The organism is Streptomyces sp. NPDC006487 (genome assembly GCF_042870555.1).
Taxonomy (GTDB): domain Bacteria; phylum Actinomycetota; class Actinomycetes; order Streptomycetales; family Streptomycetaceae; genus Streptomyces.
Genome location: NZ_JBIAHN010000017.1, coordinates 1 through 57139, shown reverse-complemented (window position 1 = coordinate 57139; position 57139 = coordinate 1). Strand labels below are relative to the sequence as shown.

The 57139-nt window shown below is 71.2% G+C and carries 52 protein-coding genes and 1 riboswitch (1 of these 53 cut by a window edge); of the genes, 36 read left to right on the top strand and 16 right to left on the bottom strand.

Annotated elements, in window-relative coordinates; all coding sequences use genetic code 11:
* Positions 1–82: the end of a response regulator gene (locus ACFYM0_RS28465; protein ID WP_388506286.1), read on the top strand. Its footprint begins 635 nt before the window's first position; the window shows 82 of its 717 coding nt (coding positions 636–717); its start codon lies beyond the left edge, outside the window; the stop codon is at positions 80–82.
* 197 nt (positions 83–279) lie between these two features.
* Positions 280–3411, top strand: a complete 3132-nt coding sequence (locus ACFYM0_RS28460; protein WP_388506285.1) for an efflux RND transporter permease subunit — start codon at positions 280–282, stop codon at positions 3409–3411.
* Positions 3412–3506: 95 nt separating this feature from the next.
* On the opposite strand, the gene nadA is transcribed toward ACFYM0_RS28460, so the two are convergent.
* Entirely contained in the window at positions 3507–4709 is a 1203-nt protein-coding gene (gene nadA / locus ACFYM0_RS28455) for a quinolinate synthase NadA (RefSeq protein ID WP_327252373.1), read from the bottom strand.
* Between the two features lie 318 nt (positions 4710–5027).
* On the opposite strand from nadA, the gene erpA reads away from it, so the two are divergent.
* Positions 5028–5384, top strand: a complete 357-nt coding sequence (gene erpA / locus ACFYM0_RS28450; protein WP_243330017.1) for an iron-sulfur cluster insertion protein ErpA — start codon at positions 5028–5030, stop codon at positions 5382–5384.
* Between the two features lie 107 nt (positions 5385–5491).
* Here the strand turns inward: erpA and ACFYM0_RS28445 are convergent, their stop codons facing one another.
* Positions 5492–6985: a hypothetical protein gene (locus tag ACFYM0_RS28445; protein WP_388506284.1), complete on the bottom strand. Its 1494-nt coding sequence runs from the start codon at positions 6983–6985 to the stop codon at positions 5492–5494.
* Positions 6986–7087: 102 nt separating this feature from the next.
* On the bottom strand, positions 7088–7306 hold the full coding sequence (locus tag ACFYM0_RS28440; protein ID WP_388506282.1) for a hypothetical protein: 219 nt from the start codon (positions 7304–7306) through the stop codon (positions 7088–7090).
* 131 nt (positions 7307–7437) lie between these two features.
* Here ACFYM0_RS28440 and ACFYM0_RS28435 point away from each other — a divergent pair, with 131 nt between their 5' ends.
* Positions 7438–8415, top strand: coding sequence for a carbohydrate kinase family protein (locus ACFYM0_RS28435; protein WP_388506280.1), 978 nt, complete (start codon positions 7438–7440; stop codon positions 8413–8415).
* A gap of 289 nt (positions 8416–8704) precedes the next feature.
* Here ACFYM0_RS28435 and ACFYM0_RS28430 read toward each other — a convergent pair whose 3' ends face one another.
* The gene (locus tag ACFYM0_RS28430) at positions 8705–10084 is read right to left on the bottom strand and encodes a cysteine desulfurase/sulfurtransferase TusA family protein (RefSeq protein WP_388506278.1); all 1380 of its coding nucleotides are present in this window, start codon (positions 10082–10084) and stop codon (positions 8705–8707) included.
* A 359-nt stretch (positions 10085–10443) separates the two neighbouring features.
* On the opposite strand from ACFYM0_RS28430, the gene coxB reads away from it, so the two are divergent.
* The 4 genes from coxB to ACFYM0_RS28410 all read left to right on the top strand — a co-directional run bounded on the left by coxB (position 10444) and on the right by ACFYM0_RS28410 (position 14939).
* On the top strand, positions 10444–11418 hold the full coding sequence (coxB, locus tag ACFYM0_RS28425) for a cytochrome c oxidase subunit II (RefSeq protein WP_388506277.1): 975 nt from the start codon (positions 10444–10446) through the stop codon (positions 11416–11418).
* Positions 11415–13145, top strand: a complete 1731-nt coding sequence (ctaD, locus tag ACFYM0_RS28420; RefSeq protein ID WP_388506275.1) for a cytochrome c oxidase subunit I — start codon at positions 11415–11417, stop codon at positions 13143–13145. The genes coxB and ctaD overlap by 4 nt, the downstream gene beginning before the upstream one ends.
* Positions 13142–13540, top strand: coding sequence for a cytochrome c oxidase subunit 4 (locus ACFYM0_RS28415; protein WP_274552284.1), 399 nt, complete (start codon positions 13142–13144; stop codon positions 13538–13540). The genes ctaD and ACFYM0_RS28415 overlap by 4 nt, the downstream gene beginning before the upstream one ends.
* A 151-nt stretch (positions 13541–13691) precedes the next feature.
* On the top strand, positions 13692–14939 hold the full coding sequence (locus ACFYM0_RS28410) for an Ig-like domain-containing protein (RefSeq protein ID WP_388506274.1): 1248 nt from the start codon (positions 13692–13694) through the stop codon (positions 14937–14939).
* Positions 14940–15059: 120 nt separating this feature from the next.
* On the opposite strand, the gene ACFYM0_RS28405 is transcribed toward ACFYM0_RS28410, so the two are convergent.
* Positions 15060–15461: a hypothetical protein gene (locus tag ACFYM0_RS28405; RefSeq protein WP_250742508.1), complete on the bottom strand. Its 402-nt coding sequence runs from the start codon at positions 15459–15461 to the stop codon at positions 15060–15062.
* A 212-nt stretch (positions 15462–15673) separates the two neighbouring features.
* On the opposite strand from ACFYM0_RS28405, the gene ACFYM0_RS28400 reads away from it, so the two are divergent.
* The 6 genes from ACFYM0_RS28400 (at position 15674) to ACFYM0_RS28375 (ending at position 23055) form a co-directional block, all read left to right on the top strand.
* Complete coding sequence (locus ACFYM0_RS28400) at positions 15674–16294, top strand: heme-copper oxidase subunit III (RefSeq protein WP_008738823.1); 621 nt, start codon at positions 15674–15676, stop codon at positions 16292–16294.
* Positions 16295–16370: 76 nt separating this feature from the next.
* Positions 16371–17180, top strand: coding sequence for a c-type cytochrome (locus ACFYM0_RS28395; protein WP_327252364.1), 810 nt, complete (start codon positions 16371–16373; stop codon positions 17178–17180).
* Positions 17177–18238, top strand: coding sequence for a Rieske 2Fe-2S domain-containing protein (locus tag ACFYM0_RS28390; RefSeq protein ID WP_388506272.1), 1062 nt, complete (start codon positions 17177–17179; stop codon positions 18236–18238). Before ACFYM0_RS28395 ends, ACFYM0_RS28390 begins: the two co-directional genes overlap by 4 nt.
* Positions 18235–19863, top strand: coding sequence for a cytochrome bc complex cytochrome b subunit (locus ACFYM0_RS28385; protein WP_388506270.1), 1629 nt, complete (start codon positions 18235–18237; stop codon positions 19861–19863). Before ACFYM0_RS28390 ends, ACFYM0_RS28385 begins: the two co-directional genes overlap by 4 nt.
* Positions 19864–20088: 225 nt before the next feature.
* A complete protein-coding gene (trpD, locus tag ACFYM0_RS28380; RefSeq protein ID WP_388506268.1) occupies positions 20089–21153 on the top strand; it encodes an anthranilate phosphoribosyltransferase in 1065 nt (354 codons plus the stop codon).
* 115 nt (positions 21154–21268) lie between these two features.
* A riboswitch (SAM riboswitch) is annotated at positions 21269–21385 on the top strand.
* Positions 21386–21642: 257 nt separating this feature from the next.
* Positions 21643–23055 carry an aminotransferase class V-fold PLP-dependent enzyme gene (locus ACFYM0_RS28375; RefSeq protein ID WP_388506266.1) on the top strand — a complete coding sequence of 471 codons (1413 nt, stop codon included), beginning with the start codon at positions 21643–21645 and terminating at the stop codon, positions 23053–23055.
* Between the two features lie 311 nt (positions 23056–23366).
* On the opposite strand, the gene ACFYM0_RS28370 is transcribed toward ACFYM0_RS28375, so the two are convergent.
* Together ACFYM0_RS28370 and ACFYM0_RS28365 are read right to left on the bottom strand one after the other, a co-directional pair.
* Positions 23367–23648, bottom strand: coding sequence for an Lrp/AsnC family transcriptional regulator (locus tag ACFYM0_RS28370; RefSeq protein ID WP_266877137.1), 282 nt, complete (start codon positions 23646–23648; stop codon positions 23367–23369).
* A complete protein-coding gene (locus ACFYM0_RS28365; protein ID WP_388506264.1) occupies positions 23645–24379 on the bottom strand; it encodes a rhomboid family intramembrane serine protease in 735 nt (244 codons plus the stop codon). Before ACFYM0_RS28365 ends, ACFYM0_RS28370 begins: the two co-directional genes overlap by 4 nt.
* A gap of 135 nt (positions 24380–24514) precedes the next feature.
* On the opposite strand from ACFYM0_RS28365, the gene ACFYM0_RS28360 reads away from it, so the two are divergent.
* From ACFYM0_RS28360 to ACFYM0_RS28330, 7 genes are all read left to right on the top strand, one after another.
* Positions 24515–24754, top strand: coding sequence for a hypothetical protein (locus tag ACFYM0_RS28360; protein ID WP_008738811.1), 240 nt, complete (start codon positions 24515–24517; stop codon positions 24752–24754).
* Positions 24755–24793: 39 nt separating this feature from the next.
* Positions 24794–26158, top strand: coding sequence for an NYN domain-containing protein (locus ACFYM0_RS28355; RefSeq protein WP_388506540.1), 1365 nt, complete (start codon positions 24794–24796; stop codon positions 26156–26158).
* Positions 26159–26422: 264 nt separating this feature from the next.
* A complete protein-coding gene (locus tag ACFYM0_RS28350; RefSeq protein WP_388506262.1) occupies positions 26423–27454 on the top strand; it encodes an NlpC/P60 family protein in 1032 nt (343 codons plus the stop codon).
* Between the two features lie 264 nt (positions 27455–27718).
* Positions 27719–28771 (top strand): NlpC/P60 family protein, encoded by a 1053-nt coding sequence (locus ACFYM0_RS28345; RefSeq protein WP_388506260.1) that lies wholly within the window; start codon positions 27719–27721, stop codon positions 28769–28771.
* 229 nt (positions 28772–29000) lie between these two features.
* Complete coding sequence (locus ACFYM0_RS28340) at positions 29001–30167, top strand: hypothetical protein (protein ID WP_388506259.1); 1167 nt, start codon at positions 29001–29003, stop codon at positions 30165–30167.
* 92 nt (positions 30168–30259) lie between these two features.
* Positions 30260–31402 carry a glycosyltransferase family 4 protein gene (locus ACFYM0_RS28335; protein ID WP_388506257.1) on the top strand — a complete coding sequence of 381 codons (1143 nt, stop codon included), beginning with the start codon at positions 30260–30262 and terminating at the stop codon, positions 31400–31402.
* A gap of 215 nt (positions 31403–31617) precedes the next feature.
* The gene (locus tag ACFYM0_RS28330; RefSeq protein WP_388506256.1) at positions 31618–33231 is read left to right on the top strand and encodes a GMC oxidoreductase; all 1614 of its coding nucleotides are present in this window, start codon (positions 31618–31620) and stop codon (positions 33229–33231) included.
* A gap of 34 nt (positions 33232–33265) precedes the next feature.
* Here the strand turns inward: ACFYM0_RS28330 and ACFYM0_RS28325 are convergent, their stop codons facing one another.
* A complete protein-coding gene (locus tag ACFYM0_RS28325) occupies positions 33266–35062 on the bottom strand; it encodes an AMP-dependent synthetase/ligase (RefSeq protein ID WP_388506254.1) in 1797 nt (598 codons plus the stop codon).
* Between the two features lie 228 nt (positions 35063–35290).
* On the opposite strand from ACFYM0_RS28325, the gene ACFYM0_RS28320 reads away from it, so the two are divergent.
* Positions 35291–36085: a metallophosphoesterase gene (locus tag ACFYM0_RS28320; RefSeq protein ID WP_388506252.1), complete on the top strand. Its 795-nt coding sequence runs from the start codon at positions 35291–35293 to the stop codon at positions 36083–36085.
* Positions 36086–36168: 83 nt separating this feature from the next.
* On the top strand, positions 36169–36615 hold the full coding sequence (locus tag ACFYM0_RS28315; protein WP_388506250.1) for an SRPBCC family protein: 447 nt from the start codon (positions 36169–36171) through the stop codon (positions 36613–36615).
* A gap of 474 nt (positions 36616–37089) precedes the next feature.
* Here ACFYM0_RS28315 and ACFYM0_RS28310 read toward each other — a convergent pair whose 3' ends face one another.
* Positions 37090–37215, bottom strand: coding sequence for a hypothetical protein (locus ACFYM0_RS28310; protein WP_388506248.1), 126 nt, complete (start codon positions 37213–37215; stop codon positions 37090–37092).
* A 185-nt stretch (positions 37216–37400) separates the two neighbouring features.
* On the opposite strand from ACFYM0_RS28310, the gene ACFYM0_RS28305 reads away from it, so the two are divergent.
* The 4 genes from ACFYM0_RS28305 (at position 37401) to ACFYM0_RS28290 (ending at position 41005) form a co-directional block, all read left to right on the top strand.
* A complete protein-coding gene (locus ACFYM0_RS28305; protein ID WP_388506247.1) occupies positions 37401–38549 on the top strand; it encodes an ArsA family ATPase in 1149 nt (382 codons plus the stop codon).
* 102 nt (positions 38550–38651) lie between these two features.
* Positions 38652–39170: a DUF5304 domain-containing protein gene (locus ACFYM0_RS28300; protein ID WP_388506245.1), complete on the top strand. Its 519-nt coding sequence runs from the start codon at positions 38652–38654 to the stop codon at positions 39168–39170.
* Positions 39171–39231: 61 nt separating this feature from the next.
* The gene (locus ACFYM0_RS28295; protein ID WP_250743712.1) at positions 39232–40173 is read left to right on the top strand and encodes an ROK family glucokinase; all 942 of its coding nucleotides are present in this window, start codon (positions 39232–39234) and stop codon (positions 40171–40173) included.
* 79 nt (positions 40174–40252) lie between these two features.
* Positions 40253–41005 carry an endonuclease/exonuclease/phosphatase family protein gene (locus ACFYM0_RS28290; protein ID WP_388506244.1) on the top strand — a complete coding sequence of 251 codons (753 nt, stop codon included), beginning with the start codon at positions 40253–40255 and terminating at the stop codon, positions 41003–41005.
* Between the two features lie 140 nt (positions 41006–41145).
* On the opposite strand, the gene ACFYM0_RS28285 is transcribed toward ACFYM0_RS28290, so the two are convergent.
* Positions 41146–41745: a hypothetical protein gene (locus ACFYM0_RS28285; protein WP_388506243.1), complete on the bottom strand. Its 600-nt coding sequence runs from the start codon at positions 41743–41745 to the stop codon at positions 41146–41148.
* Complete coding sequence (locus ACFYM0_RS28280) at positions 41738–42517, bottom strand: alpha/beta hydrolase (protein ID WP_388506241.1); 780 nt, start codon at positions 42515–42517, stop codon at positions 41738–41740. Before ACFYM0_RS28280 ends, ACFYM0_RS28285 begins: the two co-directional genes overlap by 8 nt.
* Positions 42518–42665: 148 nt before the next feature.
* Between ACFYM0_RS28280 and ACFYM0_RS28275 the strand changes: the two genes are divergently transcribed.
* The 6 genes from ACFYM0_RS28275 to ACFYM0_RS28250 all read left to right on the top strand — a co-directional run bounded on the left by ACFYM0_RS28275 (position 42666) and on the right by ACFYM0_RS28250 (position 48039).
* Positions 42666–43454: a lysophospholipid acyltransferase family protein gene (locus ACFYM0_RS28275; protein WP_388506240.1), complete on the top strand. Its 789-nt coding sequence runs from the start codon at positions 42666–42668 to the stop codon at positions 43452–43454.
* A 38-nt stretch (positions 43455–43492) separates the two neighbouring features.
* Complete coding sequence (gene macS, locus ACFYM0_RS28270) at positions 43493–44701, top strand: MacS family sensor histidine kinase (RefSeq protein ID WP_388506238.1); 1209 nt, start codon at positions 43493–43495, stop codon at positions 44699–44701.
* A gap of 86 nt (positions 44702–44787) precedes the next feature.
* A complete protein-coding gene (locus ACFYM0_RS28265; protein WP_266913160.1) occupies positions 44788–45432 on the top strand; it encodes a response regulator transcription factor in 645 nt (214 codons plus the stop codon).
* A 172-nt stretch (positions 45433–45604) separates the two neighbouring features.
* Entirely contained in the window at positions 45605–46633 is a 1029-nt protein-coding gene (locus ACFYM0_RS28260; RefSeq protein WP_388506236.1) for a 6-phosphofructokinase, read from the top strand.
* A gap of 92 nt (positions 46634–46725) precedes the next feature.
* Positions 46726–47718 carry a 2-hydroxyacid dehydrogenase gene (locus ACFYM0_RS28255; RefSeq protein WP_388506235.1) on the top strand — a complete coding sequence of 331 codons (993 nt, stop codon included), beginning with the start codon at positions 46726–46728 and terminating at the stop codon, positions 47716–47718.
* A gap of 30 nt (positions 47719–47748) precedes the next feature.
* On the top strand, positions 47749–48039 hold the full coding sequence (locus ACFYM0_RS28250) for a hypothetical protein (RefSeq protein ID WP_388506233.1): 291 nt from the start codon (positions 47749–47751) through the stop codon (positions 48037–48039).
* Here ACFYM0_RS28250 and ACFYM0_RS28245 read toward each other — a convergent pair.
* The gene (locus ACFYM0_RS28245) at positions 48036–49976 is read right to left on the bottom strand and encodes an anthranilate synthase family protein (RefSeq protein WP_388506232.1); all 1941 of its coding nucleotides are present in this window, start codon (positions 49974–49976) and stop codon (positions 48036–48038) included. The two genes, ACFYM0_RS28250 and ACFYM0_RS28245, sit on opposite strands and share 4 nt — an antisense overlap.
* A gap of 288 nt (positions 49977–50264) precedes the next feature.
* Here ACFYM0_RS28245 and ACFYM0_RS28240 point away from each other — a divergent pair, with 288 nt between their 5' ends.
* Positions 50265–51629, top strand: a complete 1365-nt coding sequence (locus tag ACFYM0_RS28240; RefSeq protein ID WP_388506230.1) for a class II 3-deoxy-7-phosphoheptulonate synthase — start codon at positions 50265–50267, stop codon at positions 51627–51629.
* Positions 51630–51792: 163 nt separating this feature from the next.
* Positions 51793–52059 (top strand): bacterioferritin-associated ferredoxin, encoded by a 267-nt coding sequence (locus ACFYM0_RS28235; protein WP_388506228.1) that lies wholly within the window; start codon positions 51793–51795, stop codon positions 52057–52059.
* A 50-nt stretch (positions 52060–52109) separates the two neighbouring features.
* Here ACFYM0_RS28235 and bfr read toward each other — a convergent pair whose 3' ends face one another.
* Positions 52110–52586, bottom strand: coding sequence for a bacterioferritin (gene bfr / locus ACFYM0_RS28230; protein WP_112446344.1), 477 nt, complete (start codon positions 52584–52586; stop codon positions 52110–52112).
* Positions 52587–52762: 176 nt separating this feature from the next.
* Here bfr and ACFYM0_RS28225 point away from each other — a divergent pair, with 176 nt between their 5' ends.
* Positions 52763–53395 (top strand): sulfite oxidase-like oxidoreductase, encoded by a 633-nt coding sequence (locus ACFYM0_RS28225; protein WP_388506226.1) that lies wholly within the window; start codon positions 52763–52765, stop codon positions 53393–53395.
* A gap of 17 nt (positions 53396–53412) precedes the next feature.
* Here the strand turns inward: ACFYM0_RS28225 and ACFYM0_RS28220 are convergent, their stop codons facing one another.
* From ACFYM0_RS28220 to pknB, 3 genes are all read right to left on the bottom strand, one after another.
* Complete coding sequence (locus ACFYM0_RS28220) at positions 53413–53955, bottom strand: DUF4396 domain-containing protein (protein ID WP_388506224.1); 543 nt, start codon at positions 53953–53955, stop codon at positions 53413–53415.
* A gap of 88 nt (positions 53956–54043) precedes the next feature.
* Positions 54044–54919: a deoxyribonuclease IV gene (locus tag ACFYM0_RS28215; RefSeq protein ID WP_388506222.1), complete on the bottom strand. Its 876-nt coding sequence runs from the start codon at positions 54917–54919 to the stop codon at positions 54044–54046.
* 9 nt (positions 54920–54928) lie between these two features.
* Entirely contained in the window at positions 54929–56860 is a 1932-nt protein-coding gene (gene pknB, locus ACFYM0_RS28210; RefSeq protein WP_388506221.1) for a Stk1 family PASTA domain-containing Ser/Thr kinase, read from the bottom strand.
* Between the last annotated feature and the right edge of the window lie 279 nt (positions 56861–57139).

Here is a 57139-nt window from a genome sequence, read left to right as displayed (position 1 = left end):
GTCCAAGCTCGGTGCCCGCGACAGGGCGCAATTGGTGGTCATCGCCTACGAATCGGGACTAGTCCGGCCCCGCACGGAGTAGCCCGGGGGAGTCCGGAGCACTTCGGAGTAGGCCCGCCTACTGCGGACGCGGTATGCCCCGGATAAGGACGGGACCTGGGGGCGACGTCGGCGCGCCCGTGCGCACGAGAGGCTGAGGGGCCCCGCGCGTGCCCGAAGGCACGGCCCCGTCATGCCTCGTAGACGTCACCGCGTCCCTGCAGAGAGATCCCCATAGCCATGTTCCGGCTGTCCCGCTTCAGCCTCGCCCAAAGGGCGCTGGTCGGCCTCGTGTCGCTCGTCGCGCTCCTCTTCGGCGCCATAGCCATCCCGCAGCTCAAGCAGCAGCTGCTGCCCTCCATCGACCTGCCGATGGTGTCCGTGCTCGCGCCGTACCAGGGCGCCTCGCCCGACGTGGTGGAGAAGCAGGTCGTCGAACCGATCGAAGCCATGCTCAAGGGCGTCGACGGCATCACCGGCATCACCTCCACCGCCAGCGAGGGCAACGCCCTCATCATGGCGACCTTCGACTACGGCGACGACGGCACCAAGCAGCTCGTCGCCGACGTCCAGCAGGCCGTCAACCGGGCCCGCGTACGGCTGCCCGCCGAGGTGGACCCGCAGGTGATCGCCGGTTCCACCGACGACATCCCGACCGTGGTCCTCGCCGTCACCTCCGACAAGGACCAGCAGGCGCTGGCCGACCAGCTGAACCAGTCCGTGGTCCCCGTACTGGAGGACATCGCGGGCGTCGGCCAGGTCACCGTCGACGGGGTCCGGGACCTCCAGGTCACCGTCACCCCCGACGACGCCAAGCTCGCCGCCGCCGGCCTCGACGGCGCCGCGCTGGCCCAGGGCCTCCAGGCGGGCGGCGCCACCGTCCCCGCCGGCTCCTTCGACGAGGCGGGCAAGAACCGCACCGTGCGCGTCGGTTCGGGCTTCACCTCGCTCGCCCAGCTGGAGGACCTGCGCCTCACCGCCGGACCGGGCAAGCCCGCCGTCCGCCTCGGTGACGTGGCGGGCGTGAAGCAGGAGCCCGCCAAGGCCGACTCCCTCACCCGCACCAACGGCAAGCCCAGCCTCGCCCTCATGCTGACCATGGACAAGGACGGCAGCGCCGTCGCCATCTCGGACGCGGTCAAGGACAAGCTGCCCGAGCTCCGCTCCACCCTCGGCTCCGGCGCGGACCTGACCGTGGTCAGCGACCAGGGCCCGGCCGTCGCCAAGTCCATCTCGGGCCTGACCACCGAGGGCCTGCTCGGCCTGGTCTTCGCGGTCGTCGTGATCCTGGTCTTCCTCGGCTCGCTGCGCTCGACGCTGGTCACCGCGGTCTCCATCCCGCTGTCCGTCGTCCTCGCGCTGATCGTGCTGTGGACCCGCGACCTGTCCCTCAACATGCTGACGCTGGGCGCGCTCACCATCGCCATCGGCCGGGTCGTCGACGACTCGATCGTGGTCCTGGAGAACATCAAGCGCCACCTCGGCTACGGCGAGGAGCGACGGCACGCGATCATCACCGCGGTCAAGGAGGTGGCCGGCGCGGTCACCTCCTCCACGCTCACCACCGTCGCGGTCTTCCTGCCGATCGCCTTCGTCGGCGGCATGGTCGGCCAGTTCTTCGGCCCGTTCTCCATCACCGTCACCGCGGCCCTGCTGGCCTCGCTGCTCGTCTCCCTGACGGTCGTGCCGGTGCTCTCGTACTGGTTCCTGCGCGCGCCGAAGGGCGTCAGCGAGGGGGACGCCGCGAGCATCGACAAGGCCCGCCGCGAGGCCGAGGAGAAGGAGTCCCGCAGCAAGCTCCAGCAGTTCTACGTACGGGCGCTGGGCCTGGTCACCCGCCGCCGGGCCGCCACCCTGATCGTCGCCGTCGTGGTGTTCGTCGCGACGCTGGGCATGACCCCGCTGCTCAAGACGAACTTCTTCGACCAGGGCGAGCAGGAAGTCCTGAGCATCAAGCAGCAGCTGCCGCCCGGCACCTCGCTCGCCGCCGCCGACGAGGCGAGCCGCAAGGTCGAGAAGGTCCTGGACGGGACCGACGGGGTCAAGGACTACCAGGTCACCGTCGGCTCCTCCGGCTTCATGGCCGCCTTCGGCGGCGGTACGGGCTCCAACCAGGCCTCGTACCAGGTCACGCTGGAGAACTCGGGCAAGACCGAGTCGGCCAAGAAGCACATCGAGACCGCCCTGAAGGGCCTCGAGGGCATAGGCGAGACCACCATCGCGGCCGGCGACGGCTTCGGCAGCCAGAACCTCAGCGTCGTCGTCAAGGCCGGCGACGGGGCCGTCCTCGCCCGGGCCGCCGAACAGGTCCGCGCCGAGGTGGCGAAGATCGAGGACGTCACCGACGTCCAGAGCGACCTGTCCCAGTCCGTGCCCCGGATCTCGGTCACCGCCACCCCCAAGGCCGCGGAGTTCGGCCTGAACCAGGCCGCGCTCGGCGCCATCGTCGGCCAGGCCGTACGCGGCAACCCGGCGGGCAAGGCCGTACTGGACGACACCGAGCGGGACATCGTCATCAAGTCCGCGCAGCCGGCCACCACCCTGGCCGAGCTGCGGGCGCTGCCCGTCGGCCCGGTGAAGCTCGGCGACATCGCCGAGGTCAAGGAGGTCCCCGGCCCGGTCGCGATGACCCGGATCGACGGCGCCCGCGCGGCGACCATCAGCGCGAAGCCGGTCGGCGACAACACCGGCGCCGTCAGCTCCACCCTGCAGGCGAAGATCAAGGCCCTGGACCTGCCCGCGGGCGCCACGGCCACCATCGGCGGCGTCGGACAGGACCAGAGCGAGGCCTTCGGCCAGCTGGGCCTGGCCATGCTCGCGGCCATCGCGATCGTGTTCATGCTGCTGGTCGCCACGTTCCGCTCGCTGGTCCAGCCGCTGATCCTGCTGGTGTCCATCCCCTTCGCGGCGACCGGCGCGCTCGGACTGCTCCTGGTCACCGGCACCCCGCTCGGCGTCCCGGCGCTGATCGGCATGCTGATGCTCATCGGCATCGTCGTGACCAACGCGATCGTCCTGATCGACCTCGTCAACCAGTACCGGTCCCAGGGCTACGGCGTGATCGAGGCGGTCGTCGAGGGCGGCCGCCACCGTCTGCGCCCGATCCTGATGACGGCGCTGGCGACGATCTTCGCGCTGCTCCCGATGGCGCTGGGCGTCACCGGCGAGGGCGGCTTCATCTCGCAGCCGCTCGCGGTGGTCGTCATCGGCGGCCTGATCAGCTCCACCCTGCTGACCCTGCTCCTGGTGCCGACCCTCTACACGATGCTGGAGCTCCGCAAGGAGCGCCGCAGCGCGAAGAAGAGGGCCCGCCTGACCGTGGTCCCGGCCCCGTCCGCCTCCGCGGAGGACGAGAGCCCGGTCAAGGTCTGAGGACCGGGGTCCGTACGCACACACGCCGAAGGGCCGCCCCTCACAGGAGGGGCGGCCCTTCGGTCGTTGCCGCCGGCCGTTGCCGCCGGGCCGGGCTACGGAAGCGCGAGCATCCGCTCCAGGGCGAGCTTGGCGAAGCTCTCGGTCTCCTTGTCGACCTGGATCTGGTTGACGAGGTTGCCCTCGGCCAGGGACTCCAGGGTCCACACCAGGTGGGGGAGGTCGATGCGGTTCATGGTCGAACAGAAGCAGACCGTCTTGTCGAGGAAGACGACCTGCTTGTCCTCGGCGGCGAACCGGTTCGCCAGACGCTGGACGAGGTTCAGCTCGGTGCCGATGGCCCACTTGGAGCCGGCCGGAGCCGCCTCCAGCGCCTTGATGATGTACTCGGTGGAGCCGACGTAGTCCGCGGCCGCCACGACCTCGTGCTTGCACTCCGGGTGGACCAGGACGTTCACGCCGGGGATGCGGGCGCGCACGTCGTTGACCGAGTCGACCGAGAACCGGCCGTGCACCGAGCAGTGACCGCGCCACAGGATCATCTTGGCGTTCCGCAGCTGCTCGACGGTCAGGCCGCCGTTCGGCTTGTGCGGGTTGTACAGCACGCAGTCGTCGAGGGTCATGCCCATGTCTCGGACCGCGGTGTTGCGGCCCAGGTGCTGGTCCGGGAGGAAGAGCACCTTCTCCCCCTGCTCGAACGCCCACTCCAGGGCCTTCTTCGCGTTGGACGAGGTGCAGATCGTGCCGCCGTGCTTGCCGGTGAAGGCCTTGATGTCGGCCGAGGAGTTCATGTACGAAACGGGGACGGTGGCTCCGGCGATGCCGGCCTCGGTCAGCACGTCCCAGCACTCCGCGACCTGCTCGGCGGTGGCCATGTCGGCCATCGAGCAGCCGGCGGCCAGGTCCGGCAGGACCACCTTCTGGGCGTCCGAGGTGAGGATGTCCGCGGACTCGGCCATGAAGTGGACGCCGCAGAAGACGATGTACTCGGCCTCCGGCCTGGCGGCCGCGTCCTTGGCGAGCTTGAAGGAGTCGCCGGTGACGTCGGCGAACTCGATGACCTCGTCACGCTGGTAGTGGTGGCCGAGGATGAAGACCTTGTCCCCGAGCTTCTCCTTGGCGGCACGGGCGCGCGCCACGAGGTCCGGGTCCGACGGCGAGGGCAGGTCGCCGGGGCATTCCACCCCGCGCTCGCTCTTAGGGTCGGCCTCACGGCCGAGCAGCAGCAAGGCAAGGGGCGTCGGCTGGACGTCCAAAGGCTGGTTGTCCAAAGGCTGGGCGGTGGTCACGACACGCACCCTTTCTGTTCTGCGACAAGGGACTTCTGAAGCCACTCTGAAGCCATCGCTTCGACTTCTCGTCTATTTGACGTTATCTATCATAACCGCTTCACGTCACTTTGACGATGCCGATAGTGTCGATGTGACGAATTCGCCCGCCCGGCACGGGGACCTCGTGGGGACCCACCACCACGCGGGGGTGTGCGAGCATGGAATTTCTGAAACACGCGTCGGGTCCCGGAATGAATCCGCGGTCCCGCTCGTTGCCACCGACGGCAAGAGTCCGACGTTTCCCCGCTCCCGGCGGGGAGCCGCCCACTTCGGGAGTGAATGCAGATGTCCGTACAGGACGAAAAGACCACCGTGAGCGACGGCATCCTCCTGTCCGACGCCGCCGCCGAAAAGGTCAGGACCCTGCTGGAGCAGGAAGGCCGCGATGACCTGGCGCTGCGCGTCGCCGTCCAGCCCGGTGGCTGCTCGGGCCTGCGCTACCAGCTCTTCTTCGACGAGCGTTCCCTCGACGGCGACGTCGTGAAGGACTTCGACGGTGTGAAGGTCGTCACCGACCGGATGAGCTCCCCGTACCTGCACGGCGCGTCCATCGACTTCGTCGACACCATCGAGAAGCAGGGCTTCACGATCGACAACCCGAACGCCACGGGCTCCTGCGCCTGCGGCGACTCGTTCAACTAAGCCCCGAAGGCCCGGCCGCCCCGTAGGGCGGGCCGGGCTCGCAGGGCCGACGAGAGGGGCCCGCCCGCGGACATCCGCGGGCGGGCCCCTCTCGTGCGTCCCGGTGCCTACTGGCGGGGGACCGCCTTGCCCGTGGTCGCGTCGACCACCTTGCGGTCGCCGAGCGGCTGCTGGAGCTTCCCCGTCACCGTCATCTCCTGCGCCAGCATGATGCAGGCCTGCCCCGGCTTGTTCGGGGTGTCCGTGATCTTCACCATGACCGTCCCCGGCTGCTCCCGGACCTCCAGGGCGTACGTGCTGCACACCCCGCCCCAGAAGTTCACGGTCAGCGTCCGGTCGTCCGAGGCGTACGAGAAACCGGGCACGCTCTGCCCCTTCGCGGGCGGGTCGACCGGGGTGGGCAGATCGATCGGGGGAGTCTCCCCGGTCGGGGCCGCCGGCTGGGCCACCGTGTGGCCGGGGCCGCCGCCCTTGCCCGCCACCTCGAACAGCCAGGCCGGCACCAGGCCGCGGGCCCCGTCGACCGTGCCCGGGACCAGCCCGAGCTCGGCGCCGCGGACCGACTCCGTCCGCGACGGCTTCATCGGCCGGGGCTCCGGGTTGCACGGCAGCGTGTCCGTGGCGCCGTCCGGGGTGTCCGGGGTCAGCGGGACGCTCGTGGCGCAGCCGCTCGGGCCCGGGTCCGTGGAGCCGGAGCCCCGGGACTTGTCGTTCAGCCGGGCCAGCGCGTCCACGGCGCCGATCACCGGCTGTTCGGCGGCCCGCACCGGAACCTTCAGCTCGCCGCTGCCCGACACCACCCGGGAATCCGTCCCGACGCCGATCCGGGTGGACCAGCCCTGCGTGGGCAGGCCGCCGATCACCGGGTCGGCCGTCACCAGGCGTACGGAGCCCTGAACGATCCGCGCGTCGAGCGCGGCCGCGCCCTGGCCCACGGCCGCCAGCACGGGCGCGGCGGCGGCCTTGGCGGCCTCCTCCGAGACGGGCGTGCCCGTGGTCCCGCCGTGCTCCCGGCCCAGGTCCTGGGGGAGGGTGGCCGGTCCGCAGGTGTCCTTGCCGCGCACGCAGTCGTCCCCGGTGCCGCCGACCTGGAAGCGGGAGAAGTTCCAGGTCCCGGGAGCCTTGAGGTTCACCGTCAGCCGGGGCCCGGAACCGTCCGCGGTCTCCCCGGCCTGCCAGGTCTCCCCGACGAGCCGGGGCGCGCCGGAGATCCCGAGGGCCGTCGCGAGCCGCGCCACCTCGGCGGAGGTCACCTCACCGCTCGCGCTGAAGGCCGGCGCCGTGGCCGGGCCGTCCGGGAGGGGGACGTCGGCCGTGTACGTGACCCCGCCGCCCGAGGGGTCGGGCTCGCCGGGGGCGATGCCGGGCCCGGGCGGAGTGGGCACCGCGCGGGGCGCGGAGGCCGCCCTGTCGCCCGTACGGCCCTCGCCGTGGGCGGTCGACGCCCAGATGGCGGTGCCGCCGCCGGTCAGCAGGACGGCGGCCGCGATCGACCCGATGGCCCAGACCTGCCGCCGTCGTGTGGCACGTGACGCACCGGGGGTGCCGGGCACCTCGGGTGTCTCGGATGCATGGGGTGCATCGGGTTGTTCGCTGGTCACCGCATCGCTCCTTTGCCCGTCCCGCAGGGGGTGATGCGGGTGTGACGGAACAGACGCGGATCCGGTTCCGCCGGGGCCGGGTGCGCTCTCGAAAGAGACGGACTAGTAGCCGTAGACCGCCGTGGAGGCGATGAGGCGAGCCGAGGCCGCCGGAACGCGGATCCCGCTGATCTGAGAGGGAGCCACCCGATCCGGCCGCGGATCCGCGGGAACCGGCCAGTGCGGGGCCATCCGGGCGCAGTCGCCCAGCAGCTGCTCGAACTCGGTGCCCGCCGTGATCTCGGAGGGCCGGGCGTGCCCGAAGCGATCGGTGTAGGTCATGGGGCACGGTAGGCACGTCACCGCGGGTGAAGAAAGAGCTACTACGGGGTAGTTTCGGCCGGTCGGCCACGGTCCCCGGACCGGGTAGTTTTGAATGTCCCCTTGCCTTCCCCCGCAGGAGCGTCCACGCCGTGCGTATCGCAGTCACCGGCTCCATCGCCACCGACCACCTCATGACCTTCCCCGGCCGCTTCGCCGACCAGTTGGTCGCGGACCAGCTGCACACGGTCTCCCTCTCCTTCCTCGTCGACAACCTCGACGTGCGGCGCGGCGGCGTCGGCCCGAACATCTGCTTCGGCATGGGGCAGCTCGGCGCCCGGCCGATCCTCGTCGGAGCGGCCGGTTCCGACTTCGACGAGTACCGCGCCTGGCTCGACCGGCACGGCGTCGACACCCAGTCCGTGCGGATCTCCGAGGTCCTGCACACCGCCCGCTTCGTCTGCACGACGGACGCCGACCACAACCAGATCGGCTCCTTCTACACGGGCGCGATGAGCGAGGCCCGCCTGATCGAGCTGAAGTCGGTCGCGGACCGGGTCGGCGGCCTGGACCTCGTCCTGATCGGCGCGGACGACCCCGAGGCGATGCTGCGCCACACGGAGGAGTGCCGCACGCGGGAGATCCCCTTCGCCGCCGACTTCTCGCAGCAGATCGCCCGGATGGACGGCGACAACATCCGCACCCTGATGGAGGGCGCGACGTACCTCTTCTCCAACGAGTACGAGAAGGGCCTCATCGAGGCGAAGTCCGGCTGGACCGACGCGGAGATCCTGGCGAAGGTCGGCACCCGAGTCACCACGCTCGGCTCGAACGGCGTCCGCATCGACCGGGTCGGCCACGACCCCATCGTGGTCGGCTGCCCCGAGGAGACCGCGAAGGTCGACCCGACCGGTGTCGGCGACGCGTTCCGCGCGGGCTTCCTCACGGGTCTGGGCTGGGGCGTCGGCCTGGAGCGGGCCGCGCAGGTCGGCTGCATGCTGGCCACTCTCGTCATCGAGACCCTCGGCACCCAGGAGTACGCCCTGGGCCGGGCCCACTTCATGGAGCGCTTCACGAAGGCCTACGGCGACGAGGCGGCGGCGGAAGTCCAGTCCCACCTCCCGGCGTAGCCCCTCACGGGGCCCGGTCCCGCTGCCGCCCGCGGCGGGCCCGGTGGACGGATGCGGGTGGCTCTGCCCTGCGGGGCGAAGTCCGCCACCCGCGCTTCCGCCGTTCCCCGGGGCTCCGCCCGGAACCGGCCCGCGGTGCGGCACATCCAGCCTCGCCGGCGTTTGAGGCGCGGGGTCCGGGGCGGAGCCCCGGGGAACGGGCGAAGGGCGGGTAGGGGACTCCGCCCCGCAGGGCCACCCCGCCCCCACCCCGCCCCCGGCCCGCAGGCCGGCCCGCGGCGCGGCCGGATCAGACCGCCCGGCGGACCGTGTACGCGGTACCGAGGGGACGCGGGGCTTCCCCCATGTACACCTGCCCCCGCATCGCGCACCACGCCGGAATGTCCAGCCGCGCGACCTCGTCGTCCGACAGGACCGTCACCGTGCCCCCCACCGGCACCCGTCCGATCGCCCGGGCCAGTTCGATCACCGGCTGCGGACACCGCAGGCCGAGGGTGTCCAGTTCCAGGGACTCCGCGTCGGGATCGGACAACACGGGCTCCGTGGCGCCGAGTTGCTCGCGCACCCCCGCCACCAGCCCCGGCAGGACCTCCAGGAAGCCGTTGACCTCCGCCGCCGTCGTCCCGGCCGGCAGGGACACCCGTACGTTCCCCTCCGACAGCACCCCCATCGCCCGCAGGACATGGGAGGGCGTCAGCGTCGAGCTGGTGCACGAGGAGCCGGAGGAGACGGAGTAGCCGGCCCGGTCCAGCCCGTGGAGCAGGGTCTCCCCGTCGACGTACAGGCAGGAGAAGGTGACCAGATGGGGGAGCCGGAGGTCGGGATGGCCGACCACCTCCACGTCCGGCACCAGGCGGGCGACCCGCCGCCGCAGCCGGTCCACCAGGATCCGCAGGCGGGCCGCCTCCGCGTCCGCCTCGGCGCGCACCGCCCGCAGGGAGGCCGCCGCGGCGACGGCCGCGGGGAGGTTGACGAAGCCGGGGGAGCGCCCCGACTCCCTTTCGTCGGCGGGGCCTTGGGGGGAGAAGCGCACCCCCTTGCGGACCGCCAGCAGGCCCACTCCGGCCGGACCGCCCCATTTGTGGGCGCTCGCGCACAGCACGGACCAGTTCCCGGGGACCGGCCCCCAGCCCAGCGACTGCGCGGCGTCCACCAACAGGGGAACCCCGGCGGCGGCGCACACCTCGGCGACCTCCGTCACGGGCTGGACGGTGCCGACCTCGTGGTTGGCCGACTGGAGGCAGGCCAGCGCGGTGGAGGGCCCCACGCGTTCGCCGTAGGAGGAGGCGGAGACCCGGCCGAAGCGGTCCACCGGGACCTCGTCGACCAGCCCGCCGCCCGCCGCGTGGAGCTCGGCCGCGTGCAGTACGGAACTGTGTTCCACCGCCGATACGACCAGATGCCCGCCGACACGCCGGCGCCCCGCCAGGACCCCGGCCATGCCCGAGTGAACCGCGTGCGTCCCCGAAGGAGTGAAGACGAGCTCGTCGGGACGGCAGCCCACCGCGTCCGCGGCCGCCTCCCGCGCCGCGTCCAGCAGCAGTCGGGCCCGGCGCCCTTCGCGGTACAGCCGGGCCGGATCGGCCCAGCCTTCGTCAAGGGAGGCCTGGAGCGCCTGCCGGGCCACGGGGTGCAGCGGGGCGGCGGACGCGGTGTCGAAGTACGGCATCCGGTCACGCTAACCGGCCGCCGCGCCGAGGCCGCGACCGGTGGGCCTGTCGCCGAAGTGCCGTCTGCCCCGCCCTTCGGGCGACGACGGCACTTTGACGGCAGGCCCGAGGTCAGGGCCCGTCAGATGCCGTCCGGACCCCGCCATTCGGGGTCCGTTGGGCCGTCCCCCGTACGGCGGATCCATCCCTTCGGGGTCAGTAACGGCGCGTTGGGCACCCTCCCCGCGCGACCCCAAATAGCGTCCAGTAGGGTTTGGTCCGCATAAACATCCAAACCCCTGCCTGCGTCAGGGCCGGCGACCGACCCGAATGCGGCCGCGGCCGGCCGCGCGGGCCGAGACTCTCGGGAAGGCGCTACGTGAGTCCCTACGGCTCCGACCGCTCGCCGCGGCGCCCGATGCGGCGGAAGCTGCTGCAGGCGCTGACTGCGGGCGTGGTCCTGGCGACCGCCACTGGTTGCTCGTATACATGGAAAGACTTCCCCCGCCTCGGATTGCCCACCCCGGTCACTGAAGAGGCGCCTCGCATCCTCTCCCTGTGGCAGGGGTCCTGGGCGGCCGCTCTGATCACCGGCATCCTCGTGTGGGGCCTGATCATGTGGAGCGTCATCTTCCACCGGCGCAGCCGGACCAAGGTCGAGGTTCCCCCGCAGACCCGGTACAACATGCCCATCGAGGCGCTGTACACCGTGGTCCCGCTCATCATCGTCTCGGTGCTCTTCTACTTCACCGCGCGTGACGAGTCGAAGCTGCTCTCCCTCTCCGCCAAGCCGGCGCACACGATCAACGTGATCGGCTTCCAGTGGAGCTGGGGCTTCAACTACGTCGAGGACGTCGACGGCGATGCGGCGACTCCGAAGGCGGGCGAGGTTCCCAAGGAACTCGCCGCCATCCCGGACCGCTACACCAAGGACTTCCCGGCGGGCGCCGAAGGCGTCTACACCAAGGGCGTCCCGAGCGACCGGAACGCGGAGACCGGCAACCCGGGCCCGACGCTCTGGCTGCCGAAGGGTGAGAAGGTCCGCTTCATCCTGTCGTCCAACGACGTCATCCACTCCTTCTGGGTGGTCCCCTTCCTGTTCAAGCAGGACGTCATTCCGGGCCACACCAACGTCTTCGAGGTCACCCCGACCGAAGAGGGCGTCTTCATGGGCAAGTGCGCCGAGCTCTGCGGTGTCGACCACTCCCGAATGCTCTTCAACGTCAAGGTCGTCTCCCCGGAGGCGTACAAGGCGCACCTGAAGGAGCTCGCGGAGAAGGGTCAGACCGGCTTCCTCCCGGCCGGCATCCAGCAGACCGACCCGGCCCGCAATGCTGAGGTGAACAAACTGTGAGCATCCTCAACCAGCCTCAGGGTGCCGAGGCCGACTCGTACGAGAACGAGTTGCCGGTACGGAGCAAGCAGCCGGGTAATGTCGTCGTGAAGTGGTTGACCACCACCGACCACAAGACCATCGGCACGATGTACCTGCTCACGTCGTTCGTGTTCTTCCTCATCGGCGGTCTGCTGGCGCTCTTCATGCGCGCCGAGCTGGCCCGTCCGGGTACGCAGATCATGTCGAACGAGCAGTTCAACCAGGCGTTCACCATGCATGGCACGATCATGCTGCTGATGTTCGCCACCCCGCTGTTCGCGGGCTTCGCGAACTGGATCATGCCGCTGCAGATCGGCGCGCCCGACGTGGCGTTCCCGCGGCTGAACATGTTCGCGTACTGGCTGTACCTCTTCGGTTCGACCATCGCGGTGGCCGGCTTCATCACCCCCTCGGGTGCCGCCGACTTCGGCTGGTTCGCCTACTCCCCGCTGTCGGACGCCGTCCGCTCGCCGGGCATCGGCGCCGACATGTGGATCATGGGTCTGGCCTTCTCCGGCTTCGGCACGATCCTCGGTTCGGTCAACTTCATCACCACGATCATCTGCATGCGCGCGCCCGGCATGACGATGTTCCGCATGCCGATCTTCACCTGGAACGTGCTGCTGACCGGTGTTCTGGTCCTGCTCGCCTTCCCGGTGCTGGCCGCCGCGCTGTTCGCGCTGGAGGCCGACCGGAAGTTCGGTTCACACGTCTTCGACGCGGCCAATGGCGGCGCGCTGCTATGGCAACACCTCTTCTGGTTCTTCGGACACCCAGAGGTGTACATCATCGCGCTGCCATTCTTCGGAATCGTTTCCGAAATCATTCCGGTCTTCTCGCGCAAGCCGATGTTCGGTTACATCGGTCTGATCGCCGCGACGATCTCGATCGCCGGCCTTTCGGTGACCGTGTGGGCCCACCACATGTACGTCACCGGCGGTGTACTGCTGCCGTTCTTCTCCTTCATGACGTTCCTCATCGCGGTTCCGACCGGTGTGAAGTTCTTCAACTGGATCGGCACCATGTGGAAGGGCTCACTGTCCTTCGAGACCCCGATGCTCTGGACGATCGGCTTCCTGGTCACCTTCACCTTCGGTGGTCTGACCGGCGTCATCCTGGCCTCGCCCCCGATGGACTTCCACGTCTCCGACTCGTACTTCGTCGTCGCGCACTTCCACTACGTCGTCTTCGGCACCGTGGTCTTCGCGATGTTCGCCGGCTTCCACTTCTGGTGGCCGAAGTTCACGGGCAAGATGCTGGACGAGCGCCTCGGCAAGATCACCTTCTGGACGCTGTTCATCGGCTTCCACGGCACCTTCCTGGTGCAGCACTGGCTGGGCGCCGAGGGCATGCCGCGTCGTTACGCGGACTACCTCGCGGCGGACGGCTTCACGCTGCTGAACACGATCTCGACGATCAGCTCGTTCCTGCTGGGCCTGTCGATGCTGCCGTTCATGTACAACGTCTGGAAGACGGCGAAGTACGGCAAGAAGGTCGAGGTCGACGACCCGTGGGGCTACGGCCGTTCGCTCGAATGGGCGACGTCTTGCCCGCCGCCGCGGCACAACTTCCTCACCCTGCCGAGGATCCGGTCCGAATCCCCGGCATTCGATCTGCACCACCCCGAGATCGCGGCCCTCGACCACCTTGAGGACCACTCCGTGGCCGCCAAGGCCGTCGCTGGTGGCAAGGAGGCCGGCAAGTGAAGATCCAGGGCAGGATGTTCCTGTGGCTCGCCGCCTTCATCCTGATCATGACCGTCGTGTACGGCGTGTGGTCGAAGGAGCCGGTCGGCACCACCGCGCTCGCTCTGGCCTTCGGCCTGAGCGCCATGATCGGCTACTACCTGGCCTTCACGGCCGCGCGCGTCGACCAGATGGCCCAGGACAATCTGGAGGCCGACGTCGCCGACGAGGCGGGCGAGCTGGGGTTCTTCTCCCCGCACAGCTGGCAGCCGCTCTCGCTGGCCATCGGTGGCGCCTTCGCCTTCATGGGCGTCATCTTCGGCTGGTGGCTGATGTACTTCTCGGCGCCGCTGATCCTGATCGGTCTGTGGGGCTGGGTGTACGAGTACTACCGCGGCGAGAACCAGAACCAGTAGCCGCAGCCGTGCCCACTGCCCGCCGCACCGGCGAGCGGTGAGGCCACAGCGTGAGACCAGGGGCCCGGACTCCTCCGATGGAGGAGTCCGGGCCCCTCGTTTGCAGTCACCCCGCGCGCCGTAATTGTCATATCTTCATAGCGTTGGCTTCATGAACCAGTCACCGCGTCTTTGGACGGTTATCGGCTGCTCCCTGCTGGTCGCGTCCCTCGGGGCCGGCGCCACCGCATGCGGGTCGGGCGACGACAACCCGCTGTCCGCCCGCCCCTACGACGCGGGCGATCAAGTCGCCCTCAACCAGTCCTCCGGCAGTCGCCCGGTCGACCCGGACCGGCCCCTGGAAGTCACCGCAAAGAGCGGCGAGGGCCGGATCACCGACGTCAGCGCCGTGGACACCCACGGACGCCGCCTGGCGGGCGAGTTGTCCGCCTCCGGCGACCGCTGGCACAGCACCGTCCCGATGGCCGCCGGCGTCCGCTACACCGTCCTCGTGAGCACCGAGGACGAACGGGGCGCCCCCGGGCAGCGCACGCTCACCTTCGACACCACCCCGGCCCAGAAGGTCCTCAAGGTCGAATTCGGCCCGGACGAGGGCAAGTACGGCGTCGGACAGCCCCTCACGGCCGAACTCAACGAACCCGTGAAGGACAAGGCCGCCCGCGCCGTCATCGAGCGCGGCCTGGTCGTCGACGCCCCGCCGGAGGCCGTGGGCGCCTGGCACTGGGTGGACGACAAGAAGCTCCACTACCGGCCCAAGGAGTACTGGCCCGCCAACACCACCGTGTCGGTCCGGAGCAACCTGGAGGGCATCAAGATCTCCGACGACCTGCACGGCGCCGCCTCCAAGCCCCTGAAGCTGGAGATCGGCGACCGCGTCGAGGTCACCACGGACGCCTCCTCGCACTGGCTCACCTTCAAGCGCAACGGGGAAGTGATCAATTCCATCCCGGTGACCACCGGAAAGCCGGGCTTCTCCACCCGAAACGGCGTCAAGGTGGTCCTCGGCAAGCAGTACTACGTCCAGATGCGCGGCGACACGGTCGGCATCGGCGGCAGCGAGTACTACAACCTGCCCGTCTACTACGCGACCCGTGTCACCTGGAGCGGTGAATACGTACACGCCGCGCCGTGGTCCGTCGGCTCCCAGGGCTACGAGAACGTCAGCCACGGCTGCACCGGCATGAGCACCGGCAACGCCGCCTGGTTCTACGAGAACATCAGCGAAGGCGACATCGTCCGCGTCATCAACAGCATCGGCGACGACATGGACACCTTCGGCAACGGCTACGGCGACTGGAACATGGACTGGAAGGACTGGCGCGAGGGCAGCGCCCTCCTCAAGGGCACCCAGGAGGGCCGCAGCCCGGTCGACCAGGCCCGCCTGCGCCCGCAGGTGTAACCACCGGGCCAGGAGCGCCGGGAGAGGCCACAGCCGGGGCACGGGTGCCCGTACGGTCCGTACGGGCACCCGTGCCCCGCTATGCGCCGGTAAGGGGCTGTGCGGGGCGCACAGCCCCCGTCACGCCGCCGGGGAGAGCCGCGCCCGCAGCAGACCCGCCAGGGCCTGCGCGAAGTCCACCGGATCAACCGGAAGGGTGACCGCGGCGTCCGCGCGGCTCCAGGTGGCCAGCCAGGCGTCCTGCGGACGGCCCATCAGGAGCAGTACGGGCGGGCACTGGAAGATCTCGTCCTTGATCTGCCGGCACACGCCCATGCCCCCGGCCGGAACCGCCTCGCCGTCCAGCACGCACACGTCGATGCCGCCCGCGTCCAGTTCCTTCAGGACGGCCGGCAGCGTGGCGCACTCCAGGAACTCCACCGGCGGCAGGTCGGCGGCCGGCCTGCGCCCGGCCGCAAGCCGCACCTGCTCCCGGGTGCCCGCGTCGTCGCTGTAGACCAGAACCCGCGCAGTCGCCCGCATTTCGTTCCTCCACGTGTCCCGTGAATCACGTTGATGTTGCGCGGGATGCTACTCCGTCCGACCCGGTGTCAACATCGGTTCGCACAGCCTCGCCCGAGGGACGGCCGGCGGGCGTCCGAAGGGCGATCTGATGGGCCGTTCGGGCCTTGCACACGCCCCTGACACTCCGAACGGCACCCCCCGGGGTGAGGGCGGGATAAGGGACCGACATAATGTCGGTCGTGGCGACAGCAACGACAGTAGATACCGGGCACGCGCACCCGACGGTCAACAGGCCGAACCTCGTCAGCGTGGGAACCATCATCTGGTTGAGTTCCGAGCTGATGTTCTTCGCGGCCCTCTTCGCGATGTACTTCACCCTGCGATCCGTGACAGGCGCCGAGTACTGGACAGAACAGGCTTCGGCCTTGAATCTGCCCTTCTCGGCGACGAACACGACGATCCTGGTGCTTTCCTCGCTCACCTGCCAGCTCGGCGTATTCGCAGCCGAGCGCGGTGACGTGAAGAAGCTCAGGACGTGGTTCATCATCACGTTCGTCATGGGTGCGATCTTCATTGGCGGCCAGGTGTTCGAGTACACCGAGCTGGTCAAGCACGAGGGCATGAGCCTCTCGTCCGGTCCGTACGGCTCGGTCTTCTACCTGACCACCGGCTTCCACGGTCTGCACGTGACGGGCGGTCTCATCGCCTTCCTGCTGGTCCTCGGCCGGACGTACGCGGCCAAGAGGTTCACCCACGAACAGGCCACGTCGGCCATCGTCGTGTCCTACTACTGGCACTTCGTCGATGTCGTCTGGATCGGCCTCTTCGCGACGATCTACCTGATCAAGTAGCGAACACGTCGCCGGGCGGGTCCCGGCACTCCATCCAGACACACCGACGCAGAAGATCCTGACACCGGGGTAATCCGTGAAAAAGCTCTCCGCACGACGACGCCATCCGCTGGCGGCGGTCGTCGTTCTACTCTTCGCGCTGGCGGTTACCGGGGGGCTGTACTCCGCCTTCGCGCCCGCGGGCAATGCGAAGGCCGACGAAACCGTCCAGTCCCTCGCCATCGAGGAGGGCCAGAAGCTCTACGCCGTCGGCTGCGCAAGCTGCCACGGAACCGGCGGTCAGGGTTCCTCTGACGGCCCCAGCCTGGTAGGCGTCGGCTCCGCTGCCGTCGACTTCCAGGTGATGACGGGCCGTATGCCCGCCCAGCAGCCCGGCGCCCAGGTGCCGAAGAAGCCCGTCATCTACACCCAGGCGCAGACAGACCAGCTCGCCGCGTACATCGCGTCCCTCGGAGCCGGCCCGATCGTGCCGTCCGAGAAGCAGTACGACCCGGCGGGCGCCGACATCGCGAAGGGTGGCGAACTGTTCCGCAACAACTGCGCGCAGTGCCACAACTTCACCGGCGAGGGCGGCGCACTGACGAACGGCAAGTACGCCCCCAACCTTGAGGGTGTCGAGCCGAAGCACGTCTACGAGGCCATGCTCACCGGCCCGCAGAACATGCCCTCCTTCCCCGACAGCACCATGCCGGAGAAGCAGAAGAAGGACATCATCGCGTACCTCCAGCACGTGAACGGCGAGAAGTCGACCAGCCCCGGTGGCCTCAAGCTCGGTGGCCTCGGCCCCGTCTCCGAGGGCCTCTTCGGCTGGATCTTCGGACTGGGTGCGCTGATCGCTGTCGCCGTCTGGGTCGCGGCCCACACCGCTAAGGCCAAGAAGTCATGAGTAGCCAAGACATTCCCGAAGAGAAGCACCTGCCGAGCGAGCAGGGCGACGCGCACCACGGTGCCGCGGCAGTGCCGGACAGCGACCCGTTCGCCGACCCCGGCCTGCCGGTCCACCGGCCGCGGATCCAGGACATCGACGAGCGGGCCGCGAAGCGCTCCGAGCGCACGGTGGCCTTCCTGTTCACCCTGTCGATGCTGGCCACGGTCGCCTTCATCGCCTCGTTCGTGATCCTGCCGGTCGACAAGATCGTCTACATCTTCCCCATCGGGAAGGTGAGCGCTCTCAACTTCGCCCTCGGCGTGAGCCTCGGCGCGGCCCTCTTCTGCATCGGCGCGGGCGCGGTCCACTGGGCCCGCACCCTGATGTCCGACGTGGAGGTCGCCGACGAGCGCCACGAGATCGCGGCTTCGCCCGAGCTCAAGGCGCAGGTCATGCAGGACTTCGCGGACGGCGCGCGCGAGTCGGCCATCGGCCGCCGCCCGCTCATCCGCAACACGATGTTCGGTGCGCTGGCCCTGCTGCCGCTCTCCGCCGTCGTGATCCTGCGCGACCTCGGCCCGCTGCCCGAGGACAAGCTGCGCAAGACCATCTGGGCGAAGGGCAAGATGCTCATCAACCAGAACACGATGGAGCCGCTCCGTCCCGAGGACATCGTCGTCGGGTCGCTGACCTTCGCCATGCCGGAAGGCCTGGAGGAGGACGCGCACGACTTCCAGACGCAGATCGCCAAGGCCGCCCTGATGATCGTCCGCATCCAGCCGGAGAACATCAAGGACAAGAAGGAACTGGAGTGGTCCCACGACGGGATCGTGGCCTACTCCAAGATCTGCACCCACGTCGGCTGCCCGATCAGCCTGTACGAGCAGCAGTCGCACCACGTGCTCTGCCCGTGCCACCAGTCCACCTTCGACCTCTCCGACGGCGCCCGAGTCATCTTCGGCCCGGCTGGTCACGCGCTCCCGCAGCTGCGGATCGGCGTCAATGACGAAGGTTTCCTCGAGGCGCTCGGCGACTTCGAAGAGCCCGTCGGTCCCTCTTTCTGGGAGCGCGGATGAGCACTGCCACTCAAACCAAAGAGCGCAAGGCTCCGGCCGGCGAGCGCGTAGCCGACTGGGCCGACGGCCGGCTGGGCATCTACAGCCTCGCCAAGTCCAACATGCGCAAGATCTTCCCGGACCACTGGTCCTTCATGCTGGGCGAGATCTGCCTCTACAGCTTCATCATCCTCATCCTCACGGGTGTGTACCTGACGCTGTTCTTCCACCCGAGCATGAACGAAGTGCACTACGACGGTTCGTACATCCCCATGCAGGGTGTCGCGATGTCGGAGGCCTTCCGCTCCACGCTCCACATCAGCTTCGACGTCCGCGGCGGCCTGCTCATCCGGCAGATCCACCACTGGTCGGCGCTGATCTTCATCGCGGCGATGCTCGTGCACATGATGCGCGTCTTCTTCACCGGCGCGTTCCGCAAGCCGCGCGAGGTGAACTGGGTCTTCGGCTTCCTGCTGCTGGTCCTCGGCATGTTCACCGGTTTCACCGGCTACTCCCTGCCGGACGACCTGCTCTCGGGCACCGGTGTCCGCTTCATGGAGGGCGCGGTCCTGGCCGTGCCGGTCGTCGGCACGTACCTGTCGTTCTTCCTGTTCGGCGGAGAGTTCCCCGGCGGCGACTTCGTGGCCCGGTTCTACTCGGTCCACATCCTGCTGCTGCCCGGCATCATGATGGGCCTGCTGGTGGCCCACCTGATCCTGGTGATCTACCACAAGCACACCCAGTACGCGGGCCCCGGCCGGACCGAGAAGAACGTCGTCGGCATGCCGCTGCTCCCGGTCTACATGGCCAAGGCCGGAGGCTTCTTCTTCCTGGTCTTCGGTGTCATCGCGGTCGTCTCGGCGATCGCCACGATCAACCCGATCTGGGCGCTCGGCCCGTACCGTCCGGACCACGTGTCCACGGGTGCGCAGCCGGACTGGTACATGGGCTTCTCCGAGGGTCTGATCCGTGCCATGCCGGGCTGGGAGATCAACCTGTGGGGCCACACCCTCGTCCTGGGTGTCTTCATCCCGCTGGTGATCTTCCCGCTGGTCCTGGCCGTGATCGCGGTCTACCCGTTCATCGAGTCCTGGGTCACCGGGGACAAGCGCGAGCACCACATCCTGGACCGCCCGCGCAACGCCCCGACGCGTACGGCCTTCGGTGTGGCATGGCTGACGTGGTACGTCATCCTGCTGATCGCCGGTGGAAACGACATGTTCGCGCAGTACTTCCACCTGTCGATCAACTCGATCACCTGGTTCGCCCGCATCGGGTTCTTCGTGGGTCCGGTCATCGCGTTCGTCATCACCAAGCGGATCTGCCTCGGCCTCCAGCGCCGGGACCACGACAAGGTGCTGCACGGTCGCGAGACCGGCGTCATCAAGCGCCTGCCGCACGGTGAGTTCGTCGAGGTCCACGAGCCGCTCTCGCAGGGCAAGCTGCACACGCTCACCTCGCACGAGCAGTACGCGCCCGCCGAAATCGGCCCCACGGTCGACGAGAACGGTGTCGAGCGCAAGGTGAAGCCGCTGGAGAAGCTCCGCGTCAAGCTCAGCAAGGGCTACTTCGGGGAGAACAACCAGATCCCGAAGCCCACGGTCGAGGAGTACAAGGAGATCCAGAGCGGCCACGGCCACCACTGATCTCCCGCATCACGGCTTCACACGCTTCACACGCTTCAAGATTCACGCAGGCGCAGTACGCACCACGCATGACTGCTTGAGGGACTGATTTCGGTCAGTCCTGGTGTCGCCACGGCGAGAGCCCCGTCCAGTGTCTGGACGGGGCTCTTTGCCGTCCCCGGGGCTGGATAGGCTGATCCCCTTCCCATCCGACGTGGAATCCTCGATGAGCAGCAGGAGCGGACCATGAACCTGGTGACCCCGGCAGGCGGCGACAGCGTGGCGGCCCGCGGCTGGCCGGGCCTTCTGGACGCCCTGCTGACCGGCCGTGACCTCGGCGCCGACGACACGGCCTGGGCCATGGACCGGATCATGCGCGGGGAGGCCACCGACGCCCAGATCGCCGGCTTCGCCGTCGCCCTGCGGGCCAAGGGGGAGACCGTGGCCGAGATCAACGGCCTGGTCCGCGCCATGTACGAACACGCCAACCTGATCGAGGTGCCGGGCCGGACGGTGGACATCGTCGGCACCGGCGGCGACGGGGCCAAGACGGTCAACATCTCCACGATGTCGGCCGTCGTGGTGGCCGGCACGGGCGCCAAGGTGGTCAAGCACGGCAACCGGGCCGCTTCCTCCGCGAGCGGCTCCTCGGACGTCCTGGAGAAGCTGGGCGTCAACCTCGACCTCACCCCCGCGCGGGTCGTGGAGGTGGCCGAGGAAGCCGGGATCACCTTCTGCTTCGCCGTCAAGTTCCACCCCGCGCTGCGGCACGTGGCGGCGGCCCGCCGGGAACTGGGCATCCGGACCACCTTCAACTTCCTCGGCCCGCTGACCAACCCGGCGCGGGTCCGGGCGCAGGCCACCGGTGTGGCCGACGCGCGGGTGGCCCCGATCGTCGCGGGCGTCCTGGCGGAGCGGGGCTCCTCGGCGCTGGTCTTCCGCGGTGACGACGGGCTCGACGAGCTCACCACCACGGCGACCTCCCGGGTCTGGTGGGTCCGTGACGGCGAGGTCAGGGAGCAGGGCTTCGACCCGCGCGACATCGGCATCCCGCTGGTCCCGGTCTCCGCCCTGGCCGGGGCGGACGCCTCGTTCAACGCCGACGTGGCCCGCCGCCTGCTGGCCGGCGAGACCGGCCCCGTGCGCGACGCTGTGCTGCTGAACTCGGCGGCGGCCCTGGTCGCCCTGGACCCGGGCACGGGCACGCTGGAGGAGCAGCTCGCCGCCGGTGTCGTACGGGCGGCGGAGTCGGTGGACTCGGGCGCGGCCCGGGAGGCGCTGGCCCGCTGGGTGGCGGCGAGCAACGCGTAGCCGCCGGGAAGATTGACCGTTCCGACGGGATCCGGCCAAGATCCGGCACTGACCCCGGTCCGCCATGTGGACCGGGGTCTTGCGTTCGGAAGATCATGTGGCAGGATGCTCCTCAGGTCACGAGTGACAGCGTTTAGGCCCCGGCTTGCTGTCCGGCAACCCTCCTTCCGTGGCGGGGTGCCCCGGGTGATGACCAGGTCGTAGGCAGTGAGGCCTACGGCAAGCGCGGATCCCTCGAACACCAGGGGTCCTGGTCTCTCGAGGAGCGTTTTCCGTGAGCAAGCGAATGCGATAGGGCGACTCCGCCCCTTCTTCACCCCTCGGAACAGGGTCACTTCCGCGTACCCGCAGCACACCTGCGGCAGCACATCCGTGTGCGGCGGCCGATCCGCGTTCCCGGGGCACTCCCGTACCCCGAACGGCCGCAGCGCCGTATCCGCGTACGGGCACACCGAAGCCATTCACACCTGCCTGCCGGGAGATACCGCCATGTCCGCAACCCTGTCCGCGTCCTTCGCCTCTGGCGCCACCACCACTGCCGCCGCCCTCACCTCCGCGGCCGAGGGCCCTGCCTGTGCCGAGCCGCTGGCGGTTCTCGGCCGCGAGGTCACCGTGCCGCTCGTCACCGGCGGCGAGGTCACCTACGCCGCCCTCGACTACGCGGCCAGCGCCCCCGCGCTCCAGCGGGTCTGGGACGACGTGGCCGCGTACGCCCCGTACTACGGCAGCGTCCACCGCGGCGCCGGGTACCTCTCGCAGCTCTCCACCGACCTGTTCGAGCAGAGCCGGGTCACGGTCGCCGAGTTCCTCGACTGCCGCCCCTGCGACCAGGTGGTCTTCACCCGGTCCACCACCGACTCGCTCAACCTGCTGGCCGCCGTGCTCCCCGCCGGCTGCCAGGTCTTCGTCTTCGAGACCGAGCACCACGCCTCGCTGCTCCCGTGGACGAACGCCCAGGTCACCTACCTCAACGCCCCCCGCACCCCGGACGAGGCCGTGGCCACCCTGGAGCGCGCCCTGGCCGACCGGGACCCCTACGGCCCCGCGCTGGTCTGCGTCACCGGAGCCTCCAACGTCACCGGCGAGCTGTGGCCCGTCAAGGAACTCGCCGCCGCCGCGCACGCCCACGGCGCCCGCATCGTCCTGGACGCCGCCCAGCTGGCCCCGCACCACCCCGTCTCGGTCCAGGACCTCGACGTGGACTGGGTCGCCTTCTCCGGACACAAGCTCTACGCCCCCTTCGGCTCGGGCGTGCTCGCCGGCCGCGCCGACTGGCTGCAGGAGGCCGAGCCGTACCTCGCGGGCGGCGGCGCCTCCCGCAAGGTGGCCCGCCGGGAGGACGGCGGCGTGGACGTCGAGTGGCACACCACCGCCGCCCGCCACGAGGCCGGCTCCCCGAACGTCATCGGTGTCTACTCCATCGCCTCCGCCTGCAAGGCGCTGAACGAGGCAGGCTTCGAGAACCTCGTCGCCCGCGAGCAGCACCTCATCGCCAAGGTCCGCGAAGGCCTCGCCGAGGTCCCGGCGGTCCGCGTCCTGTCCCTCTTCGGCGACGACGCCCCGCGCGTGGGCGTCATCTCCTTCGTCGTCGACGGCTGGAACAGCTCGCACTTCGCGGCCGCGCTCTCCGCCGAGTACGGCATCGGCGTCCGCGACGGCCTGTTCTGCGCCCACCCGCTGGTCCGCACGCTGCTCGGCAGCGAGCCGCAGGCCCAGGGCGAGTGCGGAGCCCCGGAGGCGGCCCCGGGGGAGCGGTCGCTGAACGCGATCCGCGTCAGCTTCGGCGCCGGCACCCCCGACGAGCACGTGGACCGCTTCGTCCGCGCGGTCAAGGAGCTCGTCGCGGACGGCGCCAAGTGGCAGTACCGCACCGAAGAGGGCCGCTGCGTCCCGGCCGTCTGAGAGAGCCTTCGGGGCATGACCCACCGGGATCCGATACCGGCCGCGGGCCCGGGACGGTGACGACCACCGGACCCCGGAGCTGATCCGCGGGTGGTGGCGCGACCGGGCCCGCGTGCGGGAGCGGGCCGTGGCGCTGGACCGGAAGTGGTCGGTGTCGCGCCGGGAGGACGAGCGGGAAGCGCCGGCGGGGCCCGCGCGTACGTCGCCCACATCGACGGGGACCTCGCCGGCCACCTGCGCGGCTGTCTCTTCCGGCAGGAAGAGGGCCGCCCCGCCCGCCCGGGCGAGGCGTTGCCCGTGCTCTGAAGCCGCTACGCGTCGAGGCCGATCGCGAAGGCCGCTTCCAGGTCGTGCTGGGAGTACGTGCGGAACGCCACGTGCGTGTCCGTCGCCTCCACGCCCGGGATCTTGCTGATGCTGCCGGGGATGATGTCGGCCAGGTCCTCGTGCCGGGACACCCGCACCATGGCGATGAGGTCGTACGTACCCGTGACCGAGTAGACCTCGCTGACGCTGTCCAGCGCGGCGATGGCCTCGGCGATCTCGGGGATCCGGTCCACGCTGGTCTTGATGAGCACGAGTGCGGTGATCACGGTTGGCTGTCTCCCTCGCCTACTGTCACTGGTCGACCCACTCTAGTCCCACCCCGGTAGCGGGCCCACGCGTAGAGGAAGCCCACCGAGAAGCCCACCACGTGGGCCAGATAGGCGACTCCGGGTCCGCTCGCCGCCCGGTGCGCCGCCAGCCACTGGAGCCCGAACCAGAACATCAGCACGATCCACGCGGGGAAGCGCAGCGGCAGGAAGAACAGGAACGGGAACAGGCTCGTCACCCGCGCCTTGGGGAAGAGGTACAGGAAGGCGCCCAGGACCGCGGAGATCGCCCCGGAGGCCCCGACCAGGGTCTGGTCGGAGGAGGCGTAGGCCGCCGCGTACGCCGCCAGGGCCAGGTAGCCCGTACAGACGTAGAAGCAGAGGAACCCGGCCCGGCCCATGCGCCGCTCCGTCATCGCCCCGAAGACGTGGAGGAAGAGCATGTTGCCCAGCAGGTGCAGCCAGCTCCCGTGCACGAACAGGGCCGTGAGGGGGGTGAGCGCCGCCCTGCCCGAGCCGGTGAACAGCTCGTCCGGGACCACGCCCCAGCGCCGGAAGTACGCCGTCCCGTTGGCGAGCAGCTGATCGCCCGTCCCGTAGACCGGGTTCAGCCCCGACGCCGGGCTCAGCACGAACACCACGCAGCAGCCGGCGATCAGCGCGTGGGTGACCACCGGGCCCCGGGCGGCCTCGCGTACGGCCTGCCACCTTACGATCATGCGACCGAGCATGACCCAGCCGGGCCCACCAGCGGGTGCGGCAGGCCGTAGGGTTACGAGCTACGCACGCACGCGCGCGCCACCCGTGACGACACGGGAGGGTGCCGTGCTTGCTCCATGTGAGCGATAGAAGGAGAGAGCGGCCTGATGACGGTTCCCCTGCCGACCGACACCACCCGGTGGCGCTGCACCCTGTGCGGCAACCTCACGCGCTTCGACGTCACCCGTTCGTCGAAGGTAGTGGAGTACGTCCACCTGGACCTCGCCGGGGAGCCCAAGGTCGAGGAGCGCGAGGTGGTCAATGAGACCATCGAGTCGGTCCGCTGTCGCTGGTGCAACGCGGTGGACCAGATCGAGCTCGTCGACAGGCCGGGCGCGGACTCCTGACGAGTCCCGCCCACAGGTGAATGACGGTAGGGGTGACGGATTGTGGAGCCAGCAAGCGGCGCTGAGCCGGCCGACGCGGCCGGCGACGCCGCGGAGGTGCTCGACCGCCCGCTGCCGGAAGGCGTGCGGCGCCGGGTCGTCGCACTCGTCTCCGACGCCTTCGGCGGGCTGACGGTCGCGGACCTCCCGGCGCAGTTGCGCCAGTACGCCCGTTTCACCCCGACCCGGCGCGCCAAGTTCGCGGGCAACGCCATGGCCACGGCCGTGGAGAGCGACCCCGTCTTCCGGGGCCGGGTCGCGGAGAAGCTCCGCGAGGCGCAGGCCGACCTGGCCTCCGCGCTGGAGTCGGGCGCGCCGCCCGCCGCCGCCGATCCGCTGGACGTCGCGGCCGCCGCGTACGTCCTGCGGCCGGCCGGCTGGGTCAAGCTGGTCGCCGCCGCGGGCGAGGAGGCGCAGCGCGCCGACGCCGAGCGGGTCGACGAGGAGGCCCGCCGCGAGATGGAGCGGCTCCGCGAGGAGCTGGCCCACGTACGGGAACTGCAGCGCACGGGTGTCGACCAGGTGCGGGCCGAGCTGGAAGCGGCGCGCAAGGAAGCGGAATCGCTTCAGCGCAAGCTGCGCAGCGCCCTCAGCGACGTCAAGCGGGGCGACGCCGCCCTGCGCAAGATCAACGCGGAGGTCGACGGCATCCGCGCCGAGGCGGCCGCCCGGGTGACCACCGCGGAGAGCGAGAGCCGGCGGCTCAAGTCCCGCCTCGCAGAGGTGGAATCGGCGCTGGAGACCTCGCGCCGGGCCACCCGCGAGGGGCGCAGCATCGAGGACATGCGGCTGCGGCTGCTCCTGGACACCGTGCTGGACGCGGCCGCGGGACTGCGCCGGGAGCTTGCGCTGCCGCCGGTCTCCACGCGGCCCGCCGACACGGTGGAGGCCGTGGAGCCGGGCCGGATGACCCCGAAGGACATCGCGGCGCGCGCCCTGTCGGAGACGGACCCGGCGCTGCTGGACCAGCTGCTGGCGCTGCCGCAGGCCCATCTGGTGGTCGACGGCTACAACGTCACCAAGACCGGCTACCCGACGATGCCGCTGGAGAAGCAGCGACTGCGGCTGCTGGGCGGGCTGTCGATGCTCGCCGCGCAGACGGGCGCCGAGATGACCTGTGTCTTCGACGGGGCGGAGCTGGCCGCCCCCGTGCTGCTCGCGCCGCCGCGCGGGGTGCGGGTGCTGTTCTCCAAGGCCGGGGTGACGGCGGACGAGCTGATCCGCCAGCTGGTGCGCGCCGAACCGGCGGGCCGTCCGGTGGTGGTGGTCTCCACCGACCGCGAGGTCGCCGACGGGGTGGCCAAGGCCGGAGCGCGGCCGGTGGCGTCCGCCTTGTTGCTGAAGCGGCTTTCGCGCGTTTCGTAACTGGTGGGCCCAATGCCGGAATTGGCAGGGCCTCACGGGAACGTACCGTCAAGTCATCGACACAGAGCGTGCGCTGTAGGTAAAGAACCTGGTCGCACGGCGAGTTTTTTGCCGACAGGATTTGAACTGATCACAGATGGGTCACTAGGGTCAGTCAAACCTTCGTGCGGTAGTTCACTCATTCGGGGTGGCAGCGAAGGTGTCGCTGAGTCTCTAGGACGGATTGCGTCCTTCGGCGGCTCTAGGAAGAAGGAGATCGCCTTCGTGGCGTCCCACCGTCGACCCAAGCAGCCGACCCGCATGCGCACGACCGTGCTCGGCGTCACCGCGGCAGCCGCCGTGGTCCTCTCGGGGCAGGCCGCTCACGCCGCCCCCGCCAAGCCGAACAAGGACGAGGTCAAGGCGAAGGTCGACGCCCTCTACGAAGAGGCGGAGCAGGCCACCGAGAAGTTCAACGGGGCCCAGGAGCGCCAGGACAAGCTCGAGACCGAGATCGGGCAGCTCCAGGACCAGGTCGCCCGCGGTCAGGCGGACCTCAACGCGCTGCGCGGCACGCTCGGTTCGATGGCCAGCGCCCAGTACCGCAGCGGCGGCATCGACCAGTCCCTCGCGCTCTTCCTCTCGGCCGACCCGGACAACTACCTCGACAAGGCCTCCACCCTGGAGCAGCTGAGCGGTCAGCAGGTCGAAGCGGTCCAGAAGATCCAGGCCAAGCAGCGCACCCTCGCGCAGCAGCGCCAGGAGGCCGCGGGCAAGCTCACCGACCTCGAGGCCACCCGCAAGGAGCTCGGTGAGAAGAAGAAGGCTTCCTCGGACAAGCTCGCCGAGGCCCAGGCCCTCCTCAACTCCCTGACCGCCCAGGAGCGGCAGCAGATCAAGGACGACGACTCCCGCGCCAGCCGCGGCGCCGAGGGACGCGCCCCCGATCTCGGCAACGTGAAGCCCTCCGGCCGTGCCGGCGCCGCCCTCGCGGCCGCCAAGACCAAGATCGGCAGCGCGTACATATCCGGGCACGAAGGGCCCAACTCGTTCGACTGCTCGGGCCTGACCCAGTGGGCGTACAAGCAGGCGAACGTGTCCATATCGCGCACCACGTTCACGCAGATCAACGACGGCACCCGGATCGGCAGGAGCCAGCTCCAGCCGGGCGACCTGGTGTTCTTCTACGGCGACCTGCACCACGTCGGCCTGTACGCGGGCGGCAACACGGTGCTCCACGCCTCGAACCCGCGCAGCGGCGTCAAGTACGAATCGATCGACAACATGCCGTTCCAGTTCGGCGTTCGCGTGGGCTGACGCCCCCGAGCCCCCGGTGCCTCCGCCCGGGGGCCGAGCGGACGCGCCGCACACCGCCCATCCGGGCGAATTCCGAGGCCCCGCTCCGACCACACGCCCCGCCGGTGACCTGCGTCTCCGACGGGGCGTCACTGTGCGTGCCCGCCGGAGGTCGTTGGCCGGTGCCCTCCCGCGCGGCTACTGTCTGCCAGCGCGGAACCCCGGCACACGGCCGTCCACGGAGGGCGGACCCGGGTCCCGCTCAGCAGGAGGGAGCGGTTTCACGTGGCGTCCCATCGCCGGTCCGGGCCCAGCGCCCTCGACCGGAACACCAAGGTCACCGTCCTCACCGCCGCGGCGGCGGGAGCGGCGGCTCTCATGTCGGGCACACCCGCCGGTGCGGCTCCCGGCCTCCCGCAGGAGCCCTCCGCGGGCACCCGCGCCCAGGTCGACCGGCTCTTCGAAGAGGCCGAACAGGCCACCGAGCGCTTCAACCAGGCGGGCGAGCGCGCCGGCCGGCTGCGCGCCGAAGTCGACCGGGTCCAGGACGCGGTGGCCCGCGGGCAGGACCGCATCAACACCATGCGCGGGGTGCTCGGTGCCTACGCCGGAGCCCAGTACCGGGCCGGCGGCATCGACCCCTCCGTCGAGCTGATGCTCTCCGACGACCCGGACGACTACCTCGACAAGGCCGCCGCCCTCGACCGGCTCTCCGGCCGCCAGGCCCGCCGGCTCGACGAACTGCGCGCCGAGCAGCGCCGGCTCGGCCAGGAACGCCAGGAGGCCTCCCGCAAGCTCTCCGAACTCGACGCCCTGCGCGCCGATGTGGCGAAGGAGAAGCGCGCCGTCACCGCCAAGCTCGCCGCGGCCCGCCGGCTGCTGAACGCGATGCCCACGCAGGAGCGCGCCGACTTCGACCGGGCCTCGCGCTCCGGTGGCCGCCCCGACGCCCTGCCCGAGCTCCCCGGCGCCGCGGCCTCCGGTCCCTCCTCCGGCCGCGCCGCGACCGCCGTGATGGCGGCCCGGTCCGCCGTCGGGCGGCCCTACGTATGGGGTTCCACCGGCCCCTCCGGCTTCGACTGCTCCGGCCTGATGGTGTGGTCGTACCGGCAGGCGGGCGTGGCCCTGCCCCGCACCTCGCAGGCGCAGCGGCACGCCGGACGGCGGGTGCCGCTGTCGGAGGCGCGCCCGGGGGACCTGGTGACGTACCGCTCGGACGCCAGCCACGTCGGCATGTACGTCGGCAACGGCCAGGTGGTGCACGCCCCGTACCCGGGGGCGCGCGTGCGGTACGACCCCGTCGGGATGATGCCGGTGTCCTCGGTGACCAGGCCCTAGGGTGTCTGGCCGGTCTGGCCGGTCTGGCCGGTCTGGCCGGTCTGGCCGGTCTGGCCGGTCAGGCCGGGCTCGCGGGGTCCGGTGCCGCGCCTCGCCGCGTTGTCGTCACTCGCCGACGCTCCGCGTCGACTCCCCCTCCGCCTTGCGATGCAGGGCACCGGACCCCGCTCCCTGATCCGCCCCGATCGGCGAGACGCCCCCCTGCCCCTGCGCTGCGTACGATCGGGTGATGCTCCCGGTCCTGGGCCCGACCCCTCGCCCGCTGTCGCTGGTGCTGCTCTGCCTGCTGGTGCTGTGCGTGCCGCTCGCCGGATGCGGGTCCGGGCTCGGCGGGTCCGGTACAGGCTCCGGGGTACCGTCGGCGGACTCCGTCGAACGGGACGTCCGGCGGGCCGTGGCCGACTGGTCGGCGGCCCCGCCCGCGGCCCTCGCGGCGATCCCGCTGGAGGGCTGGGCGTACGAGGTCTCCGCGGTCCGGGTGGAAGGTGTGCGGGCCTTCGCGCGCGCCGAGCTGCGCTACCGGCTCACCGGCTACGACACCGCGCCGGCAGGCTCCGCCCGCGAGGTGGAGCTCACCCGGGGCGGCGGCTCCTGGGCGGTGACCGCCGACCGGCCCGCCCCGGGAGCCCTGCCGCAGCTGTGGGACCAGGGCCCGGTGTCCGTGGAGCGCGGGGCGCACGCCCTGGTGCTCGGCGGCTCCGGCCAGAGCTCCGGGTCCCTCTCCGAGATCGCCGCCGAGGCCGACAAGGCGGTGCCCGCGGCGAGCGCGGCCTGGCCGCGGCCGTGGGCGGGCCGGGTGGTGGTGCTGGTGCCCGGCTCGCTGGACGCGATGGCGGCGCTGCTGGGGCGGCCCGCGGACGAGTACCGGGGCCTGGGCGCGGTCACCACCGGGCGGACCGGCGCGGGCCCCGCCCCCGCCGACCGGGTCGTGGTGAACCCGGAGGGGTACGGGCAGCTCACGGCGGAGGGCCGCCAGGTGATCCTGACCCACGAGACCACCCACGTGGCCACCCGGGCGGCGACCACCGCCCGGACCCCGCTCTGGCTCTCCGAGGGGTTCGCGGACTGGGCCGCCTACCGCGACAGCGGCCGCACCCCGGCCGAAGCCGCGCCCTCCCTCGCCCGCGCGGTGCGGCGGGGCGACCTGCCGGGGGAGCTTCCCGCGGCCGGGGCCTTCGCCTTCGGCGGGGACGCGGACGCGCTGGCGCGGGCCTACGAGGGCTCCTGGCTGGCCTGCCGGCTCGTCGCCCGCCGGTGGGGGGACGCGGCGCTGGTCTCCCTCTACGAGAAGTCCGGCCGGGAGTCCCTCCCGACGGCGCTGGCGGACACCCTGGGGACGGATCCCGCGGGGCTGACGTCCGCCTGGCAGCAGGAACTGCGCAGGGAGTTCCGCTAGGCCGTCTCTTTCGGATCTTGCCTGGCCCGCGCACGCAGCCCCGTACGCCGGTCGGAGCCCCGCAGGCGCCGCTCCGGTAGGGTCGGCAGGCGATGGACAAGACGCTGATCGTGACCAACGACTTCCCGCCGCGGCCGGGGGGCATCCAGGCCTTCCTGCACAACATGGCGCTGCGCCTGGACCCCGACCGGGTCGTGGTCTACGCCTCCACCTGGAAGCACTCCGCCGAGGCCCGCGCCGCCACCGCCGCCTTCGACGCGGAGCAGCCCTTCCAGGTGGTCCGCGACCGCACGACGATGCTGCTGCCTACCCCCCGGGTCACCCGCCGGGCCGTGGGCCTGCTGCGCGAACACGGCTGCTCGTCGGTGTGGTTCGGCGCGGCGGCCCCGCTGGGCCTGATGGGCCCCGCGCTGCGCCGGGCCGGAGCGCGCCGGATCGTGGCGACCACGCACGGGCACGAGGCGGGCTGGGCGCAGCTCCCGGTGGCGCGCCAACTGCTGCGGCGCATCGGCGAGGGCACGGACACCCTGACCTACCTGGGGGAGTACACCCGTTCGCGGATCGCCCCGGCGCTGACGGACCGGGCGGCGGCGCGGATGACGCAGCTCCCGCCGGGGGTGGACGAGAAGACCTTCCACCCGGGTTCGGGCGGCGCCGAGGTCCGGGCGAGGCTGGGCCTGACGGACCGGCCCGTGGTCGTCTGCGTCTCGCGGCTCGTCCCCCGCAAGGGCCAGGACACGCTGATCGAGGCGATGCCGCGGATCCTGGCGGCGCTGCCGGACGCCGTCCTGCTGATCGTGGGCGGCGGCCCCTACGAGGCCGACCTGCGGGCACTGGCCGCCTCGACCGGGGTGGCGGAGTCCGTCGTCTTCACGGGCGCCGTCCCGTGGTCCGAACTGCCCGCCCACTACGGGGCCGGTGACGTCTTCGCGATGCCCTGCCGGACCAGGCGCGGCGGGCTCGACGTGGAGGGCCTCGGGATCGTCTACCTGGAGGCCTCCGCCACCGGCCTGCCGGTGATCGCGGGCGACTCCGGCGGCGCCCCGGACGCCGTGCTGGACGGGGAGACGGGCTGGGTGGTCCGCGGCGGGGCCCCGGCCGAGACCGCCGAGCGCGTCGTCGCCCTGCTCCGGGATCCGGCCCTGCGCGCGCGCATGGGCGAGCGCGGCCGTGCCTGGGTCGAGGAGAAGTGGCGCTGGGACCTGCTGGCGGAGCGGCTGCGCGAGCTGCTGTAGTCCTGCGCGCCGGGCGCGAGGCCGATCCCGGCGCCGGGGGCCCTTTCCGCACGGAGGGGGATTATCGCCCCCGAGGGCCCGATCGCGGGCAGAGTCGATCAAACCGTACGGGCCGGGGTGGGGCCCGCCTACGGTCGAGCCATGTCCGACTGTTACTCAGAAGCGTGTCAGTGCGGGTTATGGCCGGTTGAGCGGAATCCGCTCATGATGCGGCCATGACACCAAACCTGACGCGTCGTCATGTTCTCGGTCTCGGCGCCCTGCAGACCGCGGCGGCCCTCGGCTTCACCCGGATCGGGCTCCAGTCCGCGGCCGCCGCCGAGCCCGCGGCCGCCACGTACGCACCGGCCATCGTCGTCGGCTCCGGCTACGGATCCGCCGTCGCCGCGCTCCGGCTCGGGCAGGCGGGCGTGCGGACCGTCGTCCTGGAGATGGGCCGGCTCTGGGACACCCCGGGCGCCGACGGGAAGGTCTTCCCCGCCACCTCGGCCCCCGACCAGCGCTCGATGTGGTTCCGCAACCGCACCGAGGCCCCGCTCGCCCAGTTCCTCTGGCTGGACGTGGTCAACCGCAACATCAGCCCGTACCCCGGCGTCCTGGACCGGGTGAACTACGGGGACATGTCGGTGTACGTGGGCCGCGGCGTCGGCGGCGGGTCCCTCGTCAACGGCGGCATGGCGCCCACGCCGAAGCGCTCGTACTTCACCGAGATCCTGCCCCGGGTCGACGCCGACGAGATGTACGGCACCTACTACCCCCGGGCCCGCGCCATGCTCGGGGTCAACGACATGGACCCGGCCTGGTTCGAGTCCACCGAGTGGTACCGGTTCGCCCGGATCTCCCGCAAGCACGCCCAGAAGACCGGCCTGAAGACCACCTTCGTCCCCAACGTCTACGACTTCGAGTACATGAAGCGCGAGGCCGCCGGGACCGCCACCAGATCCGCACTCGCGGGCGAGGTCATCTACGGCAACAACCACGGCAAGAAGAGCGTGGACAAGACCTACCTCGCCGCCGCCCTGGGCACGGGGAACGTCACCATCGAGACCATGCAGCGCGTGGTCGGCGTACGGCAGGACCCGGCCGGCGGCTACGTCCTGACCGTGCGGACCAGCGACCTCACCGGCCGCGTCACCCAGGTCCGCGAACTGGGCTGCAAACAGCTCTTCCTCGGCGCCGGCAGCCTCGGCACCACCGAGATCCTGCTGCGCGCCCGCGAGACCGGCACCCTGCCCGCCCTGAACGACAAGGTGGGCCTCGGCTGGGGCCACAACGGCAACGTCATGACCGCCCGCGCCAACCACCTGTGGGACACCGTCGGCGCCAACCAGGCCACCATGCCCGCCCTCGGCATCGACGACTGGGACAACGCCTCGAACCCGGTCTTCGCCGAGATCGCCCCGCTCCCCATGGGGTTCGAGCACTGGATCTCGATGTACCTGGCCATCACCAAGAACCCGGAGCGCGGGCACTTCACCTACGACGCGGCCAGCGACTCGGCGAAGCTCCAGTGGACCCGGGACCAGAACACCCCGTCCGTGCAGGCCGCCAAGCGCCTCTTCGACCGGATCAACCGGGCCAACTTCACCATCTACCGCTACGACCTCTTCGGCGACAACAAGAACTTCGCCGACAACTTCACGTACCACCCGCTGGGCGGCTGCGTCCTCGGGGACGCGACCGACGACTTCGGACGCGTCCGGGGCTACCAGGGCCTCTACGTCACCGACAGCTCGCTGATCCCCGGATCGCTCGGCGTGAACCCCTTCGTGACCGTCACCGCCCTCGCGGAACGGAACATGGCGCGGGTCCTCTCCGACCCCCGCTGATCAGCGGCCTCCGGCCGCGGGGCGCCAGTCCCCGCTAGCCCCGGTAGAGGGCTTCGATCTCGTCCGCGAAGTCCTTCGCCACCACATTCCGCTTCAGCTTCAGCGAAGGCGTGATGTGCCCGGACTCCTCCGTGAACTGGGAGGGCAGAATGCGGAATTTCCGCACCGATTCCGCCTTGGAAACCGCCGCGTTGCCGTCGTCCACGGCCTGCTGGACGGCGGCGATGAGGTCCGCGTCCTCGCGCAGCTGGGCCGCCGTCACACCGGCCGGCTTGCCGTTCTCCGCGGCCCACCGCCCCAGGAACTCCTCGTCGATGGTGACCAGCGCGGCCACGAACGGCCGCGCGTCGCCGACCACCATGCACTCCGCGACCAGGGCGTGCGCCCGGATCCGGTCCTCGATGACCGCGGGCGCCACGTTCTTGCCGCCCGCCGTGACGATGAGCTCCTTCTTGCGCCCGGTGATCGCCAGGTAGCCGTCCTCGTCGAGCGTGCCGACGTCACCGGTGTGGAACCAGCCGTCGGTCAGCGCGTCGGCGGTGGCCGACGGGTTGTTCCAGTACTCCTTGAAGATGTGCTCGCCGTGCAGCAGCACCTCGCCGTCGTCGGCGATGCGCACCACGGAGCCCGGGAGCGGCTGGCCGACCGTACCGATCTTCGTCTTGTCCCACGGATTGAAGGCCGTGGCCGCGCAGGACTCGGTCAGGCCGTAGCCCTCCAGCACGGTGAAGCCGATGCCGCGGAAGAAGTGGCCGAGCCGCTCGCCCAGCGGGGCCCCGCCGGAGATCGCGTACTCGCCGCGCCCGCCGAGGACCGTGTGCAGCTTGCTGTAGACCAGCTTGGAGAAGACCTTGTGCTTCAGCTTGAGCGTGAGGGACGGCCCGCCCGGCAGGTCCAGCGCGCGGCTGTACGCGATCGCCGTCTCGGCCGCCGCGTCGAAGATCTTGCCCTTGCCGTCGGCCTGGGCCTTGGCGCGGGCCGAGTTGTAGACCTTCTCGAAGACGCGCGGCACGCCGAGGATCAGCGTGGGCCGGAAGGACTGGAGCTCGTCGGTCAGGTTCTTGATGTCCGGTACGCAGCCCAGCCGGATCGGCGCCAGCACGGCCGCCACCTCCACCAGGCGGCCGAACACGTGCGCGGCCGGCAGGAAGAGCAGCACGGAGCATTCGCCGGTCCGGAAGAGCGGACGCAGCCGGGCCACGATGTTCCCGCACTCGGCGAAGAAGCTGCGGTGGGTCAGCACGCAGCCCTTGGGGCGCCCGGTGGTGCCGGAGGTGTAGACGATGGTGGCCGGGTCGTCGGCGCCCGCGAGCGCGCTGCGCTCGTCGACCTCGGCGTCGGAGACCTCGGCGCCGGCCGCCTTCAGCGTCTCCAGGGCGCCCTGCTCGATCTCCCAGACCTCGCGCAGCTCCGGCAGCCGGTCGCGCAGGGCGGCCACGGCCGCGGCGTGCCCGGGGGACTCCACGACGACGGCGACGGCGCCGGAGTCGCCGAGGATCCACTGGATCTGCTCGGGGGAGCTGGTCTCGTACACGGGGACCGTGACGGCGCCCGCGCTCCAGATCGCGAAGTCGATCAGCACCCACTCGTAGCGGGTGCGGGAAATCAGGGCGACCCGGTCGCCGGGCCGGATGCCGGCCGCGATCAGGCCCTTCGCCGCGGTGCGGACCTCGGCGAGGAACTCGGTCGCGGTGACGTCCTGCCACGCGCCGCCGACCTTGCGGGCCATGACGGCGGTGTCGGGATGCTGCGCGGCATTGCGGCGGATGAGATCCGTCAGGTTCCCGTCCGACGGGACCTCGTACAGGGCCGGAAGGCTGAACTCGCGCAAGACTGCTGCTCCTCTGGGCGCCATCGCCACCATGTGGACCGACGCGACGTTACCCACCGGTAGGGGGTTCCGGATAGAGGGAACCGGCCAGATGTTCCCTGCGTCACATGTCGCGGCCGTTTCCCGTCGACAGTAGTCGACCCGGTTTGCGACTCGGAAGTAACCGCAGGTCCGGCCGCCTGACCTGATTCCCTCCCCACGGTGGCCCGGCGCGCCTAGGGTGGCCGCATGGGTGGCTCTATGGGTGGTACGAAGAACCGGACACGAATTCACGTCGTCAGCGACGTGCACGGCAACACCGAGGCGCTCGCGCGGGCCGGGGAAGGCGCCGACGCGCTGATCTGCCTCGGCGACCTCGTCCTCTTCCTCGACTACGCCGACCACTCGCGCGGCATCTTCCCCGACCTCTTCGGCGTCGAGAACGCCGACCACATCGTCGCTCTGCGCACCGCCCGCCGTTTCGACGAGGCCCGGGACTTCGCCCGCGGACTGTGGGACGGGCTGGACCGGGAACGGCTCGTCGAGGGCGCGGTCCGGCGCCAGTACGCCGAAATGTTCGCCGCCTTCCCCCGGCCGACGTACGCCACGTACGGAAACGTGGACATCCCCGGACTCTGGGCCGAGTACGCAGGCCCCGGCCTCACCGTGCTCGACGGGCAGCGGGTCGAGATCGGGGGCCGGGTCTTCGGCTTCGTCGGGGGCGGACTGCCCTCGCCGATGCGCACCCCCTACGAGGTGCCCGAGGAGGAGTACGCGGCCAAGGTGGAGGCGCTGGGCGAGGTCGACGTCCTGTGCTCGCACATCCCGCCGGAGGTGCCGGAGCTCTGCTACGACACGGTGGCGCGGCGCTTCGAGCGGGGGAGCGGGGCGCTGCTCGCCGCGATCCGCCGGATGCGGCCCCGGTACGCGCTCTTCGGCCACGTCCACCAGCCGCTCGCCCGGCGGATGCGGATCGGCGCCACCGAGTGCGTGAACGTCGGACACTTCGCCGCCACGGGAAGGCCGTGGGCCCTGGAGTGGTGAGGTCTTGACGCGCGATAGCCTTCACGCGGCGGCCCAGTGCCGTCCGCACACTTCCTCGAACTCCCCCCGGAGGAGCGACCGCGATGGCGGAACACACCAGCTCGAGCATCATGATCGAGGCGACCCCTGCCGACGTCATGGCCGTGATCGCCGACTTCGCCCGCTACCCGGAGTGGACCGGCGAGGTGAAGGAGGCCGAGGTCCTGGCGAAGGACGACGCCGGCCGGGCCTCCCTCGTCCGCCTGCTGCTCGACGCGGGCGCGATCAAGGACGACCACACGCTGGCGTACACCTGGCCGGCGGAGAACACGGTCAGCTGGACGCTGGACAAGTCCCAGATGCTGAGGCAGCTGGACGGGTCCTACCAGCTGGCGCCGGTCGCGGGCGGTGCGCGCACCGAGGTGACGTACTCGCTGACCGTGGACGTCAAGATCCCGATGCTCGGCATGATCAAGCGCAAGGCGGAGAAGGTCATCATCGACCGTGCGCTGGCGGGCCTGAAGAAGCGCGTGGAGAGCACCTCTTCCTGACGCGCCGCGCACCTTCCTGACGCGCCGCGCACCTTTCTGACGCGCCGCTCGCGCGGTGCGGCCCTGGCGGGCCTCCCCGGCTTCGCGCCGCTGCGCCGGACTCCGTCCGGCGGTGGCGGGGCGGGGGCTGGCGCCACCGCCGTCCCGGCGTGGGGTCCGGTGGGCGGGTGCGGGTGGCCGGGCCCTGCGGGGCGGGTTCCCCTACCCGCCCTTCGCCCGTTCCCCGGGCTCCGCCCGGACCCGTCGCCGGGGGCCGGCCCCCGGACCCCGGACCCCTGCGCCAGCGTGCCGTGAGCTGCGCATACGGCGCCGGCCTTCGAGGCGCGGGGCCTGGGTCTTTTCAGCCGTCCGGCGCTTGAGGACCGGGGTCTGGGGCGGAGCCCCAGGGGGTCCGGGCAGCGCCCGGGGAACGGTGGAAGGGCGGGTAGGGGAACTCCGCCCCGCGCAGCGGCACCCCGCAGCCAGGGCCGCGCCCTAGCGGCCCGGCGTCCGCCGAAGAGGCAGGGCGGAGGCTCTCGGGGCCAGGGCCAGGGCCAGGGCCAGGGCCGGGGTCAGGGCCGGGGCCAGGGCCAGGGCCAGCGCCAGCGCCAGCGCCAGCACCGGGGTCAGGGCCGGGGCCGGGGTCAGCGCCGGGGTCAGGGCCGGGGCCAGGGCCAGGGCCCAGGGTCAGGGCCAGGGCCCAGGGTCAGGGCCGGGTGGGCTCCGGGGGCGTGGCAGGCTGGCGGGGGTCGGCCAGGGCCCCGCCGGGGATGCGGCGGCCAGGCACACGCGGAGCTAGGAGCACCATGCACACCCTTCTCGTCACCGGCCCCGGCGGCGCCGGGCGGAGTACGGTCGCGGCGGCCACCGCCCTGGCCGCCGCCCGGCAGGGCCACCGGGTGCTCCTGCTCTGCGCCGGCCCCGCCGACCCGCCCGTCGCCCCGGAAGGCACGCTCAGGGTGGCCCGCGTCGAGTCCGGCGAGGAGTTCCGCCGGGAGCTGGTCTCGCTCCAGGAGCGCGGCTCCGCGGTGCTCGGGATGCTCGGCGCCCGCCCCCTGCACGCCGACGAGATCACCGAGCTGCCCGGCGCCGAGCAGTTCGCCCTGCTCCGTGCCCTGCGGCGGGCCGCGGACGAGCCCGGCACCGACCTCGTGGTGGTCGACCTGCCTCCGCTGCACCAGGCGATCACCACCCTCGCCCTCCCCGCCCAGCTCCGCCGCTACCTCGCCCGGCTGCTCCCCGCGGAGCGCCAGGCGGCCCGCGCCCTGCGCCCCGTACTGGCCCAGCTCGCCGGTGTCCCGATGCCCGCGCAGTGGCTGTACGAGGCCGCCGCCCGCTGGGACGAGGACCTCGCGGCCGTCCAGGACGTCCTGGAGGCCCCCACCACCTCCGTACGGCTCGTCGCCGAACCGGGACCCGCCGCCGACGCCGCGCTGCGCCTGGGCAGGCTCGGGCTCGCCCTGTTCCGGCTGCCCGTCTCGGCGCTCGTCGCCAACCGGATGCTGCCCACCGGATCCCCCGACCCGTGGCTGGCGGGACTCGCCGCCCAGCAGGAGAAGTACGCCGCCCGGTGGGCCGGGGACGCGAGCCTCCCGGTGCTGTCCGTACCCCACCTGGGCCGGGACCCGCACGGCCCCGAGGACCTGGCGGAGCTGGCCCCGGCCCCCGCCCCGGCGATCGCTCCCCGCCCCGCCTGGACCGTCGAGGACCGGATCGCCGAGGACGGGGTGCTGCTCTGGCGGGTCCCGCTGCCCGGCGCCGAGAAGCGGGAGCTGGGCCTGGTCCGGCGCGGCGACGAGCTGCTGCTCACGGTGGGCCCGTACCGCAGGATCGTTCCGCTCCCCGCCGCGCTGCGCCGCTGCACCGTCTCCGGCGCGGCCCTCGCCGACGAAGAGCTCCGCATCCGCTTCACCCCGGACCCGGACCTGTGGCCCCGAGGGGCCGGGAAGGCGTAGACGGCGCCTCGGCGGCCTGGGGGGCGTACCGCCGTTCGGGTAACGTCGGAGGTAGTAGGAGTCCGTACCGCACGCCCAGCCGCCGCCGCAGGAGAGTCCGCCATGAGCGAGGCCACCGACCGCCCCACCGATGCCTCAGCCGGGGACGACGCCTGGGCCGAGGCCTGCGCCGAGGACCTCGCCGCCGAGCGGGAGCGCCGCAGGTCCGAGCAGGGCGCCTCCGCGGGCGCCGGCACCGGGACCGCCGCCGAGGAGCTGTTCAAGCTCTTCGAGGCCGTCGCCGACAAGGTGTCCGACAAGGTCTCCGCGCTGAACAACCCCCTGTTCGGCGTCGCCGCGCAGGGCGCCGTACGCCAGTTCGTCAACCAGGCGAAGAGCGCCGCCAAACCCGTCGTCGAGCGAAACCCGGAGGTCTTCGACCACCTCGCGGCGGCCGGCTCCGAGCTGCTCGCCGCCTACCGCTCCGCGGTCGAGGGCCACGAGCGCCGCTGGACGCGCGACGAACCGGCCTCCGGGCCGGGGAGCGGGAGCACCGGGACCGCCGGAAACGCAGCCGGGAACCCCGAGGACCCTCGTGACGAGGGAGACGGCGGCCCGACGGAGCGGATCGATCTCGACTGAACCCCCTCCTCCCTCGGGTACGGTTGACAGCGGCGGGGTTTGACCGGAAACCGAGGGACTAATGGGACTCACCATCGGCGTCGACATCGGCGGCACGAAGATCGCGGCCGGCGTGGTCGACGAAGACGGCACCATCCTTGAGACGTACAAGGTGCCCACGCCGCCGACCCCGGACGGAGTGACGGACGCGATCTGCGCCGCCGTCTCCGAGGTCAGCGCCAGCCACACCATCGACGCGGTCGGCATCGGCGCCGCGGGATACGTCGACGACAAGCGCGCGACCGTACTCTTCGCGCCCAACATCAACTGGCGGCACGAGCCGCTGAAGGACAAGGTCGAGCAGCGCATCGGCCTGCCCGTGGTCGTCGAGAACGACGCCAACTGCGCCGCCTGGGGCGAGTACCGCTTCGGCGCCGGCCAGGGCCACGAGGACGTCATCTGCATCACGCTCGGCACGGGCCTGGGCGGCGGCATCATCATCGGCAACAAGCTCCGGCGCGGACGGTTCGGCGTGGCCGCCGAGTTCGGCCACATCCGGGTGGTCCCGGACGGCCTGCTGTGCGGCTGCGGCAGCCAGGGCTGCTGGGAGCAGTACGCCTCCGGGCGCGCGCTCGTCCGCTACGCCAAGCAGCGCGCCAACGCCACCCCCGAGAACGCGAAGGCCCTCCTCGCGCTCGGCGACGGCACCCCCGACGGCATCGAGGGCAAGCACATCAGCGAGGCGGCCCGCGCCGGCGACCTGGTGGCCATCGACTCCTTCCGCGAGCTGGCCCGTTGGGCGGGCGCCGGTCTCGCGGACCTGGCCTCGCTCTTCGACCCGTCGGCGTTCATCGTCGGCGGCGGCGTCTCGGACGAGGGCGACCTGGTCCTCGACCCGATCCGCAAGTCCTTCAAGCGCTGGCTGATCGGCGGCGCGTGGCGTCCGCACGCGCAGGTGCTCGCGGCGCAGCTCGGCGGCAAGGCCGGTCTGGTCGGCGCGGCCGACCTGGCGCGCCAGGGCTGAGCCCCGCGGCCACCCGTATCGGCGGACTGCCCGCCGCGCCCTCTGGGGTGCGGCGGGCAGTCTCGTTATGTTGCCTCGTATGGAACTCGCCGAGCTGCCCAACTCCCGCACCGAAGCCGATGGTTCCGCCGTGATCCGGGTGCTCTCCTACAACGTGCGCTCGCTGCGCGACGACGAGGACGCGCTGGCGCGAGTGATCCGTGCCTGCGCCCCCGACCTGGTGTGCGTCCAGGAGGCGCCGCGGTTCTTCCGGTGGCGCAAGCACGCGGCGCGGCTGGCCTCGAAGTGTGACCTGGTGGTCCTGTCGGGCGGTGCGACGGCGGCGGGACCGCTGCTCCTGTGTTCCCTACGGGCCTTCGTGGAGCGGACCGAGGACATCCTGCTGCCGTTGACGCCGGGCCGCCACCGGCGGGGCTTCGCCACCGCGGTCGTACGGCTCGGCGGGGTCCGGGTCGGGGTGCTGAGCGCGCACCTGTCGCTGGACGGGCCCGAACGGCTGGTCCAGTCGGAACTGCTCCTGGACCGGCTCGCCGGGATGGACGTGCCCCACGCGATCGCGGCGGGAGACATCAACGAGGGGCCGTCGGGGGCGGCCTTCCGCCGGCTCGCGGGGGCCCTGCAGGACTGCCGGGCGGTGGCGCCGTGGGGTGGGGAGCACACGTGGGTGCGGTCTTCGCCGCCGCGGCGCATCGATGCGGTCTTCGCCAGTGCGGGGGTGGAGGTCCTCGCCTGCGGTGTCCCGGAGGGACTCCCCGGAGTCACCTCCGCGGACCTGGCCCGCGCGACGGACCACCTCCCGGTCCTGGCCGCCCTCCGGCTGGCACCTCGTTGACGCGCGCCCGCCCACCGGCCCCACGCCGGGACGGCAGTGGCGCCGGCCCCGCCCGGGCACCGCCGGGCGGAGTCCGGCGCAGCGGCACGAAGCCCGGGAGGCCCGCCAGGGCCGAGTGGTGCGAGCGGCGCGCAAAAGAGTCAGACCACCGCGCCCCGACCGGGGTCGTCGTCATCGTCCTCACCCGTGGACATCCGCGCGACCAGCGTGGCGAAGCCGCCCAGGAAGCCGCCGACGCCCAGCGTCGTCAGCCACCAGGTCATCTCCCACTGGAGCAGCACCGCCAGGAGCAGCAGGACCGGTCCGCCGACCACCGCCAGCCAGGCGAACTTCGACGTCGCGTCCGCCTCCGGCAGCTCCGGTTCCGGGGGGACGAAGTGGCCCTCGTCCTTCGCGGCCCCGGGGGCGTCGTCGGGGTCGGCCAGGGAGTGGTCCCGCGGCCCCGCGCCGCCCACGCCCGGGGCGAACACCACCGAGCTGCCCAGAGCCGCCGACGGCGGTTCCGGGGTGGCCGGGGTGGCGGGAGGAGCCGGGGTGGCCGGGTTCGCGGGGTCGGCCGAAGGCGCCGGCGCGGCCGGTTTGACGTCCTCCTCCGGCAGGAGGAGGTTCTCGATCGGCCGGAACGGTCTCGCGCCCGGCGGGTCCGCGGGCTCCTGGCCGTAGCCGGCCACGATCGCCGCCCACGCCGCTTCCTCGTCCAGCGGGGGAACACCCCCGGAGGACTCCTCGTGCTCAGCCACCGCTGGCCGCCCCCTCCCTGCCCAAGCTCTCCGACAGCCGCCCGACGAACGCGTAGCTGTCCGCGAAGATCTGCTCCGCGTCATGGTCCAACGTCGCGACGTGGTAACTCTGTTCCAGCAGGGTCTCGGTGACGTCCGTGGAGGACACCCGCGCCAGGATCCGCGCCGAGTCCGCAGGCCGCACCACATGGTCCTGCGGGCTGTGCAGCAGCAGCAGCGGCTGTGTCACCTGCGGCAGTTCGGTGTCCAGCATGCGCAGGAACGTGCGCAGCGAGTGCGCGGCCCGGGTCGGGACCCGGTCGTAGCCGACCTCGTCCGCGCCCGGCTTGGCGATGTCACTGGCGATGCCCGGCGTCGAGCGGACGAAGTGCTTGACCACCGGCAGGGCCACGGCCAGCGGGTCGTGGATCTTGTTGACCGGGTTGACGAGGACGATCCCGCTGATGGCGTCCCCGTGCTTCGCCGCCAGCCGCAGCGTCAGCGCGCCACCCATCGACAGGCCGAACACGAACACCTGCTCGCAGCGCTCCAGCAGCTCCCGCAGCGCGCGGTCCACCTCGGCGTACCAGTCCTGCCAGCCGGTGAGCTGCATGTCCTGCCACCGCGTCCCGTGCCCGGGGAGCAGGGGCAGCGACACCGTCAGTCCCCGCGAGGCCAGATGGTCGGCCCAGGGCCGCATCGACTGGGGGGAACCGGTGAAGCCGTGGCAGAGGAGGACGCCGACCTTTCCGCCCTCGTGGCGGAACGGCTCGGCTCCAGGGAGGACGGGCACCAGGGTCTCCTTAGAGGGGGGCGTGGGGTGCGTAGCGCTGTGTGACTTCACCGTACGCGACGGGGGTGGCACCGACCAGGGTCGTCGGACGGCTCCGGGTGCGGCCAGGGGATATGGTCTGTTCGACAGACACAGGAAGGCTTTCGAGTTGATCTACGGCGCAATGAAGTTCTCGATCGGCGGTTCCCTGAAGCTCGCCTTCAGGCCGTGGGTGGAGGGCCTCGAGAACATTCCCGCAGAGGGGCCGGCGATCCTCGCGAGCAACCACCTGTCCTTCTCCGACTCCTTCTTCCTCCCGGCCGTGCTGGACCGGAAGGTGACCTTCATCGCGAAGGCGGAGTACTTCACCTCCCCGGGGGTCAAGGGCAAGCTGACGGCCGCCTTCTTCAAGGGCGTCGGCCAGCTCCCGGTGGACCGTTCGGGTGCGCGCGGGGCCGGCGAGGCAGCCATCAAGAGCGGCATCGACGTCATCGAGCGCGGAGAGCTGTTCGGTATTTACCCCGAGGGGACGCGTTCACCCGACGGCCGGCTCTACCGCGGCAAGCCCGGTGGTCTGGCCCGGGTGGCGCTGGCCACCGGCGCGCCCGTGATCCCCGTGGCGATGATCGACACGGAGAAGATCCAGCCCCCCGGCAAGGTGGTGCCCAAGCTGATGCGCCCGGGCATCCGGATCGGCAAGCCGCTGGACTTCAGCCGCTACCACGGCATGGACGGGGACCGCTTCATCCTCCGCTCGGTGACCGACGAGGTCATGTACGAGATCATGAAGCTCTCAGGCCAGGAGTACGTCGACATCTACGCGACGGCCGCCAAGCGCCAGATCGCCGACGCGGAGAAGGCCGCCGCCAAGAGCGAGAAGGCCGAAAAGGCCGAGAAGGCCGACGGCGCCGAAAGCACCGCGAAGGCCGATCCGGCCGCCGCGGACAGCGACAAGTAGCAGCACACGGGCGGGACCGCCCGTACGGGGTGGGGGAGATGGCGAAGCGCGAGCGCGTCGTACGCATGTCGGTCGAGCAGCCGCTGTGGCGTGCTCTGACGGCCTATCGGCTGCTCACCACGGTCTACGCGGCGCTGCTGTTCGCTTCGGCCTACAAGCAGTTCGACCGCCCCTGGATCGCGGCGTCCTACCTCGCCTTCCTGGCGGGCTGGACCCTGGCCACCCTTCCCAAGGTGGCGAACGCCGCCAGTTGCACCAAGCGTTTCCTGGGGGCCGACCTCACCGTCGCCTGCGTCGGAATCCTGCTCACCCCGCTCGCGGACACCCAGGCGCGGATCGTGGACGGCGGGCCCACCCTTCCCTCGATATGGACCGCGGGCTCCGTCCTCGCCTTCGCCATCAAGGGCGGCTGGCGCTGGGCCTGTTTCGCCTCGAGCTTCGTCGCCGCCGCCAACCTCGTCCAGCGCGGCGAGCCCACCCGGGACACCCTGCACAACGTGCTCCTGGTGTGGGTGGCCTCCATCGCCATCGGCTACGTCGTCGAGGTGGCCCGGGCCAGTGAAGCCACCCTGGCCCGCGCCCTGGAGATCGAGGCCGCCACCCGCGAGCGCGAACGCCTCGCCCGCGACATCCACGACGGGGTCCTCCAGGTCCTCGCGATGGTCCAGCGGCGCGGCAGCGAACTGGGCGGGGAGGCCGCGGAGCTGGGCCGGATGGCGGGGGAGCAGGAGGTCGCGCTGCGCACCCTGGTCTCCAGCGGGCTGGCCCGCCCCTCCCGGATCTCCCGCGACGAGGCACTCGGCGCGATCGTGGCCGCCTTCGAGGTGGAGGAACCCGGCGCCGACGAGGGCGAGCTGGATCTGCGGAGCCTCCTCGCCCCGCACGCCGGCTCGCGGGTGAGTTTCGCCGAACCGGGCACCCCGGTGCCGTTGCCGGTGCCCGCGGCGCGGGAGCTGGCCGCGGCGGTCGGGGCCGCCCTCGACAACGTGCGCAAGCACGCGGGCGAGGGGGCGAGTGCCTGGATCCTGGTCGAGGACTGGGGCGACGAGGTGATCGTGACCGTCCGCGACGACGGCCCGGGCATCCCGGCCGGCCGGCTCGACCAGGCGGAGGGCGAGGGCCGGATGGGAGTGGCCCTGTCCATCCGGGGCCGGCTCCGTGACCTCGGCGGCAGCGCCGAGCTGGTGTCCGTCCCGGGGCAGGGCACCGAAGTGGAACTGAAAGTACCGAGGGGGAGCACCAAGTGAACGAGTCGAGCGAGTCGAGCGGGCAGAGCGGTCAGCACGGGCAGAGCGGGCCGGGCGGGCAGAACGACCTGGCCGGCATCAAGGTCATGGTCGTGGACGACCATCCGATGTGGCGGGACGCGGTCGCCCGTGACCTGTCCGCCGCCGGCTTCGACCTGGTCGCCACCGCCGGCGACGGACCCGAGGCCGTCCGCCGGGCCCGCGCGGCGGCCCCGCACGTCCTGGTCCTCGACCTCAACCTCCCCGGCATGCCCGGGGTCCAGGTCTGCAAGGAACTGGTCGGCGCCAACCCGGCCCTGAGGGTCCTCGTACTCTCCGCGAGCGGCGAGCACGCCGACGTCCTGGAAGCGGTGAAGTCCGGCGCGACCGGCTACCTGCTCAAGTCAGCGGGCGCCCAGGAGCTCATCGACGCCGTGCGCCGCACGGCGGCCGGCGACCCCGTCTTCACCCCGGGCCTGGCCGGCCTGGTCCTCGGCGAGTACCGGCGCCTCGCCACCGACCCGGCGCCGGCCGCCTCCGACGAGCCGAAGGCACCGCAGCTCACCGACCGGGAGACCGAGGTGCTGCGGCTGGTGGCCAAGGGGCTCTCGTACAAGCAGATCGCGGAACGGCTGGTCATCTCCCACCGCACCGTGCAGAACCACGTGCAGAACACCCTGGGCAAGCTCCAGTTGCACAACCGGGTGGAGCTCGTCCGGTACGCGATAGAGCGCGGCCTCGACGACGCGTAGGGCGGGCCGGGGGCGCGGCAGCCGCTCGTACGAGTGAACGGGCGTAGGCAACGCCCCGCAATTCCCCCGGAATTGACCCTTCCCGGCATCTTGCTGTGACCTGAGTCACCACTAGCGTGACCGTCATGCGGGCCCCGCGGCCTCAGCGGGCCCTGTGGCGAAGGGAAATTCCATGAAGGTCGGAGTGCTGACGGGCGGCGGCGACTGCCCCGGGCTCAATGCGGTGATCCGCAGCGTGGTGCGCAAGGGCGTGCAGGAGTACGCCTACGATTTCGTCGGGTTCAAGGACGGCTGGCGCGGCGCGGTCGAAGGCCGCACCGTCCCCCTCGACATCCCCGCCGTCCGCGGGATCCTGCCGCGCGGCGGGACCATCCTCGGCTCCTCGCGCACCAACCCGTTCAAGCTGGACGACGGCGTCCGCCAGATCAAGGAGAACCTCGCCAAGTACGAGGTCGACGCCCTCGTCGCGATCGGCGGCGAGGACACCCTGGGCGTGGCCGCGAAGCTCTACGAGGAGTACGGCATCCCGTGCGTCGGGGTCCCGAAGACCATCGACAACGACCTGTCGGCCACCGACTACACCTTCGGCTTCGACACCGCCGTCGGCATCGCCACCGAGGCCATCGACCGGCTGCACACCACCGCCGAATCGCACATGCGGGTGCTGGTCGTCGAGGTGATGGGCCGGCACGCCGGCTGGATCGCCCTGCACTCGGGACTCGCGGGCGGCGCCAACGTCATCCTCATCCCGGAGCAGCGCTTCGACGTGGACCAGGTCTGCGCCTGGGTGAACTCCCGGTTCAAGGCGAGCTACGCGCCGATCGTGTGCGTGGCCGAGGGCGCGATGCCCAAGGACGGGGACATGGTGCTGAAGGACGCGACGAAGGACTCCTTCGGTCACGTGCGGCTGTCGGGCGTGGGCGAGTGGCTGGCCAAGGAGATCGAGGCGCGGACCGGCAAGGAGGCCCGTACGACCGTGCTCGGGCACATCCAGCGGGGCGGTACGCCGAGCGCCTTCGACCGGTGGCTGGCCACCCGCTTCGGGCTGCACGCGATCGACGCGGTGCGCGACGGGGACTTCGGGAAGATGGTCGCGCTGAAGGGGACGGACATCGTGCGGGTGCCGATCGCCGAGGCGACGGCGAAGCTGAAGACGGTGGACCCGGCGCTGTACAAGGAGGCCGGAGTGTTCTTCGGCTGAGTCCGGCCGGGCCGGGAGCGCGGGTGCGGGCCATGGGTCGTAAGGTGACAAACGACCCATGGTCCAATTCTTTGCGCAGTACGGGAGCGAACGTGGAAATCCTGGCATTCGGGGTGCAGGGGGACGAGAGGCCGCTCATCGAGAAGGCCTTCGCGGGACAGCACGAGGTGCGCTGCCTGGACGTCTTCCTGAGCGAGGACACCGCCCCCATCGCGGCCGGGTACGAGATCGTGTCGTCGAGCGTCAACGCGGACCTGAGCGGCCGGGTGCTGCGGACCCTGGCGGCGGGCGGCACGAAGATGATCGCCCAGCGCTCCACCGGCTTCAACAACATCGACCTGGACGTCGCGCGGCAGCTGGGCCTGACGGTCAGCCGGGTGTCGTACTACTCCCCGTACTCGGTGGCCGAGTTCGCGTGGACCCTGGCCATGGCCGTGAACCGGCGGATCGTCCGCGCCTCGAACCGGACGCGGGACTTCGACTTCCGGCTGAACGGCCTGATGGGCCGCGACATGCGCGGCCGCACGGTGGGCGTGCTCGGCACCGGCAAGATCGGTGAGGCGTTCACCCGGATCGCGCACGGGTTCGGCATGAACCTGCTGGGCTGGGACGTGGCGCAGAACCCGGCCTGCGTGGAGCTGGGCATGAAGTACGTGGACAAGGACGAGCTGTTCGCGTCCTCGGACCTGATCAGCCTGCACGTTCCGCTGCTGGAGTCCACGCACCACATCATCGGCGCCGAGGCGCTGAAGACGATGAAGGACGACGCGATCCTGGTGAACTCCAGCCGCGGCGGGCTGGTGGACACGGACGCGCTGGTCACGGAGCTGCGGTCCGGGCGCTTCGCCGGGGTGGGCCTCGACGTGTACGAGGCGGAGGCCGGGCTCTTCTTCCTGGACAAGTCCCTGGTGGTCGTCGAGGACGACACCCTGGCCCGGCTGATCACCTTCCCGAACGTGGTCGTCACTTCCCACCAGGCGTACTACACCCACGACGCGGTGGGCCAGATCATCGACACCACCGTCGCCAACGTCGCGGACTACCTGGCGGGCCGACGCTCGGAAAACACCCTCTCACCATCGTGAAGCACCCCTCGTACCGCTAGATTCGGCCGCGTGTCCATACCTCCCGTCTTCTTCTGGCTCCTGCTGGTCTTCGCGGCCGTACTGCTCTTCCACGCCGCCCGGGCGCTGCCGCGCGCGCTCCGGGCCGAACGGGGCGCCCGGACCGATCCGTGGCTGACCTTCGCCGACCACGCGCTGTCGGTCCCGCTCACCGTCGCCCTCGCACTGGGCGAGATGCGGGCGGCCTTCTACGGGACGCTCCTGCTGGGCCCCGTCCTCACCTGGAGCCTGGTCCGCTCCCTTCGACGCGGCGCCGGCGCCGCGCCGAAGGCGACCGGCTAGGCCTCGGCCGCAGCCCGGACTCCGGCGATCAGGTCGCGGACCAGTTCCGCGCCGCGCAGGGTCAGGACCGACTCCGGGTGGAACTGGACCCCCGCGAAGCCGCCGGAGGCGGAGCGCAGCGCGTGGACCTCGCCGGTGGCGGGGTCCCGGGAGACCTCGATGCCCCGCAGGGCCAGGGACCGCGCCCGCTCCGCGGAGCAGTGCGCCGCGTACGTGTTGTAGAAGCCGACGACCTCCTGCGCCCCGAACAGCGGGATCCGCGTCTGCGCCCCCTGCGCCGGCTCCGCCTTGCGGACCAGCGGGAGCCCCAGCTCGGCCGCGAGCAGCTGGTGGCTGAGGCAGACCCCGAGCAGCCCGCCCCGGTGCGAGGCCAGCAGCTCCGCCGTCAGCTCGCGCATCGTCCGGATCTTCGGATCACCGAAGTCCGCCGGGTCGCCCGGGCCGGGGCCGAGCACGATCGGCCCGTCCCAGGCCAGGGCGGCCGCCCGCAGCCCCGGATCGTCGTAGCGGCGTACGGTCACCTCCAGCCCGGACACCCGCAGCACGTGCCGCAGCATCGAGGTGAAGGTGTCCTCCCCGTCCACCACCAGGGCGTGGCCCGTCACCTCCGCCGGACGCTCCTGCATCCGCAGCCAGAACGGCGCCAGGTCCTCGCGGCGTGCGGCCAGGGCCGCCTGCACCCGGGGGTCGTCGGCCAGCCGGGGCCCGGCCGCCCCGGCCGCGGAGGGCCGCGCGGCCGCCGGGCGCACGCCCAGCGCCGCCAGCACCCCGGCCGCCTTCGCGTGCGTCTCGGCCACCTCGCTCGCCGGGTCGGAGTGCCGGACGAGGGTGGCCCCGACGGGCACCCGCAGCGCGCCGTCCGGCGCGATGTCCGCCGTGCGGATGAGGATGGGGGAATCGAGGGTCTGGGCGCCCGAGGCGTCGAGGCCCAGCAGGGCCAGCGCGCCCGCGTAGTAGCCGCGGGCCACCCCGTCGCGCCCGAGGGGCTCGTACCGCTCGATGACCCGGCAGGCGTTCTGCACCGGCGATCCGGTCACCGTCGCCGCGAACATCGTTTCCTTGAGCACCTCGCGGACGTCCAGTGAGGAGCGGCCGCGCAGCTCGTACTCGGTGTGCGCGAGGTGCGCCATCTCCTTGAGCCGGGGACCGACGACCACCCCGCCCATGTCCCCGACCGTGCACATCATCTTGAGCTCCTCGTCCACCACCATGGACAGCTCCTCGGTCTCCTTGCGGTCGCCGAGGAAGGCGAGGAGGGAGCCGGCCGTCGGCCCCCCGGCCGGATAGCGGTACGTACCGCTGATGGGGTTCATCACGACCGTGCCCCCGGACATCCGCACGTGCACCTCGGGGCTGGCCCCGACGAGGGTGCGGTCCCCGGTGTGGACCACGTACGTCCAGTACGCGCCCCGCTCGCCCTCCAGCAGCCGCCGGAACAACGCCAGGGCGTCGGCGCGGCCGAAGCCCTCGATCCGGCCCTCGTAGGTGCGCCGGATGACGAAGTTCGCGCCCTCGCCCCGGCCGATCTCGTCCTCGATGACCCGCCGGACGGTCTGTGCGTACTCCTCGTCGGGAACGTCGAAGCCACCGCCGTCGACCCGTACCTCGTGGGCCGGCAGCGCGGCCAGCGCCTCGGCGAGCGGGATCTCGTACGCCTCGTCGGCGACCAGCACGCTCAGCGGCGTGCCGTCGTCGCGCACGTCGAACCCCCGCTCCCGGATCTGGCGGAAGGGGACGAGGGCCAGGGCGGGCCGCTCGCCGACGGGCAGGTCGGCCAGGAGCCCGGCCTCGTGGACCGGGCCGATCAGCACCTCGACGGTGTCGTGGTCGCGGCCGGGCGTGCGGCGGCGCAGCAGCGCGAAGGGCGGGCAGGTGTCGTCGAGCAGGCGGCTCAGGAGCGGGTGCGCGTGCGAGTGCAGGTGTGAATGCGCGTGCATGGAGTGGGCGTCCTATCCGGTTTCGGAGGGTGGGACGGCCCGGTGTTCCAGCGGAAACACGGAAGGCCGCCCCTCGGGGCGGCCTTCGTTTCGCTCGTGTCTTCAGGTACGCGAGAGAGATGGGCCGCCGGGAGCGGGCCACCACCAGTTCTGGTTCGAGTGCGCGTACATGCCCTGAACCCTAGCCCACCGGTCCGGCCGGGGCTGGTAAACGGGTCAGTAACACAGGGAGAGACATCCGTCTCACGTAGTGGTCGTCGACCGGGAGGTGCGGTGTGACGCCGTAATGTGTGTGGGGTGACCGTGAACGCAGAAACCCAAGCCCCCGCCTCCAAGGCGACCTGGCGAGACCTTCCCGCGGCGCAGCAGCCTTCGTACCCCGATGCCGAGGCCCTGCGCGCTGTCGTCGCGGACCTCGAGTCGTATCCTCCCCTCGTTTTCGCGGGCGAATGCGACCAGCTGCGCGCCCGCCTGGGAGCCGTCGCCAAGGGCGAGGCGTTCCTGCTGCAGGGTGGCGACTGCGCCGAGGCCTTCGATGCCGTCTCCGCCGACCACATCCGCGCCAAGCTGAAGACGCTGCTCCAGATGAGTGCCGTCCTGACGTACGCGGCCTCCGTGCCGGTCGTCAAGGTCGGCCGCATCGCGGGCCAGTACTCCAAGCCCCGCTCCAAGGACACCGAGACCCGCGACGGCGTCACCCTGCCGACGTACCGAGGCGACTCCGTGAACGGCTTCGCCTTCACCGAGGAGTCCCGCGTCCCGGACCCCGAGCGCCTGAAGCGCATGTACCACGCGTCGGCCTCCACGCTGAACCTGGTGCGCGCCTTCACCACCGGCGGTTACGCCGACCTGCGCCAGGTGCACGCCTGGAACCAGGACTTCGTGAAGAACTCCCCGTCCGGGCAGCGCTACGAGCAGCTCGCGCGGGAGATCGACAACGCGCTGAACTTCATGAAGGCCTGTGGCACCGACCCGGCGGAGTTCAAGGCCGTCGAGTTCTACGCCTCCCACGAGGCGCTCCTCCTCGACTACGAGGGAGCCCTCACCCGTACGGACTCCCGCACCGGCCGGCTGTACGACACCTCGGGCCACATGGTGTGGATCGGTGAGCGCACCCGCCAGCTCGACCACGCGCACATCGAGTTCTGCTCGCAGATCTCCAACCCGATCGGCATCAAGCTCGGCCCCACCACCACGGTGGACGAGGCGCTCACCTACATCGACCGCCTGGACCCCGACCGCGAGCCGGGCCGGCTGACCTTCGTCGTCCGCATGGGCGCCGACAAGGTCCGCGACAAGCTCCCCGAGCTCGTCGAGAAGGTCACCGCTTCCGGTGCGACCGTCGCCTGGGTCACCGACCCGATGCACGGCAACACCTTCGAGGCGGCCTCCGGCCACAAGACGCGCCGTTTCGACGACGTGCTCGACGAGGTCAAGGGCTTCTTCGAGGTCCACAAGGGCCTCGGCACCCACCCGGGCGGCATCCACGTCGAGCTCACCGGTGACGATGTCACCGAGTGCGTGGGCGGCGGCGACGAGATCTTCGTCGACGACCTGCACCAGCGCTACGAGACGGCCTGCGACCCGCGCCTGAACCGAAGCCAGTCCCTGGACCTGGCGTTCCTGGTCGCCGAGATGTACCGCGACCAGTAAGCGTCGGCGCAGTGTGAGCACCTCGTGACGATGGGGCGCGGATCGAATGTGATCCGCGCCCCATCGTCGTACCCGGGTCTTTTAGGGAACCCTAAGTTTGGGTACGGTTAGGTAAGCCTCACCGAATGCGGGAAGAGGTGGTCGACCCGTTCCGGACAGGGAGGTGAACCGCGTGTACGTCTGCTCTTGTTTCGGGATCACCGACAAGCAGGTCAAGGACCACGCGGCCGCCGGGGCCTGCACCCCCCGCCAGATCGCCTCGGCCACCAAGGCCGGCACCGACTGCGGGTCCTGCGTGCGGACCATCCAGGGCCTCCTCGGCCGCGGGGCCTGCCCGCGCCGCGAGCTGCTGGAGAAGGGCGATGCCGTCGCCGTGCTCGCGGCCGATCCGCTGGTTCCCGCGGGCGCGGAGCTCGCCGAAGCCGCGTAGGACGCCGCAACCGCGCAGGGCGCCGCAAGGGCCGGCCGGTATGCCGGCTGCTAGCTGGGCTGCTCGATGAGCTGCGCGATGTAGAGCGCCTCGCCGATGGACTCGATCAGCTCCAGCTGGGTGTCGAGGTAGTCGATGTGGTGCTCCTCGTCCTCCAGGATCTCCTCGAAGAGCCGCGCCGAGGTGACGTCACCCTTGCCGCGCATGACCTCGATACCGCGCTTGAGGCGGTCGATCGCCTCGACCTCGACCTGCCGGTCGGCCTGGAACATCTCCGTCAGGGTCTGGCCCACCCGGACGTGGAAGAGGCGCTGGTAGTTCGGCAGACCGTCGAGCATCAGGATGCGCTCGGTGATCTTGTCCGCGTGCTTCATCTCATCGATGGACTCTTCGCGCGTGTACTTGGCGAGCTTCGTCCAACCCTTGTTGTCCTGGATCCGGTAGTGGAGCCAGTACTGGTTGATCGCCGTGAGCTCGCCGGTCAGCTGCTCGTTGAGGAATTCAAGGACCTCGGGGTCGCCCTGCATCGCAGAGGCTCCTTCCAAAGCAATGTCACAGCAATGTGACGGGGCAGGTGCGCGCATCCTTGCACCGCCGCAGGAGGCCGTCCAGTAAGTGCCTCCTTAGTGGGAGTTACCGTGACTTGCCCGAATCCGGGCGAAGCTGGTCATGACCACCCCGCCAAGTCTGTCACCATGGAGACATGGGTCAGCCGGAAAGCCGGGAATCTCCGGGATCAGAGCAACTGGAGCTTCCCCCGGGGCAGCGGTTGCAGCGCGGCTGGCCGGTCACCCACTACGGGCCCGTACCCAAGTTCAAGCCCGAACGCTGGGAGTTCCGCGTCTTCGGCGCGACGGCCGACGGTGAGAAGCACTGCTGGAACCACGAGGAGTTCGCGGCCCTGCCGTTCGACTCCGTCGAGGCGGACCTGCACTGCGTGACGAAGTTCAGCATGACCGGTGCCGAATGGGGCGGCGTTCTCGCCCGTAGGATCCTCACCCTCGCTCCGCCGTCCCCGCAGGTCACGCACGTGATGGTGTGGGCCGAGTACGGCTTCAGCTCCAACCTGCGCCTCGCGGACTTCGCCTCCGAGCGGACCGTCTTCGCCACGCACCAGGGCGGTGAACTGCTCACCGCCGAGCACGGTTTCCCGCTCCGGCTGGTCGTGCCCCACCTCTACGCGTGGAAGGGCCCCAAGTGGGTCCGCGGCATCGAGTACATGACCGCCGACCGCCGCGGCTTCTGGGAGGAGCGCGGCTACCACAACATCGGCGACCCCTGGCGTGAGCAGCGCTACTCCTACCAGGAGGAGCCGGGGGACGGACCCGAGCTGTAGCTCATCGGTTCGACGGCTCAGTGGTGGTACCGGTGGACCACCGCGTGACCCTTGCCGCGGCCGATCATCCACTTGTTGACCGGCGTCGTGACGACGAAGGCCGCCGCGAACGCGATCCCGAGCGCCGCCCAGAACAGCGCGTCCGACAGCATCGCGTCCATGGCTCCGGGCCAGAGCAGGATCACCCCGTTGTCGATCACTTCCATGACGGCGATCGAAAGGGTGTCCGCCGCCAACGCCACCCGGATGGCCGTACGGAAGTCCAGGCCGGCGGAGCGGATCCCGCGCAGGGTGAGCGCGTAGCCGAAGAAGAACGCGAGGGTGATCGCGAGGACCATCGTCGGGGCGTTCCCCCAGCCGAGCGCGGTGCCGATGACCATGCCGAGCACCTCGCCGATGGCGCACCCGGTGAGGCAGTGGAGCGTGGCCCGCGCGGCGGCGGCCCAGGTGACCTTCCCGCCGCCGGCGGTCTGGCCGTGCTGGTGCCCGTGGTGCTCGTGCCCCGCGTGACCCTGGTGCTGCTGGCCTTGCTGTCCCTGCTGCTCGTGTGAGTGCTCCATGACAACCCCCTGGCGAGGAACGCCGGATAGCGGCTCTGTCGGTCGATAGGACAGAACCGTATACCCCCCCGGGGTATTCCTCAACGGGTCAGCCGAGCTCGCGCAGCTCCTTCAGCAGTGCCACGTCGGCCGCGTGCCCTTCCTTGCCGCCCGGCGTCTCGGTGATCAGGGGGACGCCCGCCATCGCCGGATGCGTGAACAGTTCCGCGAAGGCGTCGCGGCCGATGTGGCCCTGCCCGATGTTCTCGTGCCGGTCCTTGTGGGCGCCCACGCCCTCCTTGGAGTCGTTGGCGTGCACCAGCTTCAGCCGGCCCTCGCCCACCGTGTCCACCAGCAGGTCCAGGGTCTGCTTCGTCCCGCCCGGCTCCGCCAGATCGTGCCCGGCCGCGAAGATGTGGCAGGTGTCGAGGCAGATCCCGAGCATCGGATGGCGGTCGAGGGCGTCGAAGTACGGGCCGAACTCCTCGGCCGTCGAGCACAGCGAGGAACCCTGCCCGGCCGTGGACTCCAGCAGCAGGAAGGGGTCGTCGTCATGCGTCAGCTCGTCCAGCAGCGGCAGCATGTGCTCCCTGATCTGCGCGTACGCGGCCTCGCGCGGCCGCCCCCCGGTCGCCGAGCCGGTGTGCACGACCACCCCGAGCGCGCCGATCGCACGGGCCCGGCGCAGCGAGTGCCGCAGCGATTCCACGGACTTCTCGACGGTCGCCTCGGTGTGCGAGCCGAAGTTGATCAGGTACGGCGCGTGGACGTAGGCCGGGATCCCCTGCGCGGCGCAGGCCTCGCGGAACAGCTCGTCCTGCGCCGGATTGCCGACCGGGGTGGCCCAGCCGCGCGGATTGGCGACGAAGACCTGTACGGCCTCGGCACCCATCTCGCGGGCGTACGCGAGCCCGACCGAGGCGAGCCCGCCCGCGACGGGCACGTGCCCGCCCACCGGATTGCGGCCCATTGAATTGTTGTTCATGGCGTGCTGTTACAGCCCCTTGGTCCTGATGGTGATGGTGCTGCCCTCGGCGGCGTTCTGGCCCGCGGGGACCGACTGGGAGTCGACGGTGTTGCTGAAGGAGAGGAAGGGCTTGTCGACCTTCACCTTGAAGCCCAGGCCCTCCAGGGTCTTGCGGGCCGCGTCGGCCTCCTGACCGGTGACGTCCGGGACCGGGATCTGGCGGGGGCCCTTGGACACGGTGAGGGTGACGGTGTCGCCCGCGGCGGCCTGGGTGCCGGCGCCGATCGACTGGTTGGCGACCGTACCGGCGGGGGAGGGGGAATTGACCTCCTCCGGGGCCGTCTCCACCTTCAGGCCGAGCCCCTCCAGGGTGGAACGGGCCTGGTCGAGGGAGATGCCCGTGACGCGGGGGACCGGCACCGGACGGCCCTTGCTGACCACCATCGCGACCAGGGTGTCGAGGGCGCGCTTCTGGCCGCCCGTCGGGTCCGTGCTGATCACGGAGCCCTGTGCCACGTCCTGGCTGAAGGCCTGGGTGACGGCGCCCGGGGTCAGGCCTGCCGAGGTCAGCTCGGCCTTCGCGGCCTCCAGGGGCTTGCCCTTGAGGTCCGGAACGATGACGACCTCGGGCCCGCGCGAGATGGTGAGCGTCACCGCGCCGTTGCCGCGGATGCGCTTGCCGCCGGCGGGGTCCGTGTTCATCACGGTCCCCTTGTCGAAGGCGGCGCTGAACTTCCGGTCGACCCGCTTGACCCCGAGCCCGGCCGCCGACAGCTGGGACTTGGCCTCCGCTTCGGTCTTGCCGAGCAGATTGGGGACCTTCGTGAACTGGCCGGAGCTGATGTACCAGACCCCCGTACCGAGGCCGAGGCAGAGCAGGACGCCGATCACGGCGAGCAGCGCGCCGCCGGGGCGGCGGATCCGGGAGGCGGCCGGCGCCGGGGGCAGGGGCGGAGCCGCGAGCCGGGAGGTGTGGGACACCGGCTCGGCGTGCGAGGCGTGCACGGCGTGCGAGGCGTGCGAGGTCACCGGGCGGGGGATCACACTGGTGCGGTCCTCGGCGGCGGTCCGCTCCGCGGCCCGGGCCTGCGGCGGTACGGCATCCAGCTCGGCGTCGCCGAGCTGGGCGCGGGCGTCCATGGCCAGCCCGAGGAGGGCGGCGGCATCGTAGGGGCGCAGGTCGGGGTTGCGCGCGGTGGCCTGGGCGACGAGCTCGTCCAGCGCGGCGGGCAGGCCGGGCACGGCGGCCGAAGGGGGCGGGACGTCCTCGTTGAGGTGCTGGTAGAGCACCTGGGCGGGGTTGGCGCCGGTGTGCGGCTTGGAGCCGGCGAGCATCTCGTAGAAGACGACGCCGCAGGCGTAGACGTCCACGCGGGTGTCGGTGACGCCGTTCTCGATCTGCTCGGGGGCGAGGTAGGAGATGGTGCCGAGGACGGACCCCGTGGTGTTGGTCACGGAGTCCACGGACCGGACCAGCCCGAAGTCGGCCACCTTGACCCGGCCGTCGTCGCCGATCAGCACGTTCTCGGGCTTCATGTCCCGGTGCACGAAGCCGGCGCGGTGCGCGGCGCCGAGGGCGGCGAGCACCGGTTCGAGGATGTCGAGGGCCGCACGCGGCTGGAGCGCGCCGCGCTCGCGGAGCACGTCGCGCAGGGTGCAGCCGGAGACGTACTCCATGGCGAGGTACGTGTACGGGCCGTGCGTGCCCTGGTCGAAGACGGCCACGACGTTGGGGTGGGCCAGCCGGGCCACGGACTTTGCCTCACGGATGAACCGGTCGACGAAGCCGGGGTCGGCGGCGAGGGCCGGGTGCATCACCTTCAGGGCGAGGACCCGGTCCAGGCGGGTGTCGACGGCCCGGTAGACCGTGGCCATGCCGCCGGCCGCGATGCGGGCGTCCACGCGGTAGCGGCCGTCGAGCGTCTGCCCGACGAGGGGGTCATCCAGGGTCGTGTCCACCCGGCGATTCTACGAGGGCCGTGCGCGGCCCCGTCCCGGGTGGCGGTGGGTTGCAGCCCACCTGTGACGTGGGGCGGTGCGGCACGGGTTCCGGCGTGTGCGGGACCTGATGGCGTACGGCTTCCGGCGTGTGCGGGGTCCCTGCCCCCTCGCGCTCCACCCCGGGCCGGTGGCTGCCCACCCGCCCCCCTCGGCACCGAGGCGGGACCAGACCGCCCAGCCGGGCGGGACCGGGGGAAGACGGGACCGGGCCCGGCCGGAAGCGGCGAAGGCTTCGGG

What these genes read in the sequence shown, in the direction of transcription:
- ACFYM0_RS28460 (WP_388506285.1), top strand. Translation starts at nt 280, where the DNA reads ATGTTCCGGCTGTCCCGCTTCAGCCTCGCCCAAAGGGCGCTGGTCGGC.
- erpA (WP_243330017.1), top strand. Translation starts at nt 5,028, where the DNA reads ATGTCCGTACAGGACGAAAAGACCACCGTGAGCGACGGCATCCTCCTG.
- ACFYM0_RS28440 (WP_388506282.1), bottom strand. Translation starts at nt 7,306, where the DNA reads ATGACCTACACCGATCGCTTCGGGCACGCCCGGCCCTCCGAGATCACG.
- ACFYM0_RS28430 (WP_388506278.1), bottom strand. Translation starts at nt 10,084, where the DNA reads ATGCCGTACTTCGACACCGCGTCCGCCGCCCCGCTGCACCCCGTGGCC.
- ACFYM0_RS28410 (WP_388506274.1), top strand. Translation starts at nt 13,692, where the DNA reads ATGAACCAGTCACCGCGTCTTTGGACGGTTATCGGCTGCTCCCTGCTG.
- ACFYM0_RS28405 (WP_250742508.1), bottom strand. Translation starts at nt 15,461, where the DNA reads ATGCGGGCGACTGCGCGGGTTCTGGTCTACAGCGACGACGCGGGCACC.
- ACFYM0_RS28400 (WP_008738823.1), top strand. Translation starts at nt 15,674, where the DNA reads ATGTCGGTCGTGGCGACAGCAACGACAGTAGATACCGGGCACGCGCAC.
- ACFYM0_RS28390 (WP_388506272.1), top strand. Translation starts at nt 17,177, where the DNA reads ATGAGTAGCCAAGACATTCCCGAAGAGAAGCACCTGCCGAGCGAGCAG.
- ACFYM0_RS28385 (WP_388506270.1), top strand. Translation starts at nt 18,235, where the DNA reads ATGAGCACTGCCACTCAAACCAAAGAGCGCAAGGCTCCGGCCGGCGAG.
- trpD (WP_388506268.1), top strand. Translation starts at nt 20,089, where the DNA reads ATGAACCTGGTGACCCCGGCAGGCGGCGACAGCGTGGCGGCCCGCGGC.
- ACFYM0_RS28375 (WP_388506266.1), top strand. Translation starts at nt 21,643, where the DNA reads ATGTCCGCAACCCTGTCCGCGTCCTTCGCCTCTGGCGCCACCACCACT.
- ACFYM0_RS28365 (WP_388506264.1), bottom strand. Translation starts at nt 24,379, where the DNA reads ATGCTCGGTCGCATGATCGTAAGGTGGCAGGCCGTACGCGAGGCCGCC.
- ACFYM0_RS28360 (WP_008738811.1), top strand. Translation starts at nt 24,515, where the DNA reads ATGACGGTTCCCCTGCCGACCGACACCACCCGGTGGCGCTGCACCCTG.
- ACFYM0_RS28340 (WP_388506259.1), top strand. Translation starts at nt 29,001, where the DNA reads ATGCTCCCGGTCCTGGGCCCGACCCCTCGCCCGCTGTCGCTGGTGCTG.
- ACFYM0_RS28335 (WP_388506257.1), top strand. Translation starts at nt 30,260, where the DNA reads ATGGACAAGACGCTGATCGTGACCAACGACTTCCCGCCGCGGCCGGGG.
- ACFYM0_RS28330 (WP_388506256.1), top strand. Translation starts at nt 31,618, where the DNA reads ATGACACCAAACCTGACGCGTCGTCATGTTCTCGGTCTCGGCGCCCTG.
- ACFYM0_RS28320 (WP_388506252.1), top strand. Translation starts at nt 35,291, where the DNA reads ATGGGTGGCTCTATGGGTGGTACGAAGAACCGGACACGAATTCACGTC.
- ACFYM0_RS28315 (WP_388506250.1), top strand. Translation starts at nt 36,169, where the DNA reads ATGGCGGAACACACCAGCTCGAGCATCATGATCGAGGCGACCCCTGCC.
- ACFYM0_RS28305 (WP_388506247.1), top strand. Translation starts at nt 37,401, where the DNA reads ATGCACACCCTTCTCGTCACCGGCCCCGGCGGCGCCGGGCGGAGTACG.
- ACFYM0_RS28300 (WP_388506245.1), top strand. Translation starts at nt 38,652, where the DNA reads ATGAGCGAGGCCACCGACCGCCCCACCGATGCCTCAGCCGGGGACGAC.
- ACFYM0_RS28295 (WP_250743712.1), top strand. Translation starts at nt 39,232, where the DNA reads ATGGGACTCACCATCGGCGTCGACATCGGCGGCACGAAGATCGCGGCC.
- ACFYM0_RS28290 (WP_388506244.1), top strand. Translation starts at nt 40,253, where the DNA reads ATGGAACTCGCCGAGCTGCCCAACTCCCGCACCGAAGCCGATGGTTCC.
- macS (WP_388506238.1), top strand. Translation starts at nt 43,493, where the DNA reads ATGGCGAAGCGCGAGCGCGTCGTACGCATGTCGGTCGAGCAGCCGCTG.
- ACFYM0_RS28265 (WP_266913160.1), top strand. Translation starts at nt 44,788, where the DNA reads ATGGTCGTGGACGACCATCCGATGTGGCGGGACGCGGTCGCCCGTGAC.
- ACFYM0_RS28260 (WP_388506236.1), top strand. Translation starts at nt 45,605, where the DNA reads ATGAAGGTCGGAGTGCTGACGGGCGGCGGCGACTGCCCCGGGCTCAAT.
- ACFYM0_RS28245 (WP_388506232.1), bottom strand. Translation starts at nt 49,976, where the DNA reads ATGCACGCGCATTCACACCTGCACTCGCACGCGCACCCGCTCCTGAGC.
- bfr (WP_112446344.1), bottom strand. Translation starts at nt 52,586, where the DNA reads ATGCAGGGCGACCCCGAGGTCCTTGAATTCCTCAACGAGCAGCTGACC.
- ACFYM0_RS28225 (WP_388506226.1), top strand. Translation starts at nt 52,763, where the DNA reads ATGGGTCAGCCGGAAAGCCGGGAATCTCCGGGATCAGAGCAACTGGAG.
- ACFYM0_RS28220 (WP_388506224.1), bottom strand. Translation starts at nt 53,955, where the DNA reads ATGGAGCACTCACACGAGCAGCAGGGACAGCAAGGCCAGCAGCACCAG.
- ACFYM0_RS28215 (WP_388506222.1), bottom strand. Translation starts at nt 54,919, where the DNA reads ATGAACAACAATTCAATGGGCCGCAATCCGGTGGGCGGGCACGTGCCC.